At 72.4% G+C, this 53,753-nt stretch carries 59 protein-coding genes, 2 pseudogenes and 1 riboswitch (2 of these 62 cut by a window edge); of the genes and pseudogenes, 31 read left to right on the forward strand and 30 right to left on the reverse strand.

The genetic code is table 11. From position 1 onward, the window contains the following. Positions 1 to 819, forward strand: partial view of a phosphatase PAP2 family protein gene (locus tag AB0J12_RS05295; protein WP_363262852.1) — the 3' portion only. 480 nt of this gene lie to the left of the window's left edge; the window shows 819 of its 1,299 coding nt (coding positions 481-1,299); the start codon falls outside the window, past its left edge; its stop codon occupies positions 817 to 819. 85 nt (positions 820 to 904) lie between these two features. On the opposite strand, the gene AB0J12_RS05300 is transcribed toward AB0J12_RS05295, so the two are convergent. From AB0J12_RS05300 to AB0J12_RS05310, 3 genes are all read right to left on the reverse strand, one after another. Then, a complete protein-coding gene (locus tag AB0J12_RS05300; protein WP_363262853.1) occupies positions 905 to 1,678 on the reverse strand; it encodes an SDR family oxidoreductase in 774 nt (257 codons plus the stop codon). An 83-nt stretch (positions 1,679 to 1,761) separates the two neighbouring features. Continuing rightward, the gene (locus tag AB0J12_RS05305) at positions 1,762 to 3,408 is read right to left on the reverse strand and encodes an amidohydrolase (RefSeq protein WP_363263213.1); all 1,647 of its coding nucleotides are present in this window, start codon (positions 3,406 to 3,408) and stop codon (positions 1,762 to 1,764) included. Between the two features lie 53 nt (positions 3,409 to 3,461). Next, the gene (locus AB0J12_RS05310; protein ID WP_363262854.1) at positions 3,462 to 4,502 is read right to left on the reverse strand and encodes an APC family permease; all 1,041 of its coding nucleotides are present in this window, start codon (positions 4,500 to 4,502) and stop codon (positions 3,462 to 3,464) included. Positions 4,503 to 4,510: 8 nt separating this feature from the next. Between AB0J12_RS05310 and AB0J12_RS05315 the strand changes: the two genes are divergently transcribed. Beyond that, a complete protein-coding gene (locus AB0J12_RS05315) occupies positions 4,511 to 4,633 on the forward strand; it encodes a hypothetical protein (RefSeq protein ID WP_363262855.1) in 123 nt (40 codons plus the stop codon). Here AB0J12_RS05315 and AB0J12_RS05320 read toward each other — a convergent pair. After that, positions 4,579 to 4,890 (reverse strand): annotated as a pseudogene (locus AB0J12_RS05320) (amino acid permease); the annotation flags it as partial. The gene AB0J12_RS05315 and the pseudogene AB0J12_RS05320 overlap by 55 nt on opposite strands. Before the next feature lie 198 nt (positions 4,891 to 5,088). Between AB0J12_RS05320 and AB0J12_RS05325 the strand changes: the two are divergent. Beyond that, a complete protein-coding gene (locus AB0J12_RS05325) occupies positions 5,089 to 5,706 on the forward strand; it encodes a TetR/AcrR family transcriptional regulator (protein ID WP_363262856.1) in 618 nt (205 codons plus the stop codon). Positions 5,707 to 5,739: 33 nt separating this feature from the next. Here the strand turns inward: AB0J12_RS05325 and AB0J12_RS05330 are convergent, their stop codons facing one another. The 4 genes from AB0J12_RS05330 to AB0J12_RS05345 form a co-directional block, all read right to left on the reverse strand. Beyond that, positions 5,740 to 6,375 carry a hypothetical protein gene (locus AB0J12_RS05330; RefSeq protein ID WP_363262857.1) on the reverse strand — a complete coding sequence of 212 codons (636 nt, stop codon included), beginning with the start codon at positions 6,373 to 6,375 and terminating at the stop codon, positions 5,740 to 5,742. Between the two features lie 33 nt (positions 6,376 to 6,408). Further along, positions 6,409 to 7,092 (reverse strand): DUF2071 domain-containing protein, encoded by a 684-nt coding sequence (locus AB0J12_RS05335; RefSeq protein ID WP_363263214.1) that lies wholly within the window; start codon positions 7,090 to 7,092, stop codon positions 6,409 to 6,411. Positions 7,093 to 7,267: 175 nt separating this feature from the next. Then, positions 7,268 to 7,840, reverse strand: coding sequence for a hypothetical protein (locus tag AB0J12_RS05340; RefSeq protein WP_363262858.1), 573 nt, complete (start codon positions 7,838 to 7,840; stop codon positions 7,268 to 7,270). A gap of 101 nt (positions 7,841 to 7,941) precedes the next feature. Continuing rightward, positions 7,942 to 8,793, reverse strand: a complete 852-nt coding sequence (locus AB0J12_RS05345) for an MBL fold metallo-hydrolase (RefSeq protein WP_363262859.1) — start codon at positions 8,791 to 8,793, stop codon at positions 7,942 to 7,944. A gap of 246 nt (positions 8,794 to 9,039) precedes the next feature. Between AB0J12_RS05345 and AB0J12_RS05350 the strand changes: the two genes are divergently transcribed. Beyond that, entirely contained in the window at positions 9,040 to 10,752 is a 1,713-nt protein-coding gene (locus AB0J12_RS05350; RefSeq protein WP_363262860.1) for an ATP-dependent DNA helicase RecQ, read from the forward strand. 43 nt (positions 10,753 to 10,795) lie between these two features. Here the strand turns inward: AB0J12_RS05350 and AB0J12_RS05355 are convergent, their stop codons facing one another. From AB0J12_RS05355 to AB0J12_RS05365, 3 genes are all read right to left on the reverse strand, one after another. Then, positions 10,796 to 11,305 carry a molybdenum cofactor biosysynthesis protein gene (locus tag AB0J12_RS05355; protein ID WP_363262861.1) on the reverse strand — a complete coding sequence of 170 codons (510 nt, stop codon included), beginning with the start codon at positions 11,303 to 11,305 and terminating at the stop codon, positions 10,796 to 10,798. A gap of 29 nt (positions 11,306 to 11,334) precedes the next feature. After that, positions 11,335 to 12,153, reverse strand: coding sequence for an SAM-dependent methyltransferase (locus AB0J12_RS05360; protein WP_363262863.1), 819 nt, complete (start codon positions 12,151 to 12,153; stop codon positions 11,335 to 11,337). Positions 12,154 to 12,235: 82 nt separating this feature from the next. After that, positions 12,236 to 12,928, reverse strand: coding sequence for an NAD(P)H-binding protein (locus AB0J12_RS05365; RefSeq protein WP_363262864.1), 693 nt, complete (start codon positions 12,926 to 12,928; stop codon positions 12,236 to 12,238). A gap of 78 nt (positions 12,929 to 13,006) precedes the next feature. On the opposite strand from AB0J12_RS05365, the gene AB0J12_RS05370 reads away from it, so the two are divergent. Both AB0J12_RS05370 and AB0J12_RS05375 read left to right on the forward strand, forming a co-directional pair. Next, positions 13,007 to 13,612: a TetR family transcriptional regulator gene (locus tag AB0J12_RS05370; RefSeq protein WP_363262865.1), complete on the forward strand. Its 606-nt coding sequence runs from the start codon at positions 13,007 to 13,009 to the stop codon at positions 13,610 to 13,612. A gap of 138 nt (positions 13,613 to 13,750) precedes the next feature. Continuing rightward, positions 13,751 to 13,921, forward strand: coding sequence for a hydrophobic protein (locus tag AB0J12_RS05375; RefSeq protein WP_363262866.1), 171 nt, complete (start codon positions 13,751 to 13,753; stop codon positions 13,919 to 13,921). A 153-nt stretch (positions 13,922 to 14,074) separates the two neighbouring features. Here the strand turns inward: AB0J12_RS05375 and AB0J12_RS05380 are convergent, their stop codons facing one another. Next, positions 14,075 to 15,154, reverse strand: a complete 1,080-nt coding sequence (locus tag AB0J12_RS05380; protein ID WP_363262867.1) for a helix-turn-helix domain-containing protein — start codon at positions 15,152 to 15,154, stop codon at positions 14,075 to 14,077. Between the two features lie 127 nt (positions 15,155 to 15,281). Between AB0J12_RS05380 and AB0J12_RS05385 the strand changes: the two genes are divergently transcribed. After that, the gene (locus AB0J12_RS05385; protein ID WP_363262868.1) at positions 15,282 to 16,205 is read left to right on the forward strand and encodes an NADP-dependent oxidoreductase; all 924 of its coding nucleotides are present in this window, start codon (positions 15,282 to 15,284) and stop codon (positions 16,203 to 16,205) included. A gap of 74 nt (positions 16,206 to 16,279) precedes the next feature. Here the strand turns inward: AB0J12_RS05385 and AB0J12_RS05390 are convergent, their stop codons facing one another. After that, complete coding sequence (locus AB0J12_RS05390) at positions 16,280 to 17,302, reverse strand: helix-turn-helix domain-containing protein (RefSeq protein ID WP_363262869.1); 1,023 nt, start codon at positions 17,300 to 17,302, stop codon at positions 16,280 to 16,282. A gap of 120 nt (positions 17,303 to 17,422) precedes the next feature. Between AB0J12_RS05390 and AB0J12_RS05395 the strand changes: the two genes are divergently transcribed. Continuing rightward, complete coding sequence (locus AB0J12_RS05395; RefSeq protein WP_363262870.1) at positions 17,423 to 18,007, forward strand: cysteine hydrolase family protein; 585 nt, start codon at positions 17,423 to 17,425, stop codon at positions 18,005 to 18,007. Between the two features lie 68 nt (positions 18,008 to 18,075). On the opposite strand, the gene AB0J12_RS05400 is transcribed toward AB0J12_RS05395, so the two are convergent. Both AB0J12_RS05400 and AB0J12_RS05405 read right to left on the reverse strand, forming a co-directional pair. Further along, positions 18,076 to 19,221: a DUF6596 domain-containing protein gene (locus AB0J12_RS05400; RefSeq protein ID WP_363263215.1), complete on the reverse strand. Its 1,146-nt coding sequence runs from the start codon at positions 19,219 to 19,221 to the stop codon at positions 18,076 to 18,078. A gap of 8 nt (positions 19,222 to 19,229) precedes the next feature. Continuing rightward, on the reverse strand, positions 19,230 to 19,637 hold the full coding sequence (locus AB0J12_RS05405) for a YciI family protein (RefSeq protein ID WP_363262871.1): 408 nt from the start codon (positions 19,635 to 19,637) through the stop codon (positions 19,230 to 19,232). Positions 19,638 to 19,921: 284 nt separating this feature from the next. On the opposite strand from AB0J12_RS05405, the gene AB0J12_RS05410 reads away from it, so the two are divergent. Together AB0J12_RS05410 and AB0J12_RS05415 are read left to right on the forward strand one after the other, a co-directional pair. Next, entirely contained in the window at positions 19,922 to 20,338 is a 417-nt protein-coding gene (locus tag AB0J12_RS05410) for an ATP-binding protein (protein WP_363262872.1), read from the forward strand. A gap of 212 nt (positions 20,339 to 20,550) precedes the next feature. Further along, entirely contained in the window at positions 20,551 to 21,717 is a 1,167-nt protein-coding gene (locus tag AB0J12_RS05415; RefSeq protein ID WP_363262873.1) for a ferritin-like protein, read from the forward strand. On the opposite strand, the gene AB0J12_RS05420 is transcribed toward AB0J12_RS05415, so the two are convergent. Then, the gene (locus tag AB0J12_RS05420) at positions 21,682 to 22,962 is read right to left on the reverse strand and encodes a cytochrome P450 (RefSeq protein WP_363262874.1); all 1,281 of its coding nucleotides are present in this window, start codon (positions 22,960 to 22,962) and stop codon (positions 21,682 to 21,684) included. The two genes, AB0J12_RS05415 and AB0J12_RS05420, sit on opposite strands and share 36 nt — an antisense overlap. Before the next feature lie 141 nt (positions 22,963 to 23,103). On the opposite strand from AB0J12_RS05420, the gene AB0J12_RS05425 reads away from it, so the two are divergent. Next, positions 23,104 to 23,589, forward strand: coding sequence for an NUDIX domain-containing protein (locus AB0J12_RS05425; RefSeq protein WP_363262875.1), 486 nt, complete (start codon positions 23,104 to 23,106; stop codon positions 23,587 to 23,589). A 68-nt stretch (positions 23,590 to 23,657) separates the two neighbouring features. Beyond that, a complete protein-coding gene (locus AB0J12_RS05430; RefSeq protein ID WP_363262876.1) occupies positions 23,658 to 25,226 on the forward strand; it encodes a prenyltransferase/squalene oxidase repeat-containing protein in 1,569 nt (522 codons plus the stop codon). Between the two features lie 18 nt (positions 25,227 to 25,244). Here the strand turns inward: AB0J12_RS05430 and dnaN are convergent, their stop codons facing one another. Beyond that, positions 25,245 to 26,384 (reverse strand): DNA polymerase III subunit beta, encoded by a 1,140-nt coding sequence (gene dnaN, locus AB0J12_RS05435; protein WP_363262877.1) that lies wholly within the window; start codon positions 26,382 to 26,384, stop codon positions 25,245 to 25,247. Between the two features lie 136 nt (positions 26,385 to 26,520). Between dnaN and AB0J12_RS05440 the strand changes: the two genes are divergently transcribed. From AB0J12_RS05440 to AB0J12_RS05455, 4 genes are all read left to right on the forward strand, one after another. Further along, a complete protein-coding gene (locus tag AB0J12_RS05440; protein ID WP_363262878.1) occupies positions 26,521 to 27,663 on the forward strand; it encodes a winged helix DNA-binding domain-containing protein in 1,143 nt (380 codons plus the stop codon). A gap of 197 nt (positions 27,664 to 27,860) precedes the next feature. Further along, positions 27,861 to 29,426, forward strand: coding sequence for an NAD(P)/FAD-dependent oxidoreductase (locus tag AB0J12_RS05445; RefSeq protein WP_363262879.1), 1,566 nt, complete (start codon positions 27,861 to 27,863; stop codon positions 29,424 to 29,426). 161 nt (positions 29,427 to 29,587) lie between these two features. Beyond that, positions 29,588 to 29,959, forward strand: coding sequence for a phage holin family protein (locus tag AB0J12_RS05450; protein ID WP_361624062.1), 372 nt, complete (start codon positions 29,588 to 29,590; stop codon positions 29,957 to 29,959). Continuing rightward, the gene (locus AB0J12_RS05455; protein WP_363262880.1) at positions 29,956 to 30,498 is read left to right on the forward strand and encodes a DUF3618 domain-containing protein; all 543 of its coding nucleotides are present in this window, start codon (positions 29,956 to 29,958) and stop codon (positions 30,496 to 30,498) included. The genes AB0J12_RS05450 and AB0J12_RS05455 overlap by 4 nt, the downstream gene beginning before the upstream one ends. 144 nt (positions 30,499 to 30,642) lie before the next feature. On the opposite strand, the gene AB0J12_RS05460 is transcribed toward AB0J12_RS05455, so the two are convergent. The 6 genes from AB0J12_RS05460 to AB0J12_RS05485 form a co-directional block, all read right to left on the reverse strand. Next, on the reverse strand, positions 30,643 to 31,173 hold the full coding sequence (locus AB0J12_RS05460; protein ID WP_363262881.1) for a phosphatase PAP2 family protein: 531 nt from the start codon (positions 31,171 to 31,173) through the stop codon (positions 30,643 to 30,645). Positions 31,174 to 31,257: 84 nt separating this feature from the next. Continuing rightward, positions 31,258 to 32,886, reverse strand: a complete 1,629-nt coding sequence (locus AB0J12_RS05465; protein WP_363262882.1) for an alkaline phosphatase D family protein — start codon at positions 32,884 to 32,886, stop codon at positions 31,258 to 31,260. 92 nt (positions 32,887 to 32,978) lie between these two features. After that, the gene (locus AB0J12_RS05470; protein ID WP_363262883.1) at positions 32,979 to 33,113 is read right to left on the reverse strand and encodes a hypothetical protein; all 135 of its coding nucleotides are present in this window, start codon (positions 33,111 to 33,113) and stop codon (positions 32,979 to 32,981) included. A 49-nt stretch (positions 33,114 to 33,162) separates the two neighbouring features. Further along, positions 33,163 to 34,257, reverse strand: coding sequence for a glutamate--cysteine ligase (locus AB0J12_RS05475; RefSeq protein ID WP_363262884.1), 1,095 nt, complete (start codon positions 34,255 to 34,257; stop codon positions 33,163 to 33,165). A 162-nt stretch (positions 34,258 to 34,419) separates the two neighbouring features. Further along, entirely contained in the window at positions 34,420 to 35,340 is a 921-nt protein-coding gene (locus AB0J12_RS05480; RefSeq protein WP_363262885.1) for an NAD-dependent protein deacetylase, read from the reverse strand. 196 nt (positions 35,341 to 35,536) lie between these two features. Further along, a complete protein-coding gene (locus AB0J12_RS05485) occupies positions 35,537 to 36,661 on the reverse strand; it encodes an AI-2E family transporter (RefSeq protein WP_363262886.1) in 1,125 nt (374 codons plus the stop codon). A 300-nt stretch (positions 36,662 to 36,961) separates the two neighbouring features. Here AB0J12_RS05485 and AB0J12_RS05490 point away from each other — a divergent pair, with 300 nt between their 5' ends. After that, the gene (locus AB0J12_RS05490) at positions 36,962 to 37,396 is read left to right on the forward strand and encodes a hypothetical protein (RefSeq protein WP_363262887.1); all 435 of its coding nucleotides are present in this window, start codon (positions 36,962 to 36,964) and stop codon (positions 37,394 to 37,396) included. Between the two features lie 89 nt (positions 37,397 to 37,485). On the opposite strand, the gene AB0J12_RS05495 is transcribed toward AB0J12_RS05490, so the two are convergent. Next, the gene (locus tag AB0J12_RS05495) at positions 37,486 to 37,881 is read right to left on the reverse strand and encodes an STAS domain-containing protein (protein ID WP_363262888.1); all 396 of its coding nucleotides are present in this window, start codon (positions 37,879 to 37,881) and stop codon (positions 37,486 to 37,488) included. 205 nt (positions 37,882 to 38,086) lie between these two features. On the opposite strand from AB0J12_RS05495, the gene AB0J12_RS05500 reads away from it, so the two are divergent. Both AB0J12_RS05500 and AB0J12_RS05505 read left to right on the forward strand, forming a co-directional pair. Beyond that, on the forward strand, positions 38,087 to 38,497 hold the full coding sequence (locus AB0J12_RS05500; protein ID WP_363262889.1) for an ATP-binding protein: 411 nt from the start codon (positions 38,087 to 38,089) through the stop codon (positions 38,495 to 38,497). Positions 38,498 to 38,718: 221 nt separating this feature from the next. Next, on the forward strand, positions 38,719 to 39,225 hold the full coding sequence (locus AB0J12_RS05505) for an N-acetyltransferase (RefSeq protein ID WP_363262890.1): 507 nt from the start codon (positions 38,719 to 38,721) through the stop codon (positions 39,223 to 39,225). A 57-nt stretch (positions 39,226 to 39,282) separates the two neighbouring features. Here AB0J12_RS05505 and AB0J12_RS05510 read toward each other — a convergent pair whose 3' ends face one another. Both AB0J12_RS05510 and AB0J12_RS05515 read right to left on the reverse strand, forming a co-directional pair. Beyond that, on the reverse strand, positions 39,283 to 40,194 hold the full coding sequence (locus AB0J12_RS05510; RefSeq protein ID WP_363262891.1) for a poly-gamma-glutamate hydrolase family protein: 912 nt from the start codon (positions 40,192 to 40,194) through the stop codon (positions 39,283 to 39,285). Positions 40,195 to 40,306: 112 nt separating this feature from the next. Next, a complete protein-coding gene (locus tag AB0J12_RS05515; RefSeq protein WP_363262892.1) occupies positions 40,307 to 40,843 on the reverse strand; it encodes a hypothetical protein in 537 nt (178 codons plus the stop codon). 176 nt (positions 40,844 to 41,019) lie between these two features. Here AB0J12_RS05515 and AB0J12_RS05520 point away from each other — a divergent pair. Next, positions 41,020 to 41,604 (forward strand): annotated as a pseudogene (locus tag AB0J12_RS05520) (MFS transporter); the annotation flags it as partial. A gap of 78 nt (positions 41,605 to 41,682) precedes the next feature. Here the strand turns inward: AB0J12_RS05520 and AB0J12_RS05525 are convergent. After that, the gene (locus tag AB0J12_RS05525; protein WP_363262893.1) at positions 41,683 to 41,814 is read right to left on the reverse strand and encodes a hypothetical protein; all 132 of its coding nucleotides are present in this window, start codon (positions 41,812 to 41,814) and stop codon (positions 41,683 to 41,685) included. A 275-nt stretch (positions 41,815 to 42,089) separates the two neighbouring features. Between AB0J12_RS05525 and AB0J12_RS05530 the strand changes: the two genes are divergently transcribed. The 4 genes from AB0J12_RS05530 (at position 42,090) to AB0J12_RS05545 (ending at position 45,905) form a co-directional block, all read left to right on the forward strand. After that, the gene (locus AB0J12_RS05530; protein ID WP_363262894.1) at positions 42,090 to 43,658 is read left to right on the forward strand and encodes an alpha-L-arabinofuranosidase B; all 1,569 of its coding nucleotides are present in this window, start codon (positions 42,090 to 42,092) and stop codon (positions 43,656 to 43,658) included. 87 nt (positions 43,659 to 43,745) lie between these two features. Beyond that, positions 43,746 to 44,615 carry a class II glutamine amidotransferase gene (locus tag AB0J12_RS05535; protein WP_363262895.1) on the forward strand — a complete coding sequence of 290 codons (870 nt, stop codon included), beginning with the start codon at positions 43,746 to 43,748 and terminating at the stop codon, positions 44,613 to 44,615. Positions 44,616 to 44,728: 113 nt separating this feature from the next. Further along, positions 44,729 to 44,873, forward strand: a riboswitch (cobalamin riboswitch). Positions 44,874 to 44,909: 36 nt separating this feature from the next. Next, entirely contained in the window at positions 44,910 to 45,131 is a 222-nt protein-coding gene (locus AB0J12_RS05540) for a CbtB-domain containing protein (RefSeq protein WP_363262896.1), read from the forward strand. A 21-nt stretch (positions 45,132 to 45,152) separates the two neighbouring features. Then, positions 45,153 to 45,905, forward strand: a complete 753-nt coding sequence (locus AB0J12_RS05545) for a CbtA family protein (RefSeq protein ID WP_363262897.1) — start codon at positions 45,153 to 45,155, stop codon at positions 45,903 to 45,905. A gap of 66 nt (positions 45,906 to 45,971) precedes the next feature. Here the strand turns inward: AB0J12_RS05545 and AB0J12_RS05550 are convergent, their stop codons facing one another. Both AB0J12_RS05550 and AB0J12_RS05555 read right to left on the reverse strand, forming a co-directional pair. Next, a complete protein-coding gene (locus tag AB0J12_RS05550; protein WP_363262898.1) occupies positions 45,972 to 46,562 on the reverse strand; it encodes a histidine phosphatase family protein in 591 nt (196 codons plus the stop codon). A 150-nt stretch (positions 46,563 to 46,712) separates the two neighbouring features. Beyond that, entirely contained in the window at positions 46,713 to 47,456 is a 744-nt protein-coding gene (locus AB0J12_RS05555) for an SOS response-associated peptidase (RefSeq protein ID WP_363262899.1), read from the reverse strand. Positions 47,457 to 47,739: 283 nt separating this feature from the next. Between AB0J12_RS05555 and AB0J12_RS05560 the strand changes: the two genes are divergently transcribed. The 5 genes from AB0J12_RS05560 to AB0J12_RS05580 all read left to right on the forward strand — a co-directional run bounded on the left by AB0J12_RS05560 (position 47,740) and on the right by AB0J12_RS05580 (position 51,561). Continuing rightward, positions 47,740 to 47,994 carry a cupin domain-containing protein gene (locus AB0J12_RS05560; RefSeq protein ID WP_363262900.1) on the forward strand — a complete coding sequence of 85 codons (255 nt, stop codon included), beginning with the start codon at positions 47,740 to 47,742 and terminating at the stop codon, positions 47,992 to 47,994. After that, a complete protein-coding gene (locus AB0J12_RS05565; RefSeq protein WP_363262901.1) occupies positions 47,991 to 48,218 on the forward strand; it encodes a hypothetical protein in 228 nt (75 codons plus the stop codon). Before AB0J12_RS05560 ends, AB0J12_RS05565 begins: the two co-directional genes overlap by 4 nt. A 195-nt stretch (positions 48,219 to 48,413) precedes the next feature. After that, the gene (locus AB0J12_RS05570; protein WP_363262902.1) at positions 48,414 to 49,709 is read left to right on the forward strand and encodes a phosphatase PAP2 family protein; all 1,296 of its coding nucleotides are present in this window, start codon (positions 48,414 to 48,416) and stop codon (positions 49,707 to 49,709) included. A 239-nt stretch (positions 49,710 to 49,948) separates the two neighbouring features. Further along, positions 49,949 to 50,119 (forward strand): hypothetical protein, encoded by a 171-nt coding sequence (locus tag AB0J12_RS05575; protein ID WP_363262903.1) that lies wholly within the window; start codon positions 49,949 to 49,951, stop codon positions 50,117 to 50,119. A gap of 221 nt (positions 50,120 to 50,340) precedes the next feature. Further along, positions 50,341 to 51,561, forward strand: a complete 1,221-nt coding sequence (locus AB0J12_RS05580) for a GNAT family N-acetyltransferase (protein WP_363262904.1) — start codon at positions 50,341 to 50,343, stop codon at positions 51,559 to 51,561. 51 nt (positions 51,562 to 51,612) lie between these two features. On the opposite strand, the gene AB0J12_RS05585 is transcribed toward AB0J12_RS05580, so the two are convergent. Further along, complete coding sequence (locus AB0J12_RS05585; RefSeq protein WP_363262905.1) at positions 51,613 to 52,254, reverse strand: HAD-IA family hydrolase; 642 nt, start codon at positions 52,252 to 52,254, stop codon at positions 51,613 to 51,615. Positions 52,255 to 52,517: 263 nt separating this feature from the next. On the opposite strand from AB0J12_RS05585, the gene AB0J12_RS05590 reads away from it, so the two are divergent. Both AB0J12_RS05590 and AB0J12_RS05595 read left to right on the forward strand, forming a co-directional pair. Continuing rightward, positions 52,518 to 53,111, forward strand: coding sequence for a toxin-antitoxin system, toxin component (locus AB0J12_RS05590; protein WP_363262906.1), 594 nt, complete (start codon positions 52,518 to 52,520; stop codon positions 53,109 to 53,111). Between the two features lie 52 nt (positions 53,112 to 53,163). Further along, positions 53,164 to 53,753: the 5' end (the start) of an MAB_1171c family putative transporter gene (locus AB0J12_RS05595; protein WP_363262907.1), read on the forward strand. The gene runs 598 nt beyond the window's last position; only the first 590 of its 1,188 coding nucleotides appear in the window; the start codon lies at positions 53,164 to 53,166; its stop codon lies beyond the right edge, outside the window.

Below are 53,753 nucleotides of genomic sequence, written 5' to 3' on the forward strand. Positions count from 1 at the left end.
GATCGGGCGCTGGGCAGCCCGTCCTGGCTGGTGGGACGCATGGTCGAGGCCACCGGCCCGATCGGCGCACACGTCCTCGACTACGTCTACGTCCAGCTCGCGGTGGCAGCGGTCGTCGTCGCGCTCTACCAGCTGCGCCACGTCGCCCGTGACCGCCGCTTCCCGGCCCACCATCTGGTGCGCACCTTCCTGGTCATCGGGCTGGTCGGGCCGGCCGTCTACATGATCTTCCCGACGGTCGGGCCGGTCTTCGCCTACGGCACCGGCGCGTTCGGCACCGGCGGGCTGCACTGGGCGGTGGCCGACCTGTGGCCCCACACGGTGCCGGCGCTGAGCGCCCCGCACTGGATGCCCTACGACGAGATCACCCCGCGCAACTGCATGCCCAGCCTGCACACCGCGTGGGCCACGGCGATTTTCCTCCATTCCCGCAACGGCCCGAAAATCCTGCGCCACGCGGGCACGTTCTGGCTGATCGCCACCCTCACCGCGACGCTGGGATTCGGTTACCACTACGGCGTGGATCTCGTGGCCGGTGTGGTGTTCGCATTCACCGTCGAGGCGGCCCTGCGCGCGTTCGACCGCGGATGGGACCGTGCGGGAATCCAGCTGGTCGTCCACGGGACAGTCGTCTTCGTGGCGCTCCTGGTGTCGTATCGCTATCTGCCGATGCAGATGGCGCGGCACCCCTGGGTGAGCGGCCCGCTTCTCCTCGTGGCCATGGCGTCCGTGGTCTACGGCTATGTACGCACCACCGGTCTGTGGGAACCGAAGGCCGCGCCGGCGCGGCAGCCCCGGCCGCAACCGGAGCTGGTGTGAGCCACGTTGTCCGAGCGGCGCCACGGGGAGACCCGGGGCGCCGCTCACGTATGGGTGGGCGCAGAGAAAACGGCGGCCGTGACGGTCACGTCCGCAGATGCGACGCCCCGTTGAGGTCGAGGATCGTGCCCGACGCCCATTCGGCGGCCGGGGAGGCGAGCCAGACGACGGCCCCCGCGATCTCCTGCGCGGAGGCGACCCGGCCGAAGGGACTCTGTGCGCGGATGGCGGCACCCTCGGCGCCCTCCTGGCGTGCGGCGACTCGCTCCGTGTCGAAGAAGCCGGGCGCGACCGAGGCCACCGCGATGCCGTACGGGGCCAGCGACACGGCCAGCGACTGGCCCAGGGCGTGCACCGCGGCCTTCGTGGCCCCGTAGGCCGGGTGGTCCGGTTCGCCGCGGAACGCGCCGCGCGAACCGATGTTGACGATGCGGCCACCCGTGCCCTGGTCGATCATGCGCCGGGCCACGAGATGACTGAGGTTCGCCGTGGCGAGCAGGTTCACGGCGACATGCCGCTGCCAGAGCGCCACCCACTCCTCGTACGGCGTCTCCGGCAGCGGATGGCGGATGTTCACCGCCGCGTTGTTCACCAGCACGTCGACACCGCCGAGCGCCTCGGCCGCCGCGTCCACGACGGCCGCCGCGCCCGCCGGGTCGGCGAGGTCGCCCCCGACCAGGGTGTGCCCGGAACCGGCGAGGGAGTCCAGCGTCATGCGGGCCTCGTCGGCACGCGACCCGAAGTGCACGGCGACCCGGTCCCCGCCCTCGGCGAACGCCTGCGCCACGGCACGCCCGAGCCCCCGCGACGCACCGCTGACCAGCACGCGCCGCCCTGACGCGGACGCACTCACGCTCATGAGAGAACCTGCCCGGCGGTCACGATGCGGAGCCTTTCGCTGACGGACGTCGACGGCGCAAGCATAGGAGACGCCCCGCTCCCTCACCCGCGGTGGACGACCTCCCCGCCGACCATGACCAGGTCGCACACCGTCCCCGGGATCTCCTCGGGCTGGACGGTGAGGACGTCGCGGGAGAGGACGATCAGGTCGGCGACCTTGCCGACCGACAGCGAACCACGCTCGTGCTCCAGGAAGTTGGCGTACGCCGACCCCATCGTGTAGCCGTGCACCGCGGTCTCGATGTCCACCGTCTCCTGCGGCATCCACGCCTCGCCTCCGCCCAGCGGCCGGCGCGTCACCGCCGTGTACAGGCCCACCATGGGGTCCATCTCGGCGACGTTCCAGTCACTGGAGAACGCCAGCGTCGCCCCGGCCCGGTGCAGGCTGCGCAGGGGCCACGCCTTGTGCCAGCGCTGCGGGCCGACGTTGCGCGCCCAGTCCTGGCCCGGACCGGCGATCTCGGGGGCGCAGTGGCGCGGCTGCATACAGGCCACCACCCCGAGGCCGGCGAAGCGCGGCACGTCCGCCGGGTCGCAGCACTCCACGTGGACGACCTGGTGGCGGGCGTCACGGGGGCCGTTCGCGGCGCGGGCGCGGGCCACCGCGTCCAGCACGGTGCGGATGCCGCGGTCCCCGGTGGCGTGCACGAAGCACTGGAAGCCGCGCGCGTCGAGCCGGGTCAGCAGCTCGGCGAACTCCTCGGGCGGGTAGAAGGTGTCACCGCGGTGCCGGCAGCCCGTGTACGGCTCCAGCAGGGCGGCCGTGCGCGGCTCGACCACGTCGTCGATGTAGAGCTTGAGGGGGCCCACCCGCATCCACTCGTCGTCGAACCGCCGCGCGGCCTCGGCGAATTCGTCCAGGTCGGCCTCGCTGGTGCCGCGCGGATGGAACAGTGCGGCCACCAGCCGGGAGCGCAGGCGCCCTTCCTTGCGCGCGCGGACGAACAGCTCCAGATCGTCCAGCGAGTTCTGTGGTTCCACGACGGTCGTGATGCCGAAGCGCACCGCGTCGTCAAGACTGCGCAGCAGCCGGCCGTACTGACGCTCGGGGGAGGCCCAGGGCACGCCGAGCTCGCGCAGCGCCCGATGCCCCTCGCGGGACAGGCCGCGCACGGCGAAGTCCCGGACGAAACCGGTGGGTTCCCCGGTGACCGGTTCCGTCTCGGGCACGCCGAACGGCAGCTCCCCGCAGGCGCGTGTCACACCGAGCCGGGCCATCGCGGCGCTGTTGAGCCACATGGTATGCACGTCGTAGCTGAGGACGAAGGCGGGCGTGTCACCGGTCAGCTCGTCGAGGTCCTGCGCACGGGGCATCCGCCCGCCGGGCAGGACCGAGTAGTCGAAGCCCTCCGCTTCGATCCACCCGGCGCCCGGGTGCTGCGCGCGCCAGGCGGCGATCCGGGCGGCGACCTCGCTCAGCGAGCGGGCCCCGGCCAGTTGCACGCACTCCCGGTCCGAGCCCAGCCGGACGTGGTTGTGCGCGTCCACGAAGCCGGGCAGGACCCGTCGCCCGCCCGCGTCGACGACTTCGGTGGTCGGGCCCGTCCACGCTGCGGCGTCCGCGTCGGAGCCCAGCCACACGATGCGGCCGTCGCGCACCGCGAGCGCCTCGGCCGACGGCAGGCCCGGATCGACGGTGTGGATGCGGGCGTTGCGCAGGACCAGGTGGGCGGGGGAGGGGAGGGTCACGATCTGTTCTCCAGTGTGCGTGCGGTGGCGGGGCGACGGCTGCGGGGCCGGTGTCAGTCGTCGGCGTCGGGAGCCGCGACCTGCCAGCGGTCGTGCGGATGCCGGCGCAGGTACAGGAGGTAGTAGAGAGCGGCCGCCGCGACGACACCGCCGGTGATGGCGAGGTCGCGTCCGGCCTGCTGGTACAGCACGTAGCCGACCGAGGCGAGGACGACGACGGGTGCCAGCGGCCACAGCGGCATCCGCCAGGCCGGGCGGCCACGCAGCGGTGCGCGGCGAGCGGCCAGCGCGGCCAGGGCCAGCAGGACGTAGACGACGGCGAGGATGGCGCCGGTCGCCTCGTACAGCGTCGACAGGTCGGCGAAGCAGGCCAGTGCCGCTCCGGGCAGGCTGATGGCGAGGGTGGCGACCCACGGCGAGCCGAATCGGGGGTGCAGCCGGGTCAGCGCGCGGTTGACGGGTGCTGGCCAGGCCCGGTCCCGGCCCGAGGCGTAGACCACCCGGGCGTTCTGCAGCACCATCACCAGGACCGCGTTGAGGATGGCCAGCGCGACGCACAGGTCGATCACCGTGGCCGTGGTTTCCCCCGCCCAGCCGCGCACCAGGTCGGAGAAGGTGGCCGTGGACAGGGTGTCGGTCGACGGGGTGCCGAGCACCGCCGCGACGGCGGGGACGACGATGACGGCGGCGCCGACGAACAGCGACCAGAAGACGGCACGCGCCACGTTGCGGCGGGGCCGGTGGATCTCCTCCGCGAGATAGGAGGCGGTGCCGAACCCGTTGACCACGAACATCGCGGCGGCCAGCCCGGAGACCAGGAGCCCCAGGGTGAACGTCGATTGTCCGGCGGTGGTCTGGGACACCTCCGGGTGGACGAGCACCGATGGGGAGCGCTGGGCGTGGGCGAGGCCCAGGACGGCCACCACTCCGGCGGCGACCACCTCCAGGACCAGGAACGCGCCGGTCACCAGGGCGTTCGATCTGACGTCGAGGACGGCCGTCGCGATCGCCACGAGCATCACGGCGCAGCCGGCGACCTGTGGGTCCACCTGGACGAGGTCGGCGAGGTAGTCGGCCGTGCCCAGAGCGATCACAGGGGGGGATGACCACGAGCATGGCGATGGTCATGGCGAAGGTCACCCAGCCCAGGAACCGGCCGAGCAGCGCGTCGACCATGGCGTACTCACCACCGGAACTCGGGGTCAGCGTGCCCAGTTCGGCGTAGCAGGCGCCCACCGCGATCGAGATGACGATCCCCACCGCGATGGTCAGCGGAGCACCCGTGCCCTGACCGGCGAACAGCTCGGGGACCAGGATGAACAGGGACGAGGCGGGGGTGATGCAGGACAGCGTGAGCAGAACGGCGCCCACGGGGCCGAGGACCCGGGCGAGGGCGGCGGGCGCCGCGCCGTCGCCGGCCAGGGCCGGGGAGGGCGCCGGCGGGGAAGTGCCGTGCGGTGTGTCGGCTGGTGTGTGCGTCATGAGTGCGTCCCCGGGGATCGGGCGGCTGGCCGCGGGCGGAGGGGCGGGGGAGAACGCTTCCTTGAATGGGGTTCAAGAAAGTTTGAACGCCATACAAGATGTGGAACGAGGTGCGGCCCTGTCAATAGATCGCGTGAGGGCTCTCGAAGTTTGAACAGCATTCAAGCTCGGGGGGACGGCGCCGCTAGACTGTCCGCCGTGACGGCACCAGAGGCACGACGCAGACGCGGCGGGATGATCGCCCGCGAGCGCATGCTCGAAGAGGCGATGCGGGCCATCGCGGAGCACGGTCTGGCCGAACTCACCATGTCCGGACTCGCCGAACGCCTCGGCACCTCCGGCGGGCACATCCTGTACTACTTCGGCAGCAAGGACCGGCTGCTCCTCGCAGCGCTGCGGTGGAGCGAGGACCGCCTTGCCGGGGAACGGCAGGCCCTGCTGTCGCGGCGCACGACCATCGCCCGCCGCCTCGACGCCTTCGTCGAGCTCTATCTGCCCCAGGGGCCGCGCGACGCCCGCTGGATGCTGTGGATCGAACTGTGGGCGCGCGCCGCGGGCAACAGCGAACTGACCACCGCCCAGGACGAGTTCGACCGGGCCTGGCAGGAAGACCTGGAGCAACTGCTGCTGCGCGGGGTGCGCCAGGGACGCTTCGGCCTGCCTCAGGGCGAGGTGCCGGAGGCCGCCGACGCGCTCCTCGCCCTCCTCGACGGGCTCAGCACGCGTGTGGTGCTGGGACTGCGCGGAGCCACCCGCGAGGGAGCCGTCCGTACGGCGCGCAATGCCGCCCGCAACGCCGCGCGTCCCCTCGCATGACCTCCGCCCCCGGGAAGACGCCGGATCGCCGGATCACCGGAACGGCGCGACGGTCGTGGTGACGCGGGTCAGCGCCGGCCGGCGGGGCACGGAACCGAATCCGAAGCGCACGGGCGGGTCGACGGGCGCCAGGGCGCCGAGATCGTCGCCCGCGAAGGCTGCCGACACCCCCGTGACCGGCCACAGCCCGCCTGCGCCGTACCACTCACGGCGTCCGGGCACCGCGCTGCCGCGGGTCCGCACGCCGCGCAGCAGCAGCCGGGCGACCGGATCCGTGACCACCGTCCAGGCCGCACTGCGGGCGAGCGGTGCGGGCACCGCCGCGAGCACAAGCCCGAGCGGTCCGGGCCGGCCGACCGTGAACCCCAGCTCCAGCGGCCCGGCACGCACCGTGCAACTGCCGCCCGTCGCCGTCACCTCGACGGGTACGACACGCACCGTGTCGAAGAGGTACGTGCCGCGGACGAAGTCGGCGACGCGCCATGTGGGCGCGAGCAACAGCCGCTCCCCGTCGGCCCGTTCGATCATCACGTCGCTGAACGGGCCGAACGGCGACCGCGGCCAGTGACCCACGACGATCCGGGTGCCCGAGGTGGTGCCCAGGCCGGCGATCCAGCCGTCGAAGCGCTGCCGCGCCCGCCGGCCCGTGGAGCCGCGTCCACGGTTCATCCGCCCGCTCCGCAGCCGTCGTGGGGCGGCCCCTCAGCGACACGGACGGGACGGCCCGAGCCGTACATGCCTGACCGCCTCCGAGAAGTGCACCACGGGTTCACCGGCGGGCGCCGGGAGACCGGCCGCGCGGGTCAGGGTCTCCTCGGCCACCTCGAGGGAGGCGGCCTGCAGCGGCCACGGCTCGTGCTCGACCGGCGTCTGCCACAGCATGCCGTACCGGCGTGAGTACGCCCGCCACCGCGACGTCAGCCACACGTCCCGTTCCGTCGGCCTGATCGGATCACCGGGGCGGACGACGAGCCGGTAGGCGACGTCGCCGCCCCACCGCGAGCCCGTGTACGAGACGACGTCCCCGTCCATGGAGACGCGCAGGGTGCCCTGGTGGTACGGCACGCCCACGGCGCGCGCCGCGAGCATCAGGGGAAAGGCCACCTCGATGCCCAGGAACCACAGCCCGTCCCGCCCGGAGTCCCGGTGCCGGGCGTAGGTGCGCAGGTTGGTCTCCGCGAACGTCGGCAGGCCCGGCAGCCCGGAGGGCACGCCGGGCGGGCGGACGTCGGCCATGACGAAAGGCGTCAGACTCACCCAGGCCGCGCCCTCGTACTCGTCGACGACGAGTTCGGGCGGCAGCAGGGCCTGCACCGTGCGCGCCGGGAACGGCCAGTGCACGAAAGTCTGCCGCAGCCAGCCGGTCCGGAGCGCGGGGAGGCGCACCCGCTGCTCCGCTCCATACGAGACCACCAGCCCTGCGTTCCCCTCCGCCGACGGGCAAAACGCCGTGCTCACGCCGACGGTACGCACCGGGCACGGTCACCGGACCGGCGGTCCGCCGCAGACGTGCGCTACCAGACCCCGCGACGCCGGGATGATCCGGACGACAGGGCCTGCGTCAGCCGGGCCGGTGCTCCGGCCCGTGGTGGTGCGCCGAGGCTTCCGCGACCTGCTTGAGCGCCGACGCCGTGGCCGGGTCACCGACCTTGGCGGGCTCCTCGTGCACGTGCTCCTCGGGCTCGTCGTGGCGGAAGTGGGACGGGGCCAGCCGGTCGCCCGCGCCCTGGTCCCGCGCAGCGGTGTCGTCGGTGCGCACGGGCACCGGCCCGGGCCCCTCGGACCTGCCCGCAGCGGTGCGTGTCCCGTCGCCCTCGTGCCGTTCGCCCCGGCCACCTTCGGTGTCCCGGTCCGCGCCCTCCTCCGTGCCGCGTTCGGGACGCGGCTGGGTCAGCCAGGCGATGGCGGCGCCCGTGAGCGCCACGGGCCACTCCACCACTCCGGCGACGCCCAGCACACCGGCCCCGGTGTAGACGGCCAGCCGGCGGCCGCGTGGGGAGATCGCTCCGATCCGGTCCAGCGCATCGTCGGCGAACCTGCCGACCTGCTCGGCCCCCGGCAGGCGCCGGAGCCCGGAGGCGACGGCCCCCAGCGGCTGGAGAAGACCCGACGGACGGCTTCCGACCTGGCTCATTTCGAACTCCTCCCGGGCATCGTGGACAGGCGGCCTCTGTCTCCCAGTGTCACACTCGCCGCGCGGTCCGGGCCGCGCCGGACCACCGCGGGCAGCGCCGCTCACAACAGCGCCGGAGCCACCCCCGGAGCGAGCCGCACCCGTCCGCCGTGGCCGCAGGCGACGACGCGGTCGCCGAGCCCGGCCCGGTCGGCCTCGGCGAGGAACGCGGACAGCGGTGAGCGCATGACCGTGTAGTCGCCGTAGTGGACCGGCAGGATGCGCCGGGGAGCGAGCTGCCGGGCGAGTTCCACGCCCTGCGCACCGTCCATCGTGACCACGAACCCGCCGGGAAGGCGGGTGCCGCCCAGGTGCAGGACGGCCAGATCGGCGGCGGGGAAACGGGTGGCGACCTCGGCCAGGCCGTCGTACGGCAGGGTGTCGCCCGAGATGTAGAGCCGCATCCGCGGGGGCCGCCCCGGCGGGCCGAACTCCAGCATGCTGCCCATCACCGGCGGCAGCAGCCCGCGCAGCACCGGGTGACCGGCGTGGCGGCCCGGCAGAGCCGTGACCCTGACCTGCGCGTCCGCGCGCTCGAGGGTGAAGTGCCGCCAGCTGCGCAGCCCCGCCGTACGGGGAAAGCCGTGCAGGACCCTCAGGCGGCGCGCGGCGTGCGGGGTGGTCAGCACCGGAACGGTGCGGTCCAGACCCCGGCGCGCCCGCCGGTCCCAGTGGTCGCCGTGCAGATGGGAGAGCACGATCCCGTCGAGGCGGGGCAGTTCGTCCACGTCGAGCGCAGGCTCGGTCAGACGCCGGCTGAGCAGCCCGTACCCGAGGTAGGCGTACTGCCCGCGGTGCAGGAAGTTCGGGTCGGTCAGGAGCGTGAGCGGCCCGTAGCGCAGCAGGACGGTGGCGTTGCCGATGAAGTGGACGTCGAGCGCGTCGTCGGGGGCGTCGTCCGTGATCGGGGACATGGTCGCCCGCCCTTCGCCGGGTCGCGGGGCCTGCCACACGCCGCCACCGCGTCAGGTGGTCTCTCTTCCGATCCGCGGCGGGTTCCCCGGCGCACCGCCCGGAAACAGCCGGCCACACCCCGGCAAGGCGCCGTCCCGGTGCGTGGCGGCGGCACCCCGGGGTACCCAGACCAGCCCTGCGGGGCCGGAAGACCTGCCGGTCGGCGGACAGGCGGACAGGCGGACAGGCGGAGTGAAGGAGCGGCCATGACGGGCGACAGCCCCCGTACCGGCGCACAGCGGGCCCGGCGCCTGCGGGAGACCGCCGCCGAGGTGTTCGGCTGGGACGAACTGCGGCCCGAGCAGCTCACCGCGATGGAGTGGGTACTTCAGGGACGCGACACTCTCGTCGTCATGCCGACGGGAGCCGGCAAGTCCGCCGTCTACCAGGTCCCCGCCCTGTTGCTGCCGGGGCCGGTGGTCGTCGTCTCGCCGCTGCTCGCCCTGCAGCGGGACCAGATCGCCGGACTGCCCGGCGGCGAGCGCGGACCGGGAGCCGTCGCCGTGAACTCCGACCTCTCCGCGGCCGAGACGGAAGCGGCCTGGGAGGCGGTGCGCGGCGGCGCGGTCACCTACGTCTACCTGTCCCCGGAACAACTCGCCAAGGACGAAGTGATCGGGCGGCTGGCCGAGGCCCGCCCCGCCCTGTTCGTGGTGGACGAGGCCCAGTGCGTGTCGTCCTGGGGCCATGACTTCCGTCCCGACTACCTCCGCCTCGCCCAGGCCGTACGGCGCCTGGGCCGGCCGCCCGTCCTCGCGCTCACCGCCACAGCCGCGCCGCCGGTCCGCCAGGACATCGTCGAACGGCTCGGCATGGACCGGCCCCGGCACCTCGTCACCGGCTTCGACCGCCCCGAGATCCGGCTCGAGGTCCACCGCCACCTGGAGGACGACGAACGCCGGCGCCTGGTCGTCGAGCAGGCCGCGGCCGAACCCAAGCCCGGCATCGTCTACGCCGCGACCCGCAAGGACACCGAGTACTACGCCGCGGAACTGGCCTGTCTGGGACTCGCCGCCGAGGCCTACCACGCGGGCCTGCGCGCCGCGGAACGCCGGCGGATCCACGAGGCGTTCCTGTCGGGCGAGGCGGACGTGGTGGTGGCGACCACGGCCTTCGGGATGGGCATCGACAAGGAGGACGTGCGGTTCGTGCTGCACGCCGCGCTGCCCGGTTCCCTGGACGCCTACTACCAGGAGATCGGCCGCTGCGGCCGGGACGGGCGGCCCGCCCTGGCCGTCCTGCACTTCCGTCCCGAGGACACCGGGATGCAGGTCTATTTCAGCGGTCGCGCTCCCGGTGCGGACACCGTCGGTGCGGTCGTAGAGGCCGTCCACGACCACGCCGGTGATCCGGCGGACCTCGACGAACTGCGCCGGGACACCGGCCTTTCCCGCACCAGGGTCACCACCGCGGTGAACCTGCTGGAGGAGGCCGGGGCCGTGGTCACGGACGCCTCGGGCGCCGTGTCACCCGACCCGGACACGGCACCGGCCCGGGCGGTGAAGCGTGCGGAGGAGAGCGCCGAGACCCACCGGCGCATGGACCGCTCCCGGGTCGACATGGCCCGGGCCTACGCCGAGACGACCGGTTGCCGACGGCGCTTCCTGCTGGGGTACTTCGGTGAGGAGTACGAGCCGCCGTGCGGGAACTGCGACGTCTGTGACGCCACGGAGGCCGAGGGCGGCGACGGCACACGGGACGACGGGCAGGCGGTGCACCCGGACGCCGGCGCCTATCCGGTCGGTACGGCCGTGCGGCACGGGCAGTGGGGGAGGGGCACGGTGCTGAGCGAGGACGGCGACCGCATCACCGTGCTCTTCGACGACGTCGGCTACCGCACGCTCTCCCTCGACGCCCTGGCCGGCCGCGACGACCTGCTCACAGCGGTGAGCGAGCCGGGCGACGCGTCCGACCGCTGAAACGGACGCCGTCACCGCGGTGGCGTGGCCGCCGGCCGGTTCGTCACGGCGCCGAGTCCGGACCACTCAGCACCCGGAACGTCGCCGGCCCGAGCGTGATCACCCCGTCGCTCAGGGGCGTGCACCGCACGCCGCCCTTGCCCCGCAGCGCCCGCTGCGCACCCGGACCGATGGTCCCGTCCATCCAGGCGCAGGGCCGTGCGGGACGGTTCAAGGCGAGGACGACGGGCCCGGCGCCGCAGTCCAGAGAGATCGTCGCGCCGACGAAGGAGTCGATGTCGACACCGCTGAGCAGGACGTTGCGCCGGGTGTGCCTCAGGTCGGTGGTCGGGTAAATGTCCCGGGGGAGATTCTCCGCGGACATCAGCGTCACCGAGGCGTCCCGATGAGCGGCGCGGGCGTAGTAGCGGTCCCCGACCAGTCCCAGCCCCCGGCGCACCTCGACCCGTGTCACCGACTCGTCGTCCGGTCCGGGGGCGGGCCCGTCCGCGGGCCGTCCGGACAGCCGGTGCGCCGGTGACACCAGCAGCTGCACCACCGCGACCTCGGTCATGCCCTCACCCTAGATGAACAGGTGAACGACTAGGACTTCCTGGCCAGCCCGGCGGAGATGAGGTGCTCCCAGACGGTGAGCTCCCGTCCGCCGCCGCGGTTCCACCGGCTGTCGACCACGTCGGGACGCCACAGGCTGGCGGGGACGACCCCCGGGTCGAGGATCTCCAGTCCGTCCAGCAGGGCTTCGATCTCCTCGTCGCTGCGCCACCGGCCGCGGCCGAACGTCTGCTGGAGGACCTTCTCCGCCTCTTCCGTCTCGGGGTTGTTGCCGGAACGGAAGTGGCTGACGAAGAAGTAGCTCCCGGAGGGCACCTGTTCGCGCCAGTAGCGCACGATGGCAGAGGGGTCCTCCTCGTCATTGACGTGGTGGAGGATCGCACTGAATATGACGGCGACCGGCCGGTCGAAGTCGATCAACTCCACGGTGTCCGGGTGGGCACGGATGGCCTCGGGATCGCGCACATCGGCCGGGACGACGCGGGTGTGCTCGTTCTCCTCCAGCAACGCACGCCCGTGCACCAGTACCTGGGGGTCGGTGTCGACGTACACCACCCGGGACTCCGGCGCGTGCCGCTGCGCGACCTGGTGGACGTTGTCGGCGGTCGGCAGACCACTGCCCAGGTCGATGAACTGCCGCACGTCCGTGGTCGTCGCGATCTCCCGCACCGCTCGCGTCAGGGCCGCCCGGTTGGCGAAGGCGATCGCCACGGAACCGGGAAGGTCACGTTTGAAGACGTCGCCGATCTCCCGGTCCACGGCGTAATTGTCCTTGCCGCCGAGCAGGTAGTCGTACACACGGGCGATACTGGGCTTGGTGGAGTCGATGGAGGAGCCTTCATGCGTCATGGCCACCATCTTCCCCTCCAACCACCCCCGCTGACCATGACTTTGGCTTGTTGCCCCCTTTCCCGGCCCACGGCCGGCGCACTCACTTCTTCTTCACGCCCTCGTTCCAGATCAGCTTGGCGATGTTCGGCTTCACAGCGGTGGTGATCACTCCCATCGCCGTACGCACATACCGGCGTTCGCCCATCTCGCGGAGCATGCTCGCGGCCAGATCGGACCGGGCGGTGAACACCCCGTCCGCGCTGGTCTCGGCTGTGTGATAGTCCGTCACCACCGGGTGCTCGAAGAGTCCCGAGGGCCGTACGAGCGTCCAGTCGAGGTCCGTCTCACGGATCACGGCCTCCATGCGGCGCATGTCCTCGTGCAGGGTACGGCCTAGGCGCCGGTTCACCAGCGGGTCGAGCACCAGGTTGAAGAAGTGTGCGCCGGTGGGCCGCCAGTGCGGGTCCGCGATGCTCGAACTGACCGCGAGCAGGCGCTTGACCCCGTGACGGGCCATCGCCTCGGTGATCGTCCGGGCACTCGCGGAGTACGTGGTGATCTCCTTCTTGCTGAACGGCGTGCCCAGCACCGACAGCACGGCATCCGCACCGCCGACCGCGGCGTCGACGCCGCCAGGATCGGTCGCGTCGGCGACCGCCACGGTGAGCCCTGGACGCCCGGCGATCGACCCGGGCCGTCGGGTCACGGCGACGACCTCGTGACCGGCGGCGAGAGCCTGTTCGACGAGCCGGCGGCCGGTGGGTCCATTGGCTCCGAAGACGGTGATACGCATGACGGCGGGTCCTTCCCTTCGTACGGGGCGGCGGAACGCTCTTGACCCTGCCGGGCGGGCCACGCAAGCTCAACGCCGATGAATAAACCGCCACCTCCCCAGCCGGCCGGTCCACGCGGGCGAGGCCGTCCCCGCGGCAACCCGCCCACCCGCGATTCGATCGTCTCCGCCGCCCGTCCGCTCTTCGTCGAGCGCGGTTACCGCGCCACCACGCTGCGCGCCGTCGCCCAGGCCGCCGGAGTGGACCCCGCTGCGATCGCTTACCACTTCGGTTCGAAGAAAGCCCTGTTCGCGGACGTCATGCAGGTCCATTGCGCCAACGCGCTCACCGTCGACCGCGTCCTGGCCGGCGACCCGGCCACCCTGCCCGACCGCCTCATCGACACGGTGACCGGCCTGTGGGAGGACCCCGACTTCCGCCGGCTCACCAGTCAGGGGGAGGAGGTCGCCGCGGCAGTCCGTGACTATCTGGAATCCGAACTCCTGGCCCGCCTCGTTGAATTTCTCGGGGCCCGCACCGCCACCGCGCGAGCCACGGCCGTCGTGACCATCCTCGGCGGGCTGATCTACACCCGCTACCTCAACCCCCTCCCGACGGCCACCGCCCTCACCCCCGCCGAGATCCGCCGGATCCTCGCTCCCTCACTGCACGCGGCACTCAACCCCGCCATGCGCCCGAGGTGAGGAACCGGCGCCTGAGCCAAGGCAGTTGACGGCTGCGCACGCGGCGGACGTATTCCCTGCCCGGCGTGAAAGTAACGCGTCGATCGCGTGTTTGCCGGGACGCGAAGAGAGCACACGACGGCCAGGAGGTTGATAACGATGGTTCCCCTGCTTCTGGTTCTGCTGCTGGCTCTCGTTCTCTTCGGTGCGGGCTTCGCACTCAAGGCCCTGTGGTGGGTCGCGGTGATCGTGCTCGCGCTGTGGCTGCTCGGTTTCGTGGTCCGTCCGGCGGCCGGTGGGGGCCGCCGCGGCCGCTGGTACCGGTGGTGACCCGGTACCGCTGACCGAGCGGCACTGGAACGGCGCCACGGGGCGGTGGCGCACGAGGGGTGGGTCGGCCCGAGGGGGGCCGACCCACCCCTTTTGCGTGGAACCCGCAGTGGGCCGGCGAGGGCGGATCGGCCAAGACGCGGGGCCGACGGGTCAGCCCCGCACCGCGGCCGCGCGGCGGGGGCTGAACGCCCGCCGGTAGGCCGCGGGTGAGACCCCGAAAGCCGCCCGCATGTGCGCGCGCAGGGAGTTCGCCGAACCGAAGCCGGCCCGGTGCGCGACGAGGTCGATGGTCAGATCCGTCGTCTCCAGCAACTGCTTGGCCAGCTCCAGACGCTGGGCGGTGAGCCACTGCACCGGGGTCATGCCGACCTCGTCGCGGAAGCGCCTGGTGAAGGAGCGCAGGCTCATCCGGGCGTGCTCGGCGAGCTGGGCGAGCGAGAGCGGCTCGCCCAGGTGCTCCAGCGCCCAGGCACGGGTCGCCGTGGTGCCCGCCAGGGTGGGCTCGGGGACCGGGCGGTCGATGTACTGCGCCTGCCCGCCGTCCCGCCACGGCGGTACGACGCACATGCGCGCAGCCCGGTTGGCGGTGGCCGCGCCGTGGTCGCGGCGGATCAGGTGCAGGCACAGGTCGACGCCCGCTGCCACGCCCGCCGAGGTCAGCACGTCGCCGTCGTCGACGAAGAGGACGTCCTCGTCCACCCTGACCTTGGGATAGGCCCGGCGGAACTCCGGCGCCAGGTTCCAGTGGGTGGTCGCCGGGCGGCCGTCGAGCAGACCCGCCGCAGCGAGCACGTAGGAACCGGTGCAGATGGACACGAGCCGGGTCCCGGGCCGGATGCCCGCGATGGCCGCGGTGACCTCCGGGGGCAGCGGGCCGCCGCGGCCCAGCTCGGGCATGGCGTGCGTGGGCGGGACGATCACGGTGTCCGCGGCGGCCAGGGCCTCGGGTCCGGCCGCGGGCTGCACGGTGAAACCGGCGTCGCTGGGCACGGGAGCGCCGTCGGCGGTGCAGACGGTCACGTCGTAGAGCGGGCGGCCCTCGGCGTCCTGCACGCTGCCGAAGACGCGGGAGGGGATGCCGAGCTCGAAGGGCGGTACCCCGGGCAGGGCGAGCACGGCGACCCGGTGCGGCCGCGGCGACCCCTGCGCCCGGTCCCGCTCGGCTCCGACGGTGACCCCCTGCGCCAGGTCGCGCTCGGCTCCGGTCGCGATCCCCTGCGCTGTGCTCATGGCCAGATCCTGTCACATAGTGGCCGGACGGCCAATCCCCCGTCCGGTCTCCGTGCCACACAGTTGTCTGCATCGCGCCGGGAACCCCGGCGCCGAGCTGATCGAACACGGAAGAGAGACGGACAGCATGCGTGCAGTGGTCGTGGAGCAGTGGGGCGGTCCCGAGGCCCTCGTCGAGCGTGAGGCGGAGCGCCCGGAGCCCGGCCTGGGCGAGGTCCTGGTGCGGGTACACGCGGCCGGAGTGAACCCGGTGGACTGGAAGACCCGGGCCAGTGGGGGCCTCATCGAGTGGGGCGCCGTGCCGGCCGTCGGCTGGGACGTGTCCGGGACCGTCGAGGCCGTCGGGCCCGGCGTGGGGATCTTCCGTCCCGGAGACGAGGTCTTCGGCATGCCGCTGTTCCCCCGCCAGGCGGGCGCCTACGCCGAGTACGTCGTCGCACCGGCCCGGCACCTCGCCCCGAAGCCCGCGAACCTGACCCACGTCGAGGCGGCGGCGCTGCCGCTGGCCGCGCTCACCGCCTGGCAGGCCCTGGTGGACACGGCGGACGTGCGGCCCGGTGAGCGGGTGCTGGTGCACGCGGCGGCCGGCGGGGTCGGTCACTTCGCGGTGCAGATCGCCAAGGCCCGCGGCGCCCACGTCATCGGCACGGCCAGTGCCGCCAAGCACGACCTGGTGCGGCGGCTGGGCGCGGACGAGGTGGTCGACTACCGCGCGGAGCGCTTCGAGGACGTCGTGAGCGATGTCGACGTGGTCCTGGACGGCCTGGGCGGGGAGACGGCCCAACGCTCCCTGGCAGTGCTCCGGGACGGCGGCCGGCTGATCACCCTGCCCGGCCCGGACGACGTCCCGGCCGCCCACGACGGGGTGCGGGCGGCCTGGATGCTGGTCGAGCCCGACCACCTGGGACTGCGCGAGATCGCCGCCCTGGTGGAGCGGGGTGCGCTCAAGCCGGTGGTCGAGACGGTCCTGCCGCTCGCGCAGGCCGCGAAGGCGCACGAGATCGGTGAGCAGGGCCGCACGACCGGCAAGATCGTCCTCACGGTCGCCTGACCCGGGGACACGGGACGCGAGGCCGCCCGGGCCCGGGAACGCGAGTTCGCCACCCGGCCCGGGCCCCGGGGGCGTCAAGCCGTCCGCGGAGTCCTGAACCTGCGCCGGTACTCCGTCGGCGTGGTGTTCAGGCGGCGGCGGAACGCCCGCACCAGGGTGTCCGTCGTACCGAACCCGGTGAGGGCGGCGATGCGGTCCAACGTGGCGTCGGTGGACTCCAGTTCACGGCGCGCCTTCTCCACGCGGACGGACTCGATGTACGCGTGCGGCGTCATGCCCAGCTCCGTCTTGAAGAGCCTGGTCAGATGCCGCTCGCTCACATGCGCGTGGGCGGCGATGCCGGCGATGGTCAGCGGCCGGCCGATGTTGCGCATGATGTGGTGCCGGATGTCCTCGATACGGCGTGTGGTGGACACCTGCTCCAGCGGAACGCTGAACTGGCTCTGCCCGCCCGGCCGTTTGAGGTACATCACCAGCTGCCGGGCCACCCGCAGCGCGACGGCTTCGCCGAGGTCCTCGGCGATGAGGGCTAGCGACAGGTCGAGGCAGGCGCTGATGCCCGCGCCGGTCCAGACGTCGCCGTCCCGGATGAAGACGGGGTCGGCGTCGACCTCCACCTGCGGATGGTCGGCGGCGAGACGCTGCGCGGTGGACCAGTGCGTGGTGGCCCGTCTGCCGTCCAGCAGGCCAGCGGCGGCGAGGAGGTGCGCGCCGACGCACACGGACGTGATCCGCCGGGTGACGGAGGCGAGTTGCCCCACCCACCCGACCAGGCCTGCGTCGACCAGGGGGTGCACGCGGCCCTCGCCGTCCACCTCGACCGACCCGGGCACGATGAGGGTGTCGATGCGGCGCGCCGCGACCTGTTCGAACGTGGCATCCGGGAGCACCCGGACGCCCGCACCCGTGACGACGGGCTCCAACGTCTCGGCCGTCAGCACCACTTCGTAGTCCGCCGCCTCCCGGGTCTCGCGACGGGCCAGCGCGAACACCTCCGGCGGACCGGTGACGTCGAGCAGGTCGACACCTTCGAAAACGAGGACGACGACGAGTCGTCCGTTGCTCCCCGGCACGAGTCCCCCCCATGTGAACGGCATGTCCGTATCTGCATGTTAGACGTCATTGCCGACATGCGAGCGGCTGCATAGCGTGAGGGACGCAGCCCGGCGCACCGCCCGGGCCCCGCATCCCACCCGACACCACCAGGGGGCACCCCCATGTCCAGGACGACGCTGCGTCAGCTCAACGGGTTCGACGAGACGCCCGCGAAGCTCGCCGACTCGACGCTCATCCTGATCGACTTCCAGAACACCTACACCCGGGGCGTGATGGAGCTGGACGGCTGGGAGGCGTCCCTCGACGCCGCCGAGCAACTGCTGGCACGCGCCCGTGGAGCGGGCACGAAGGTCGTCCATGTGGTCAACGACGGCGGCGAGGGCACGCCGTACGACATCCGGGCCGAGATCGGCCGGGTCCACCCCCGCCTTGCACCCGTGGACGGTGAGACGGTCGTCGTCAAGCAGGTCCCGAACGCGTTCCACGGCACCGACCTGGGCACACACGTCCCGGACGGGCAGGACGTCATCCTGGCCGGCTGGATGACCCACATGTGTGTGGCGTTCACCGCCCAGGGCGCGTTCCTGCGCGGCAACCGTCCCACGGTCGTCGCCGAGGCCACCGCGACCCGCTCCCTGCCGGTCGCCGGTACGGACCTGGACGCCGACCAGGTGCAGCACGCCGCCCTCGCCACCATCGCCGACCTCTACGGCGTCGTCGTCACCTCGCAGAAGGAGATCGTGTGATGCGTGGTCGAAGGCAGGGCGGAGCGTCCCGGCCCTGACGCCGGCCAAGGGGGAGTGACCGCCGCACGTCAGCCGCGCAGGCGGGCGTTGAGCCGGGCGGCCTGACGGGTGAGGTGGTCGCGTTCCGCCAGGTTGGGCGCCTTGCGGGCCGCCTCGGCGTACAGCCGCGCCGCTCTCGCGGGGTCGCCGTCGCGCTCGTGCAGGTGGGCCGCCACCGCGGCGTGCCGGGGCAGCCCGGGGTCGAGGTCCGCGAGCGCCGCCAGACCGGCGCGCGGTCCGTCCGCCTCACCTACGGCGACGGCGCGGTTGAGACGGACCAGCGGGCTGTCCGTCAGCCGCACCAGCTCGTCGTACCACTCGACGATCTGCACCCAGTCGGTCTCCTCGGCCGTGGGCGCGTCGGCGTGCAGCGCCGCGATGGCGGCCTGGGCCTGGAACTCGCCCAGCCGGTCGCGCGCGAGCGCCGCCTGCAGGATCGCCACGCCCTCGGCGATCGACGCGGTGTCCCAGCGGGCCCGGTCCTGCTCGGCGAGGGGGACCAGGCTGCCGTCCGGGGCGATGCGTGCGGCACGCCGGGCGTGGTGCAGCAGCATGAGGGCGAGCAGGCCCGCCACCTCCGGGTGGTCGACGTGGGCCGCGAGCTGCCGGGTGAGCCGGATCGCCTCGGCGGCCAGGTCGACGTCACCGGAGTAGCCCTCGTTGAAGACCAGATAGAGGACCCGCAGCACGGTGGCCACGTCCCCGGGCTGCTCGAACCGCACCCCGGACACGGTCCGCTTCGCGCGGCTGATCCGCTGCGCCATGGTCGCCTCCGGCACCAGGTAGGCCTGGGCGATCTGGCGGGTGGTCAGGCCACCGACGGCGCGCAGCGTGAGCGCGACGGCGGACGCGGGAGTCAGCGACGGATGGGCGCACAGGAAGTAGAGCTGGAGCGTGTCGTCCACCTCCGGCGCGGGCCCGGGCGCCGGCTCGCCGTCGGCGACGTCCTCGCGCCGGCGGCGGGCGGCGTCCGAGCGGACCGCGTCCAGGAACTTGCGCCAGGCCACGGTGACCAGCCAGCCCTTCGCATCCCGCGGAGGGTCGGCCGGCCAGACGCGGACCGCCTCGACCAGCGCCTCCTGGACGGCGTCCTCGGCCGCCGCGAAATCGGCTCCGCGGCGGACGAGGACGGCGAGCACGCTCGGGGTGAGGCTGCGCAGCAGAGCCTCGTCCATGGATGCGGTCACTCCGTGATGGTGGGCGGCGCGGCGAGGAAGGGGCGCACCTCCAGCCACTCGTGGATGGGCTTGCCGCCGGCGCCGGGCGCGGCGGACAGCTCCCCGGCCAGTTCGAGGGCGCGCGCTTCGCTGTCGACGTCGATCACCATCCAGCCGGCGATCAGGTCCTTGGTCTCGGCGAACGGGCCGTCGGTGACCGGCGGGCGCCCCTCACCGTCGTAGCGGACCCACATCCCCTCGGGCGCGAGCGCCTGAGCGTCGACGAACTCGCCCGTCTTCTCCAGCCGGGCCGCGAACTCGTGCATGTACTGCATGTGCGCCGTGACCTCCTGCGGGGCCCACTGGTCCATCGGTGCGCAGTTCACCGGCTCCGGAGCGCCGCGGTAGTGCTTGAGCAGCAGGTACTTGGCCATGGTCGGTCTCCTCGGTACAGGTGCGGACCATTGTGGTCGCGTTCACCCCGGGGACGGGGCAGGTCTCGGTTTCTCGACATCGCCGCCGGAATTTTTCTCATCGATTTTTCCAGGGGCTTCATGGAAGGCGTCCCCGGCACCGTCGTGACGGGCCCGCCGGGGGAGGGGGGCCGCACCGCCCGAACAAGTGAACCCCTGACCACCCGAAGTCGGAATGGCTACCCGGGCCCTGCGCGGGTATCCGCACAGTCGACCCCGTGACATCGGCACAGGCAGGGAAAAACGTGGACGGACGTTCGCTTCGCGCGGTGGGCTGGGCACGCTCATTGCCGCTCAGCAGTCAGGTGAAGACGGCACGCGACTGGGCGCGGGCCCATCTGGACGAACTCGGCTGGACCAGCAGCGCACCCGATACGGCGGACGACGTCCTGCTGATCGTGTCGGAACTGGTGACCAACGCGCACGTGCACGGGCACAGCTCCGCCCAGCTGGTGATGTCCTGGGACGGCCAGTGCCTGCACGTCGCCGTGCACGACTCCTCACCCGTCCTGCCGGCTCCCCGCCAGCCCGACGCGCTCCAGACCGGCGGCCGCGGCATGCTGCTCATGGACGCGCTGGCCGACCACTGGGCGGCCAAGTCCTGCCCGCACGGCAAGAGCGTCATCGCCTGCTTCCGCCCGCCGTCCCGCCAGGAGCGCTGACACGGGAGCGGACCGCCTCCGGCACTGCGCCGGGTTGGACCGACAGGGTGGTGGAGCCGCCGCTCACGTCCGTCAAGCCTCTCGTCCGCGGTGATCCTTGCTAGCTTCGCGAGCTGTTCCGAGGGCCCCGAACGCCTCCAGCCGAGGCGGGGCCACGACTGTGAGCCGAGGCGAGGGTGGCAGGTGTGAGGGAAGACGCGGAGACGCCGGCTGTGGCTCCGTTCAAGCGCAGGAGTTTTCTGGCCACCGCCGCCGTGGCGGCCGGTGCGTCGGTCACCGCGGGGGCCGATCCGGCCTCGGCCGCCGCAGGGCCCCGCCCCGGACCACCCGAGTCGGCGCCGCTGGGTTCCGTGGCATGCCTGCTGGCCGTGCCCGAGGCCGGACGCGGCATCGACTGGCTCAGATCGGCCCTTCAGGTCGCCGTGGAGCTGGAACTGTCCGCCATCCCGCCGTACCTGTGCGGCTGGTGGTCCGTCAGGGACCGCGGCTCGGAGGCCGCACGGCTGATCCGGCGCATCATCGACGACGAGATGTACCACCTCGGTGTCGTGTGCAACCTGCTGGTGGCCGTGGGCGGGCAGCCCCGGATCAAGGCCGCGGCGCCCACGTACCCCGGCCCGCTGCCCGGCGGCGTCCGCACCGGTGTGACCCTGTACCTCTCGGGCCTCACCAGGTCCTTCGTGCACGACGTGATGATGGCCATCGAGGCCCCCGAGGAATCACTCGCACGCGGCGGCCGCGCCGCGCCCACCGTCGGCGCCTTCTACGGCGACCTGCTGAAGGGCTTCCGGACCGTGGCCCCGCGGTTGTCGGCGCGTGGACAGCTGAACGCGCGCATCGGCTCCGACGAACTGAGGCCCGCCGAGACCCTTCTCGACGTCGAGCGCTCCCTCGACATCATCAGGGAGCAGGGCGAGGGCACGAGCCGGTCCCCGGCCGACTCCTTCGACGACGACCGCCCGGCCCACTACTACGCCTTCGGCGAGATCTACCACGGCCGGCAGTTGCGGGAGACCCCCGAGGGCTGGACGTTCACCGGCCCGCCCGTCCCCTTCCCCGACGCGCGCCCGATGGCCCGGGTCCCGGCGGGCGGCTGGCCCCGGCCGCCGGCGCCCGTCCAGCAGCTCCTGCACAGGTTCGACACCGGCTACACCACCGTCCTGGACGCCCTCGACGCGGCCTGGGCAGACGGCGGCCCCCGCGCCCTGGACGCGGCCATCCACGCCATGCGCGGCGTGGAAGAGCCCGCCGTGCGGCTGATGGAGACCGAGATCCCCGGCACCCGGAGCACGTACGGACCCCAGTTCCGCGTGCTCCACCAGCCGCCGCACATGGCACCCGCGTCAGCGGGAGACCCGGGTGAGGGTTGCCCGAAGTGACCCCTGAGGCCGCAGGTTCGCGCCGAAGACGGCCGTACGGGGCGCAGGGGTGAGGCTCGGCCGGTAGGCGGGCAGCAGCAGGCGCAGCAGCGTGACCGTCTCCCGGAGGGCGAAGTGCTGTCCGAGGCAGGCCCGGGCTCCGATGCCGAACGGCTGGAACGCGGCCGGGTGGGTGGGGCGCTCGCCCTCCGGCAGGAAACGGGACGGGTCGAAGCGTTCGGGGTCCGGCCACAGGCCCGGGATGCGGTGGGTGAGATACGGGCAGACCAGGACGCTCGTGCCGGCGGGGACCGGATGCCCGTCGAGTACGTCGTCCTGCGCGGCGTGCCGCGGGATGAGCCAGACGGCCGGATACAGCCGGAGCGTCTCCTGGACCAGGGCGCCGAGCAGGGCGTCGCGCCGGGCGGTGTCCGGTGCGGCGGCGTAGGCGGTGAGGAACTGCTCGTGGACGTCCGGGTGCCGGTCGAGGAGGACGAACAGCCAGCACAGCGTCTGCGCCGTCGTCTCGTGACCGGCGACGAGCAGCGTCACCAGTTCGTCGCGGATGAGCCGGTCCGTGTAGAGCGGGTCGCTCTCGGACGCGTCGAGGAGCAGCCCGAGCACCGTGGGGGAGCGGTCGGACATCTCCCGCGCGCGGTGGGCCCGGGCCGAGGCGATGACGCGGTGTGCGGTGGTGTCGATCTGGCGCAGGGCGGCGTCCACGGCGAGCGACGGGTCGCTCGCGCCACCGGCGGTGGTGGGCAGTGAGGCGACCACCGTGCCGACGGCGTCGAGTTCGCGCTGTGTCACCTCGTCCAGGGCGACGCCGGTCAAGGAGCGCCAGATGGTGTCGAGGGCGAAGAACCGCATGTCCTGTCCGACGTCCACGGGCGTGGCGGCGGTGACGGCGGTCTCCCAGCGGTCGGCGATGCGCTCGGCGGCCGCGGCGATGTGCCGCTCCCAGCGTTTCGTCCCGGCCACGGTGAACTGCGCCTGTAGCAGCCTGCGTTGGCGTTTCCAGGGTTCGCCCGTGGCGGAGATCAGACCGTCGCCGAGCAGCCGCCGGGCGCGGTGCCCCCGCTTGACGTACACGTCCGGGCGCCTGGCCAGGACCTGCTGCGTCTGCTCGGGACCCGTGACGAGGACACAGGGCTGGTCACCGATGCGCACAGCGGTCAGCGGACCGTCCTCGGCGGCCTCCCGCAGCAGTTCGATCATGTTGTTCGACGACTGCACCGGCGGGCTCTTGGCTTCGTCGAGGGTCATGGCGCTCCCGAGTCGGACGATACGGCGGCACCCGTACGACGGCACCGCGGCGGCAGGCCGGCATATTACCCTGCGAATCCCTGTCATCACCTGCAGTAGTATCCGCAGGCGGAACGGGCATCGGCAGCTGAGGACACCGGCGTGACGGCACTGGAAACCGTGGACTACGTGGATGCGGACGACCGCCCCGTGGCGTGCGGCCCTCGCGGTGGCGCCGCAGCTCAGGGCCTGTGCTACCGGGTCGCCGCGACCGTGTGCGTGGGCCCCGCGGGACGTCTCCTGGTCTACCGCAGATCCGCGGAAGCCGCGGTCTACCCGGCCCACCACGACATCCTCGTCGGCGGCTGCCCCCGAGCCGGGGAGAGCTACCGGGAGGCAGCCGTCCGCGAACTGCACGAGGAGCTGGGCGTCCGAGCCGCACCGCGCCAGGTGCTGCACGTCCGGTGCGCGTCTCCCGTCGGTGACTGCTGGCTCACCGTGCATCTGGCCGAGATCCCGACCGCACTGCGCGTGGACCCGCGGGAGATCGCCGAGCACTTCTTCGTCCCGCCGCACCGGCTGCTCGCGCGGATGCCGAGTCCCTTCGTCCCCGAGGGGCACCGCGTCCTGACCCGTCTGTTCGGCTGACCCAGAGCCACGCCGCACGCACCCGCTCCCACCCGCTATCCCCACCCGCCCGACGCGAGAAAGACACCGTGACTGCATCTCCGACGCCCACGGGCACGACGCCCACGCACCTCCACGCCGCCGTCACCCGCTGCCGGAACCGGCTGGCCCGGCGGGTCGTCGCCGCCGTCGGCCCGGACGGCCTGCTGCCCGCCCCCTGCGCGAGCAGGGCCCTGGAATCCGCGCTCACGCTCGCCCTGCTCAACGCGGAACACGCCGAACCGGAAGCGGCCCGCCGCCTCACCGCCTTCCTGCGCACAACCCTGCACAGCGACCCGCCGGACGCACTGCAGCGCGCTGTCGCCCACGCCGCCCTCGGCCGGCACTGCGACGCGGAAGGAGCACTGCGCGACGGACTCGGCGCCTTCGACCACTTCACCGCCGGCCGCAAGCAGTTGATGTTCCAGACGCTCCTCGCCGCACTCGGCGCGACCGAGTACCCCGCCGCGCCCTGGGAGGCGTACGACGCCACGGGCCAGCAGAGCTGGCTGCACATGGAGATGACGGCGTTGAAGGTGCTCACCGCCTACGGCACCCACCGCACCACCATGGTGAACGACGCCGACTGGCACGCCCTGCTGCCGGCGCTGCAACCAGGCCCTGCCTGGGAACGCAACAACTTCGCACAGCTGCTCGCGCTGCTCGCCCTGCGCCATTGCCCACGTCACCGCGCCGCCCTGCGTGACACCCTCAAGCACGTCGCCGGCCGGCTGCGTCCGGACGGCGGCGTCCCCTTCGTCGACGGCTTGGACCTCTTCGCCACCGCGGTCGCAGGGCTCGCCCTGTGCCGCCTCGAGCCGACCGCCGCCGAAGTGGCCGCCATGGCCGACGCCCTGGCCGTCCGCCGCAACGCGGACGGCGGCTTCGGCTTCCACCCCGGTGTCCGGCAGAGCGACGTCGACGACACCTGCTACGCACTGGAGTTCCTGCGCCGGGCGGCGCCCGAGCGCCACCGGGCCGCCATCGGCGCGGCGGAGGCGTACCTGCTCGACGTCCGCAACCCCGACGGAGGCTTCCCCACCTTCGCCCGCGGCACCTGCTCCGAGATCGCCATGACGGCGGCCGCGGCCACCGCGCTGGCCCCCAACCCCGGTCACGGGGAAGCAGTCCGTGCGGCCGTCCGCCACGTCGCGGCGCATCAGCAGGCCGACGGCACGTTCGAGCGCAGCTGGAGCCGCAGCGCCACGAACGCGATCTTCCGCGCGGTGCTCGCGCTGCGCTGCACGGAGCCGGACGACCCCGAGACGCCCGCCTTCACGGAGGCGGCCGAGCGGGCGCTGCGCCACCTGGCCGCCACTCAGCACCCGGACGGCGGCTGGGGCCACACCCGCGGCGACAGCAGTGACCCGATCACCACGGCCTACGCCGTCATCGCCCTCAGCAGCCTGCCCGGGCACCGCACCGCACGCGACCGTGCGCTCGCCCACCTCGTCGCCCGGCAACAGCCCGACGGCGGCTACCGCAGCCGCCCCGACCAGGCGGGCCCCCGGCCCCTGCTGTTCGACGTACCGGTCCTGGCGGACGTCTTCGTCCTGCTCGCCCTGGCCCACGCCACAGCGCCCACGGCCGCGGGCACGGCGCGACGACCGCGACCGTAGACCGGCCGTCTGCGCCTCTCAGCTCAGCTGCCGCACCGACATCAGCAGGTGCCGGTGGTCCTCGCCGTCGGCCCCCTCCGCCTGCGGTGCGGCGCTGAGCAGTGTCCGCCGGCCGGAACCGAGGAGTTCGAAGCGCACCTGCGACGCGTCGAAGGACTGAAGGGCCTCCAGCAGATACGCGGGGTTGAAGGCGACGGCCAGTTCATCGGCGCCGCCGAGCGTGGCGGCGACCTGCTGTGAGGCGACATCGTCCGCGTAGCCGGCCTGCAGCAGGACGGTCCCCCGGGCGGAGAATTCCAGCCGGACGGGGCTGTTCGGCTCGGCCACGACCGAGACACGGCGGACGGCCTCGGCGAGCGCCTCCCGGTCGGTGACGGCCACCGCAGGACCGTCCAGGGCGAACAACGTGTCGTAGCGCGGCAGTCGTCCGTCGAGGAGCCGCACCGTCGTGTGCATGCCGTCACCCTCGAAAGCGATCAGCCCGGCCCCCGAGTCGCCGGGGCCGCTCAGCCCGATCCGGATGATCCCCGCCTTGGCCAGCGAACGGGAGATCTCGGCCAGTCTGCGACCGGGCACCACGATCTCCGCCACGTCCGTGTCCGCCGTCTCCGGCTTCCACGACACGGTGCGCACCGCGTACCGGTAGCGGTCCGACGCGGCCAGCGTCATGTACCCGCCGTCCAGCCGCATCTGGATCCCGGTGAGCACGGGCAGCGACTCGTCACGGCCCGCGGCGATCGCCACCTGTGCGACCGCCGCGGCGAAGCAGGCCGCATCCACCGTTCCGCGTGACGGGGGAAGCCCGGGGAGGGCCGGGTACTCCTCCCTGGGCAGGGTCGACAGACCGAAACGCGTACCGCCGGCCTCGACGGTGAAACGCGTGCCCTCCACCGAGCACGCCACCACCGCGTCGGGCAGCACCCGGCAGATGTCCAGGAGTCTGCGCCCCAGCACGAGCACCTGCCCCGCGTCCGCCGTCTCCGCCGGAACCTCGATCTTCGCCGACGCCTCGTAGTCGAACCCCGAGATACGCAGCCGCCCTTGCCCCGCGTCGAGCATCAGGCCGCCCAGCACGGGCACCGGCGACCGGGTGGGCAGCGACTTGGCCCCCCAGGTCACGGCCTCCATGAGAACGTCGCGTTCGATCCGGAACCGCATCTGTCCTACTCCCCGTCACCCGACACCAGTTGATCGCGCACGCTATACGCCGCCACTGACAACGCCCGGGGCCGAAGCAGCACCGCTTCGGGGGTGCGGGCAGCGGCGCCGCCGGCCGGCACGGCACAATCCCAGGGTGAAACTCACCGCGCGGCAACTCGCCTTGGCGACCCTGGACCGTCAGTTCCTGCTCGAACGCCGGTCCCTCGACGTCGTCGAGGCGGTCCGCCGGGTCTGCGCTCTCCAGGCGCAGGCACCCGCATCGCCGTACCTGGCGCTGTGGAACCGCGTGCGGGACTTCGCGCCCGAAGACCTCGACGCCGCGTTCGCGGACGGCCGGATCGTGAAGGCGACCCTGATGCGGATCACGCTGCACGCCGTGCACGCCGAGGACTACGCGCCCTTCCGCGCGGCCATGCTGGGCACGCTGCGGTCGGCCCGGCTGTACGACCGCCGTTTCACCACGACGGGGCTGACCCCCGCCGACGCCGACGCACTGCTGCCCGAGCTCGCCCGCTTCCTGGCGCACCCCCGCACCGGCGCAGAGGTGCGGGAAGAGGTCACCGCACGGTTCGGCGAGCACGCGCACCGCGTGTGGTGGGCGCTGCGCACCTTCGCGCCGGTACACCACGCGCCGACCGGTGGTCCCTGGTCGTTCATGCAGCGCAACGCCTATCGCGCGGCCCCGGCCGCATTCGACCCCGGACCGCAGGAGGCGGCCGCGGGCGTGCGGCGGCTGCTGCTCGCCTACCTACGGGCGTTCGGCCCCGCATCGGCGGGGGACTTCGCCCGCTTCACCCTGCTCACCCGCGCGGTGATCACGCAGGCGGTGCACGAGCTCGATGACCAGCTTGTCCGCCTGGCAGGCCCGGGCCGCGCCCCCCTGTTCGACGTGGCGGACGCCGCCCCCGTGCCGGCCGAGGACACCCCGGCGCCGCCACGACTGCTGCCGATGTGGGACAGCGTGCTGCTGGCCCACGCCGGCCCCGGACGGCTCGTCCCCGAGGAGTACCGGCCGCTGATCGCCCGGCGCAACGGCGACACCCTCCCGTGCCTGCTCGTCGACGGGCAGGTCGCCGGAGTGTGGCGTACACATGGCGACGGGCTGGAGCTGACCGCGTTCCACCGGCTGAGCAGGACCGCCTGGCGCGGTCTGACCGAGGAGGCGGAGAAGCTGTCCGCACTGCTCGCGCCGCGCGATCCCGCGGTCTACCGGTACTACGGTCACTGGTGGGAGAAGGGCTTCCCCGGCGTCGAGACCCGCATGGTCAGGGCGTAGCGCCGGAACTTCGAGGCGCGGCCCGTCGGCACACAGCGGTTCCACTCCTCGTCCATCTCCCGCATGACATCGCTCAGCCCCGCTCGCGCAGGCCCGCGGAGCAGCCGTCGGTCCACAGCCGCCAGGACGGCACCGCCGGGGGAGCGGACGACAGCAAGCGCCGGTGACAACGCACTCCCCGCGTGCTAGCAAGAGACATGTCTCGCAACCCCCGGATCTCCCAGGACGTCTACGACGTCGTCATCGTCGGCGGTGGCCACAACGGACTGGTCGCCGCCGCCTATCTGGCCCGCGCCGGGCGCTCCGTGCTCCTGCTGGAGCGGCTCGGCACCACGGGCGGCGCGGCGGTGTCGACCCGCGCCTTCGCCGGGGTCGACGCGCGGCTGTCGCGCTACTCCTACCTCGTGTCCCTCCTCCCCGCGAAGATCGTCAGCGAGCTCGGGCTGCGCTTCCAGGTGCGCAAGCGGTCCATCTCGTCGTACACCCCGGCCGTCCGTGACGGGCGGGCCACCGGCCTGCTGGTCGGCGGCGGCGAGGAGCGGACCCGGGCCGCCTTCCGGGAGTTCACCGGCTCCGACGCCGAGTACACCGCCTGGCGGGACTTCTACGGCATGACCGCGCGAGTCGCGCAGCGCGTGTTCCCCACCCTCACCGAGCCGCTGCCCACTCGGAAGGAGCTGCGGGCCCGCATCGGCGACGACGCGGCCTGGCGGATGCTGTTCGAGGAGCCCCTCGGTGTGGCCATCGAGGACCGCTTCCAGGACGACGTGGTGCGCGGCGTCGTCCTCACCGACGGGCTCATCGGCACGTTCGCCGACGCGCACGATCCCGGGCTGGCCCAGAACGTCTGCTTCCTCTACCACGTCATCGGCGGCGGGACCGGCGACTGGGACGTGCCGGTCGGCGGCATGGGCGCCCTCACCGGAGAGCTGGCCCGGGTGGCCCGGGAAGCGGGAGCCGAGCTCGTCACCGGCCACGAGGTCGTCCGGATCGACCCCGACGAGCGGCTCAGCTCGGTCACGTACGACGACGGGTCCGGCGAGGCCACCGTCGGCGCCCGCAAGGTCCTGGTGAACGCCTCGCCCGAGGCTCTGGCCGCGATGCTCGGCGACACCGTCGGCGAACCCGCCGAAGGGGCCCAGCTCAAGGTCAACATGCTGCTGCGCCGCCTGCCCCGGTTGCGGGACACCGCCGTCGATCCGAAGGACGCGTTCGCCGGCACCTTCCACATCTCCGAGAGCTACGACCAGCTGGCGCGCGCCTACCGGGAGGCCGCCGCAGGCCGGCTGCCGTCCGCGCCGCCGTCGGAGATCTACTGCCACTCGCTGACCGATCCGACCATCCTCGGCCCCGAACTGGCCGCGCAGGGCCACCACACCCTGACGATGTTCGGGCTGCACGTCCCGGCGAGGCTGTTCGTCGAGGACAACGAGGGCGCCCGCGACGCTCTCACCAAGGCGGCCCTGGCCGAGCTGGACTCGGTGCTCGACGAGCCCATCGCCGACTGCCTCGCGCTCGACGAGGAGGGCCGCCCCTGCGTCGAGGCCAAGACACCGCTCGACCTGGAGGGGGAGCTGCGGCTGCCCGGCGGCAACATCTTCCACCGCCCGCTGGCCTTCCCGCACGCGACCGAGGAGACGGGACGCTGGGGCGTGGAGACCGCCTGCCCCAACGTCCTGCTGTGCGGCGCCGGAGCCGTGCGCGGCGGCGGTGTGAGCGGCATCCCCGGCCACAACGCCGCGATGGCCGTCCTCGGGGAATGAGACGGCGGCGCTGAACCGGTCCGATGCGGGTACTCGCGCGCGCACCGGGCGGTGCCAAGGCACCGCCCGGCGGCAGACGAAGCGAGAGACGGGAGGTGATCGTCGTGCCGAGTACGCAACCCCCTGCCGGCCCCGGGCCGCACACGTCGGGTGGTGAGCCGGTGGCCGAGCTGGTGCAGCGGGCCTCGCAGCAGCTGACCGAGCTGGTACGCGGCGAGCTACGCCTGGCGCAGGCGGAAATGAAGGAGAAGGGCAAGCGGTACGGCAAGGGCGGCGGGCTGTTCGGCGGAGCCGGCCTCGTCGGGTTCCTGATGCTGCAGGCCTTGGTGGCCACCGCGATCGCCGCCCTGGCGGTGCCGCTGCCGGTGTGGGCCGCAGCCCTCATCGTCACCGCCTGTCTGGGGGTGATCGCCGCGGTGATGGCGCTCACCGGGAAGAAGCAGGTCGACCGGGCCGCACCCCCGACGCCACAGCAGACCATCGAGAACGTCAAGGCCGATGTGGCCGAGATCAAGGAGAGTGCCCACCGATGACCCAGCCCCCGCACGACGAGCCGACCGCCGCCGGCCCCGAGGAACTGCACGAACAGGTGGAGCAGACCCGCCGGCAGCTCGGAGAGACCGTGGAGGCACTGGCGGCCAAGACGGACGTCAAGGCACGCGCCCAGGAGAAGGCCGCCGAGGTCAAGGAGCAGACCACCGCGAAGGCCGGCGAGCTGAAGGAGCAGGCGGCGCTCAAGGCCGAACAGGTGAAGGAGCAGGCGGCGCTCAAGGCCGAACAAGTGAAGGAGCAGGCGGCGCTCAAGGCCGGCGAGGTGAAGGCCAAAGCCGCCGAGGCGGCCGCCCGGGTGCAGGACAAGCTGCCCGACCCCGTCAAGGACAAGGCCGCCCAGGCCGCCGACCAGGCTCGCGGTACAGCGGCCCGGGCCGGTCGGCTGTGGCAGGACAAGGCGCCGGAGCCGGTGCGGACCGGGGCGGCCCGAGGCGGGCAGCTAGTCCGGGACAACCGCGGGCTGCTGCTGGCGGCCGCCGCGGCGACCGGGATCTGGCTGCTGTGCCGCCGGAAGCGGTGAGCGGCGGCGGTCGACCGCGCCGGTCCGCCCTCGCCGTTCCGACCGGCACCTGCCCCGGCTGACACCCGGACAACGGAGGGCCGGCTGCACCCGTGCAGCCGGCCCTCCGGCCCGATCGGCGTACGGCGTCGCCGCACGCCGTCCTCACAGCAGCCGGCGCACGAGCAGGCGGGGACTGCGCCCGACGAGCCACGCGCCGGCCAGACCGATCAGCGAGCCGGCCGCGACGTCGCTGGGATAGTGCGCGCCGGACTGTACGCGCTCGAGCGCCACCGCGATGGCCGGTACGGCGCACAGCAGGCCCGCGACCGGCCAGGTGGGTGCCACGGCAGCGCAGAAGGCGACCGCGGCCGCGGTGTGCCCGGACGGGAAGGACGAGGAGTCGGGCCGGTCGTCGACCTCGTCATGGGGAAACCACTCCCGCGGCGGGCGAGGACGATCGGCCACCTGCTTGCACAGCCCGTTCGACACGAGCTGCGCCACCACCACAGCCCCCAGCCCGGCGGCAGCCGCCCTCCGGCCACGCCGGCCCCCGACCGAGGCCATCACCACGCCGGCTCCGCACCACAGCTTGGTGCTCTCCGCGATCTCCTCGACTCCCGACAGCACCTTGCCCAGCGGCGGCGGAACGCGCCAGGCCGCCTGCCGCGTCAACTCACCATCGACTCGACGCAAGCCTCGTAGCGTGTCCATGGACAGCAGGTATCCCACAGCCGGGCAGGGCAAGCAGCCCGTTTGCCCCTGGTCGTCGCGCCGGCCTCAGCCGGAGGTGAGGGAGCGGACGTCCACCGTCCGCAGTGACGTGTCGGCCCCGGTGCGCTCCAGACGCAGCCGGGCCGCGCGTCCCCGCATCGTCAGCGTCATGAGCTGGTTCCCGAACCACGGCCCGCCCTTCTTGCGCCACCTCACCGGCGGCCGGGAGCACCGGCCGTGGCGCTCGAGGACCTGCCCCAGAAGACGCGCCGGCGCACTCCACCCGAAGCGGAATCCGAGCCGCATCGACAGGGGAACGGAGTTGTGCACCGGGGAGCAGGTGAGCTGGACGACGGGGAGGCTGGGGCCGTCGGACCGCCACGAGGCCTGCGCGACGTAAGCGTGGTGCACATCCCCGGACAGCACGCACACCGTGGCGGGCGCGTCGGGCCGGGAGCCGACCTCGGCGATCAGGTCGGCGAGGTCGGCGAACGAGCGGGGGAAGGCGGCCCAGTGCTCCAAGTCGGCCGCCCGGCGCAGGCGTTCACCGAAGCGGGCCCAGCGCTGTCCGCGCTCCCCGGCGCACAGCGCCGCGTCCCAGGCCTCGGCGTCGTGCACGAGATGCGGAAGCAGCCAGGGCAGCGAGGTGCCGATCAGCAGATGATCGTACGCTCCCACGTCGGCCAGCACCTGCTCGCGCAGCCAGTCGGCCGTACCCGGGTCCAGCATGGAGCGGCGGTCCTCCTGGAGAACCCGCGCCGCCCGGGAGTCCACCATCGCCACCCGGACCCGTCCGACGTCGCGCCGGTAACTGAAGCGGACCGAGGCCGGGTCGGCATCCGCCTTCTCGGCGAGGGCGCGCACCGCGTCCGTGCCGTCCGGCGTGGCGCGCACGGCGGCATACGTGGGGTCGTCGGCCAGCTCGGCGGGGGAGAGGTTGCCCAGGTGCTGGTGCACCCAGTAGGACATCAGTCCGCTCAGCAGCCGTTGCTGCCACCAGTTCGTGGTGCGCATGTCGGCGAGCCACGCGGCGGAGGTGTTCCAGTCGTCGACGATGTCGTGATCGTCGAAGATCATGAAGCTGGGGACGGTGGACAGCAGCCAGCGGATCTCCGGATCGAGCCAGGATTCGTGGTAGAGGCGGCAGTACTCCTCGTAGTCCGCCACCTGACTGCCCGGCGGCTCCTGGAGATCGCGGCGGGTGGCCAGCCAGCCCCGCGTCGCCTCGCTGGTCTCGTCGGCGTACACCTGGTCCCCGAGCAGAAGCAGGACGTCGGGGCGTTGCGCGTCCGGGTCGGACGCCAGCCGCCCGGCCAGCGAGTCGAGGGCGTCGGCACCGACGGGGTCCTTGCCGTCGGCCGGGGGAGCGGCCCAGCGGCACGATCCGAAGGTGATCCGGACGGGGTCGTCGGGGGCACGCACCCGGATGACGGAGGCCGGGAGCCCGGAGTCGGGCAGCGGCCACACCGGGGTGTCGTCCAGAAACACCTCGTAGGACGGTGCGGTACCCGGTTCGAGACCGGTCACCGTGACGAGCGCGTAGTGATGCCCGGCGACCTGGAAGGTCGGTGCCGTGCCGCCCGCGCCGTTCGAACAGCGCACCTCCGCGACGCACGGACGGCTCGTCTCCACCCACACCGTCGCGCACGAGCTGTCGGCGTACCTCAGCAGCGGCCCCAGACACAGTTCGACCAAGGCGACGGACCTCCTGTGTCGCACCTACGGTTGAAACGACGACCGTTGAACCGTACAGGGCGCGGCGGCGGACGGTCCCTTCACCGGTGGCTCTACTGCCCGTTCTCTTCCGTCGAATGCTTGTTCTCGCGTTCGGCGTCCTCGGACGGCTGCTTCTTCCCGGCCTCGGCCTGTTCCTCTTCGAGGTGCTTGCGCACCTCCTCCGGCTTGTCGCCCACCTGGTCCATGACCCGCTCCGATCCTGTGTCCGATCACCCACGTCCGGCCGCGGCGACGTCACGGCAGCACGGTCGCCTCGGCGAGCATGTCCATCACCGCGGGCAGTCCGCCGCGCGCCCACGCCATACGCTGCCGGTCCGCTCCCGTCCCCTGCTGCAGCAGACGGTGGACGAGTGCGGTGACCTGGCGTGCGTCACCGGCTTCCGCCAGCGCCGGCTCGACATGCTCCAGGAGCTGGTACACCACGTCACCGGCGCGGCAGCGCCTGCCCTCGGGGTCGATCAGTTCCTGGCTCAGCCCGTGCCGCGCGGCCTGCCACATCGCCGCCTTCAGCAGCTCGGCGGGCGGCGTCGGCGCCGTGCGGCCTTCCGAGGCCTCGCGCATGGCCGTCAGGGCGAGGCCGCGCACCAGGCCGGCGAAGAGCACGGCGTCATCCGTGCGCGGCTGGACGTCCACGCAGCGGATCTCGACCGTGGGGTAGCGCTCGCACAGCCTGCCCTGCCAGTACAACTGCCCGCGGTCCGCGATCACACCGGTGGCGAGCAGGCGCTGGGCCCGCAGATCGTAGTCCGCGTCGTCCGCGAAGTACGGCGGGATGCCGCTGACCGGCCACCGGTCGAAGACGAGGGTGCGCCAACTGGCGAACCCGGTGTCGTCGCCGTCCCACAAGGGCGAGTTCGCTCCCATGGCGGTCAGTGTCGGGAGCCACGGCCGTATACGGTTCAGTACCTCCACGCCCATCTGCCGACTCGGCACGGCCACATGCACGTGCATGCCGTTGACCATCTGCTCGGCCACGAGCTGCGGCGCCTGGCGCAGCATGGCCTTGTAGCGGGCCTTGTCCGTGACCTGCACGGGAGCGTCGTGCACCATCGGGGAGGTGCCGCTGGCGAGGATGCGGCAGCCGAACCTCTCGGCCGCCTCCACCACGGCGTGCCGCAGTCGCAACAGGTGCCCGCCGGCCTCCTCCAGCGAGTGACAGACCGGAGTGGCGATCTCGACCTGCGCCTGAAGAAGCTCGAGCTGGATCTCGCCGGCGGCCACGAACTGCTCGAGACCGGCCGCCGCCCGTACTTTCTCGCCGTACGCACTCAGCCGTCCCGTGGCCGCGTCGACCAGAAAGTACTCCTCTTCCACACCGACGGTTGTCATCAGTCGTACCCCAACCGCCCGGCACCGCCTCGCGGCAGTGCGATGTCCCGGTCCCCGACACCGATCGTTCCTGATACGTGCCGACCGCGTGGGGCCGTGGCTGAAGAGTGCCTTGCCCTCGTCGTCCCAAACGTGGTGCCCTGTCCGAAAAAGACCATCACGTCACGCGATGGGTGACTGCAATCCGGCTGCCGCGTCACGCTCGACCGGGATGTCCAGCCGGCGTACGACCGTGGTGAGGGCCTGTCCCAGGGGGAGGGCGACGCGGGTGACGGCGTGCGGGTCGCCGCGGGTGGGGTCGCGGTTGACGATCAGTACGGGTTTGCCGGCCTGGGCGGCCTGGCGGACGAAACGCAGCCCTGACATCACGGTGAGTGAGGAGCCGAGGACCAGCAGTGAGGCCGCCCCGTCGACCAGCGTGCGGCAGTGCTCGACCCGCCGGGGCGGGACGTTCTCGCCGAAGAACACCACGTCGGGCTTGAGGATGCCGCCGCAGATCGTGCAGGGCACCACCTGGAAGTCCCCGACCTGGGCGTCGGTGAGGTCGGCGTCACCGTCGGGGTTGATGCCGGCGGCCACCGGCTCGAACCCCGAATTGGCCTCCTCCAGCCGCCGGGCGAGTTCACGGCGGGGGCTGAAGGCGCCGCAGGACAGGCAGACCACGCGGTCCAGGCTGCCGTGGAGTTCGACGACACCGTCGCTGCCGGCGGCCTGGTGCAGCCCGTCGACGTTCTGCGTGATCACGCCGGACAGCAGGCCGTGCCGTGCGAACGCGGCGATGGCCCGGTGCCCGGCGTTGGGGCGGGCACGGCCGAAGGTGCGCCAGCCGAGGTGGCTGCGCGCCCAGTACCGGCGCCGGGCGTGAGCACTGGCGGTGAAGTCCTGGTAGGTCATCGGCGTGTGCCGGCTCAGGCTGCCGCCTTCGCCCCGGTAGTCGGGGATGCCCGACTCGGTGGAGATGCCCGCTCCGCTGAGCACCAGCACACCGCCGGTGCCCAGCGCCTCGGCGACCGGCTGGAGATCGGTGGTGCCTGGCGGCAGGTCCTGGGGCGGGGTCCAGCTCAGTGTCGGGCGCATGCGCATGCCGCAAGGGTACGGAAACCGGCTGCCTTCGGTGCTTCTCGCCGATCCGGACCCTCGGCACCGCATCGAGCGGGCGCGCTACTCGCCGAGGGCATCCACCGGCGCGCCCCGTCCCCACGGCGTGCGGCCGCGTGCCCCGCCCTCACGGCGTGCGGCCGCGTGCCCCGCCCTCACGGCGAGCGGTCGCGCGCCTTGGTCAGTGTGCGGGAGGCCCCGGCCGCAGCGCCCGGAACACCGCCCAGGCGACCGAGACGAAGGGCACCGCCACGACCGCGCCGATCACGCCCGCCACGGTGCCGCCCGCGAGGACCGACAGGGCCACGACGAGTGGGTGCAGGCGGACCGCCCAGCTCATCACCAGGGGATGCAGGACGTGCCCTTCCAGCTGCCCGACGATCACGATGAGCGCCAGCACGACCAGCGCGATGACCGGGCCCCGTCCGGCCAGCGCCACCACCGTGGCCACGCCCAGCGCGAACGGCGAGCCGACCAGCGGTACGAAGGCGGCGAAGAATTCCAGCAGCGCGAGCGGCAACGCCAGCGGCACCTCCAGGACCAGCAGGGCGATCCCGACGAGTACGGCGTTGGTGGAGGCCACGATGATGATGCCCCGCGTGTACCCCGCGAACGCCCGCCAGGCCGCCCGGCCCGCCCGGTCCCACGCCGATCGCGCGCGGCCCGGCACCACCTCGTCGCGCGACCAGGTCCACAGCCGTTCACCGGAGTGGAGGAAGAAGACCGAGGCGAAGAGCGCGAGCGCGCCCCCGGTGACGAGCTCCACGGCGCGGCTGATGCCACTGAGGGCGCTGCTGAGAAGCCCCGCCCGGTGTGTGGACAGGTAGTGGACGATCTCGTCCTGAAAGTCGGACAGTTTGCTGTGGCTCAGCCGGAACGGAGGGCGCTGCAGCCACACTTCGATCCGGTGCACGCCGTCGCGGAACTCGTCGGCCAGTTTCGAGGACTCGTTCACCACTGCGTCCCCCACCAGGGCGAGCAGTCCGAGCAGCACGACGATGCTGCCGGCCAGCGCGAGGGCCACGGCCAGTGGGCGGGGCAGCAGGCGGTCGAGCAGGTCGGTGGCCGGACGCAGCACCGCTGTGATGACCAGGGCGAGGAACAGGGCGACGGCGATGATCTGGAACCGGCCCAGAACGGCGAAGACGCCGTAGACGACGATGCCGACGAGGATCAGCCGCCAGGCGTGGGCCGCGGCGGCGCGCAGCCAGGGACCGGTGTGGTCGGCCGCGGGAGCGGCTGCGCCGACCGTGCGGCGTCGCGCCGGGAGCCGTACCGAGTGCGCGGGGCGGCTGCCCAAGGCCACACGGCCGCCCGTGCGACCCCCGCGCCCCTCGCCGGCCGTCCCGCGACCCGATTCCGCCACCACGCCGCATGCCTCTCGTTCACCGCGAGCCCGGTCACCTGCAGAGCACCGTAAGCACGATCGGGGCGGGGAGCGGACTGCAACGCCGTAGGAGGCACCCGCTCGGTGGGGCACTCCGGGTACCGCAGACCGTGGCCGCGCACGGCGTCCGCAGCCGCGCAGACCGCGCAGGCAAGGCCGGAACCCGGTGCGTACGGCTCACCGGGTTTGTGGGCGTGGTCCGGGGCAAGCCGAAACTCCATGAGTCAAGCGAACAAGGGAACGGATCAGAAGTCCGACACCACGAAGCCGGCGTCTGCCACCCGGTCGCGTGGCACCGCCGGCAAGGAGTCCGCGTCGGCGGCCTCCGGCGGCCTGAAGAGGGCGCAGGCCAAGGCCGCTGACGGGGTGTCGACCGCGCGGACCGGGGCGGGACGGGCCGCGGACGAGGCGGCCGGCGCCGTGAACGCGGCGGCCCGGGGCCTCGACGCGGGCCGGCGTGCGGCGATCACCGCCTCCGGACAGGTGGGCGCGGCGGCGAGGACCGCATGGACGGTCGTCGCCCGGCGCAAGCTCGTGGCGGTGGGGGTCGGCGCCGGTGCGACGGCGCTCAGCGCGGCGTCCTACGCCCTGGGCCGCCGCTCGTCACGAGGCCCGCAGGGGCCGCTCACCCGGCTGACGGGCGGCCGCATCTGACGGGACGGGCAGGGGCCCGGCGGCGGAACGCCGCCGGGCCCCTGCCCTGCCACCGCCCGGATCCGGGCGTCGTCCGGCTCTCCGCTCCGTCAGGCGAGTGCCGCCTGCAGCGTGGGGCGGCACTCGATGACCGTGTCGATGGCGACGAGTTGCAGGGTGCGCAACACGGGCCCCGTCGGTGCCGCCAGGCGCAGCCAGCCACCGGCCCCGGTGAGCGCGTTGTGGGCGGTGAGAAGGATGTTGATTCCCGTGGAGTCCATGAACGTCACCTCCGCCAGGTCCACGACCACCCTGGGATGGGCGGCCCGTGCCGCGTCCAGCGCCTCCCTCAGATGCCTGCCCGTGTCGTGATCGATCTCGCCCGCCACGGTCAGCACCTGGATGTCCGCAGCGGTCGACGATTCGACCGACAGACCGCTCCGACGCTGTGCGGGTCCCCCGTGTTCGCCGTCGTCTCCGGGGTGCGCACGTCTTTCCTCTGCCATGCGGGCGATACTGGCATACCCGTGCCCCGGCCGAAACGCCTGGTCCGGCGCCGGGGGCGCGTGCGGGTCTGTGGGCCGAGAGAGGGGTGTGAGGCGCTGTCCGGGCGTGGGTGGGTACGCGAGGGGTGTGAAGCACGGAGTGAAGGCGGTCAGGGTGGATTCGGTTCCGTGGGGTGACGGCGGTGTGATAGTGGATGCGCGGATCATGCGGACCACGGTGGCCCTGGGCGGGAACAGCGCGCGGATCGCCCAGGCCCGGCACTGTGCGGCGGCCTTTCTCGCGCGCATACGGACGGACCACGGGGTGCCGGTCTCGCAGCGGGCGCTGGATGTGACCCAGTTGGTGGTGAGCGAGTTGGTCACGAACGCGCAGAAGTACGCACCGGGCCCCGTCACGATGGACCTGAGGATCGTCGACGACCTGGTCGAGGTGGCCGTCTCGGACTCCGATCCGGCCCTGCCGGAGGCGCGGACCGCGGACGCGGGCAGGGTGGGACAGCACGGCCTGGAGATCGTACGGGCCGTCGCCCAGGCGTTCGACGTGCACCGGCAATCGGTCGGCAAACGGGTCACCGCTCGCATCGCTCTGTACGACGGCGCCGCCGACCGGACCTGAGCGCTTCCGCGAGCCCCCTGTACCTTGGCACCCCTAGGTGTTCGCTCAGGTGCGATGAGGACGAGGTGAGGTTGATGACCGCGCTCGCGGCCACCGCGTGCGGCGTCCGGGTCTCCCTCACGTCCCGGGCCGTGGCCTGACCCGCCCTGACCGCCCTCGCCGGGAGCGTGAGCCCGCGAGGCGCCCGCCCGGACATCACCTGGAAGGGAACGTCCTTCACCATGCGCAACTGGATCACGCGTGCCGAGACCAGCGCCGACATCCCAGCCGTCCATGACATCGACCTGGCCGCGTTCGAGACCGGGCTGGAGGCCGCCCTCGTCGACGCGCTGCGCGCGGACTCGTCCTGGATCGAGGGCCTGTCCCTCGTCTGCGCGGACGACACCGGACACCTCGTCGGGCACGCGCTGCTGACCCGCTGCCACATCGGTGACGTGCCGGCCCTGGCCCTGGGACCGGTGGCCGTGCGGCCCGGGCAGCAGAGGAGCGGCGCGGGCTCCGCGGTCGTGCGTGCGGCGCTCGCGGCGGCCCGGGACAGGGGCGAGCGCTACGTCGTCGTCCTGGGGCACCCCGCCTACTACCCCCGGTTCGGCTTCACCCGGGCCTCGGCCCATGGCATCCGCCTGACGATCGAGGTCCCGGACGAGGCCCTCATGGCGCTCGCCCTGGACGCCGGCCACCCGCTGCCCGGCGGAACCGTTCACTACGCAGCCCCGTTCGGCATCTGAGCGGCGCCGGGAGCCGCGACGGCCCGGCGCCTGGATGGAGGCGCCGGGGCGGGGTGGTCAGGCCTGAGGCGAGTCGAGACCGAGCTCGTGGTTCTTGATCGCCTCACGGACGGCGCCCACGAAACCGTTCCAGAAGCGGTCGGCGTAGGGGCTGTCGGCGCTCGGCACGCCGGCCGTCGTCCTGCGCTTGGCCGCGCCGGAGAAGTCGCCGAACATCGCCTTGCGCAGGGCGGTGGACATCTCCATCTGGGCGCCGACGCCGGTGCGGGTGCGATTGACGATGTTGGCCGGGTCGTCGCCGTTGATCGGGTCGGTGGCGCCGGCGAAGACGACGGTCACGTCCCAGTCGGCGTTGCCCGTGTTGGTGGTCAGGCCGTGCCTCGTGAAGGCGGCCTTCAGGTTCCGCTTCAGGCGCTCGTCCCGCCCACCGATGTTGATCTTCTTCACGGTGGTGTCGTCGAAGCCGTGCAGGGATACGGCGTACAGGTTGCCGGTGGTGACGGCGAGGGCGGCCGGGTCGTCGCAGTGGGTGGACGTCACGTGCTGCGAGGAGGAGTTGGCCAGGGCCTCGAACATCCAGTAGTCCCGCTGCGTCTCACCCGGCACGGCCGCGCTCGCGGGGTCGGTGTTGTAGTCGAAGGGGGTGTACCCCGCGATGGCCATGCACAGCTCGCTGGTACCCGACTCGATCCCGCCGCCGTGCGGCGCGATCACCGCGGTACTGCTGACGGGGCTGCTCGTGGTGCGGGCATTGTCGGTGATCTGAGCCGGCGCGCCGATGCGGAACCGGCGCATCCAATCGGTGCCCTCCTTGTCCGCGGTGAGGGTGTACAGCTCGGTGTTGGAGCCGTACTGGTCGGCCGCGGCGGCCGGCGTGGCGCCGTTGCCCACCACGGCGTTGAGCGTGGGCACGGCGGCGGCGACGGCGGCGACGGAAGCGAGGACGGTGCGTCTGCTGGTGTTCTTCACGCCGGTGATCCTGCACCATGGCCCGGCAGTCGTGGACGGGGGGTGGCACCGCTCGGCGCACCGGACCCCGAACCGCCTGATGCCGGCTGCGGGGGACGGCCCTGTCACCCCGTCAGTCTTCGGCCACCTGGGAGAGAGCTTCCGTGATCATGCGGGTGGCGAAGTCCTGGTCGTCGGTGATGCGGTTGATGTGCTCGGCGAGCAGGAACGCGGTGGCTTCCAGGGGCGTCAGCTCCGTCTCGGTCCAGTAGCCGTACTGTTTGCGCCACAGGCTGGGGCTCAGACCGGTGCCCGCGGCGACGACCAGGCCGGCCATGGTGGGGATGGCCTCGGGGCGCACACTCTTGGTCATCATGCGCATCGAGGCGACGAGGTTGGGCACCACGCATTCGATGACGTCCTTGTCGTGGTCCTCGTAGGCCATCCTCAGCCACTGCATGAACATGTAGATGAGGGTGCAGGCGCCGTCCAGCAGGTCGTCGACGCCATCGGGGCCCAGGGAGGCCGCGAACTGGTCGACGAGCGCCTGTTGTTCGGGGTCGGTCCGTGTCCTGCGGTCGTAGACGGCCTTGAGCCGGGAGTCGACCATCATGAGCGCCGCACCCACATCGCCGGCGGGTGCGTGCAGGGGGTCACAGGGTGACGACACGGGACTTCCTCCTCGTGCGACCTCGGTGGGCAACTGCGCCGTGTCCGTACAGTAGACCGCCGCCGAGTCGGGGTGCGGGCGAATCCGGGATCGGCCGCGCCGGCAAGGCGTGACCGCGCCTGCGCGCGCGTTGCGTCAGTTGTCCGGTTTCCAGGCCGCAACCAGGGCGAGCAGGCCGGGGAAGCGGGTGTCGAGTGCTCGGAATCTCGGTGTTCGCGCCCGGCATCACCGCCACGTCCTTCGTGCTCTCACTCGGCCCGTCGTTGCTGGCCGGTCTGCTGGACACCACCAGCCGGATCGTCTCCGGTGCCATGGCCTTCGCGATGTTCCTGTCCGCCACCGGCGTCCAGTTCGCGGTGCGCAGGCTGCCCCGGCGTACCGTCCTTGCCGCCGGAGCGGTCAGCACCTCCCTGAGCATGACCGCGCTGATGGCCGCCGTGCACACCTCCTCCGTGCCCGTGCTGATCGCCGCCGCACTGCTCGCCGGCGTCGGCCAGGGCATGGGACAACTCGGCGGACTGTCGCTGCTCAACTCCGCGGTTCCAGCCCAGCGGCTGGCCGAGGCCAACGCGGCGCTGAACGTGGGCGGATACATTCCGGCGGGCCTGCTCCCGGTGTCCGCCGGCTACCTCAGCGACGCCCTGGGCCTGACCACCGGAGCGACCGTGTTCGCCGCGACCCTGCTGGGCCTCGCCGTCATCGGTGGACTGGTGGTCCTCCTCGCCGCCCGTCGCCGCACACCGCAGCCCACGGGGCGCTGACGCGAGGCGTCACGGAACCGGCGGCGCGCGCGAAGGTGGTGGGAAAAAGGGCGTGCTGCCAGCCGTAGCGGCCTTCACTCAGTGCTCCGTCGCCGCGTAGTGGCGGTGGCAGGCGCGGAGCATGACCTGTGCCGAGAGGGTGAAGAGGTTTCCGAACTCCCGCTGCTGCGGGGCGAGTCGGCCCACCGCCACGCAGTCCCCGTCTGCCACGTTACGGCTGATCAGGTGCCGGGCGCCTGGCGGGCGCGGTTGCTCCAGGTCCGCGCCGAGGGCGCCCGCGTCATCGGTGCCGGGTCGGGCCGACCCGGCAACCGATGTTGGTGTGCGCACCCTGTTGACAGCCCTCGCCGGCTACCTATCATCAATCCCTGTCCGTCAATACGACCAATGTTCGATATTTCGACCATCTGTCTCATGACAGGTGCATGACCGGCTCCCTCGTCCGGCGGCTGACTCCGCCCCCCACTCATCCCAGGAGACCGTGCATGTCTTCCCCCTTCACCCGCTCGAGGCAGGGCTCGCTCGCCCTGTTGGCGCTGGCACTGGCCATGGTGACCGCCCTGCTCGGCGGCCGCGCCTCCGCCGACGCGCACGCCGCGGCCGCCGGCACGCGCCCCTGCGACCTCTACGCCTCCGGGGGCACCCCCTGCGTGGCCGCACACAGCACGACCCGCGCGCTGTACTCCGCGTACAGCGGCCGCCTCTACCAGGTCAAACGCGCCTCGGACGGCGCCACCCGCGACATCGGCGCGCTCGGCGCGGGCGGCTACGCCGACGCCGCCGCACAGGACTCCTTCTGCGCGGGCACGAGCTGCCTCATCACCGTCATCTACGACCAGTCCGGCCGCGGCAACCACCTCACCCAGGCGCCGCCCGGAGGGTTCTCCGGCCCCGCCGCCGGCGGATACGACAACCTCGCCGAAGCGTCCGCCGCGCCGGTCACCGTCGGCGGCCACAAGGCGTACGGCGTCTTCATCGCCCCCGGCACCGGCTACCGCAACAACCACACCAGCGGCATCGCGACCGGAGACCAGCCGGAGGGCATGTACGCGATCCTCGACGGCAGCCACTACAACGGCGGTTGCTGCTTCGACTACGGCAACGCCGAGACCAACAGCCGGGACAACGGCAACGGCACGATGGAGGCCATCTACTTCGGCAACATCAAGGTGTGGGGCTACGGAACCGGCAACGGCCCCTGGGTGATGGCCGACCTGGAGAACGGCCTGTTCTCCGGCGTCAACCCGGGCTACAACGCGAACGACCCCAGCGTCAGCCACCGGTTCCTCACCGCGATCGTCAAGGGCGGCTCGAACAAGTGGGCCATCCGCGCCGGCAACGCGCAGTCCGGCGGACTGTCCACCTACTACAGCGGACCGCGCCCCAACGCCTCGGGCTACAACCCGATGAAGAAGGAAGGCGCCATCATCCTCGGTATCGGCGGCGACAACAGCAACGGATCCGCCGGCACCTTCTACGAGGGAGTGATGACCTCCGGCTACCCGTCGGACGCGACCGAGAACGCCGTGCAGGCCGACATCAATGCGGTCGGCTACACGGCCCCCGCACCGGCCGGCGGCCTCACGGCGGGCGCCAGGGTGTCGCTGCGGGCCACCACGTCCTGCTGCACCGGCGAGTACCTCCGGCACGACAGCGCGGACAGCAACGCGGCCATCTCGGCGGTGTCGTCCTCCAGTTCCTCCGCCGACAAGGCGGCCGCCACCTGGATCGTGCGGGCCGGTCTGGGCGACGCCTCCTGCGTCTCCTTCGAGTCCGCCGACAAGCCGGGCCAGTACCTGCGCCACTACGACTTCCGGCTGCGCGTCGACACCATCGACAGCAGCGCGCTGTCCCGGCAGGACGCCACGTTCTGCCCGCAGACCGGTCACAACGGGCAGGGCGTGTCGCTCCGGTCCGCCAACTACCCCGCCGACTTCCTGCGCCACTACGAACACGCCGTCTACATCGCCGGTGACGGAGGATCCCACGCCTGGGACAACGCCGCACTCTGGGCCGACGACACCAGCTGGGCCGTAACCACCCCCTGGGCCTGACGCGTACCCGGGGCGGGTGGGGGCACTCGGCCGAGGCCCCCACCCGCCCCCCGCGCGCCGCGGAGGGCCCCGACGGAGGAGGTTCCCGTGTGCCGCCTGTTCGGCCTCAGCAGCGCTCCGCGACGGACGCACGCCACCTTCTGGCTCCTGGACGCCCCCGACAGTCTCAGCAAGCAGAGCCACCGCGACCCCGACGGCACCGGCCTCGGCCACTTCACCGCCGACGGCACCCCCCGCGTCGCCAAGGCACCCATCGCGGCCTACCGCGACCGCGCCTTCGCACGGGAGGCCCGGCAGGAGGAGTCGGCGACCTTCATCGCCCATGTGCGCTTCGCCTCCACCGGCAGCCTGGATGTCCGTAACACCCATCCCTTCGAGCAGGAGGGGCGGCTCTTCGCGCACAACGGGGTGATCGAGGGCCTCGACGCACTCGACGACCACCTGGGGGAGGACCGCTCACTGGTCCGGGGCGACACCGACTCCGAGCGCTTCTTCGCCCTGATCAGCCGGGAGACCCGACGACACGACGGCGACGTCACCACCGGCATCCGCCAGGCCGCCCGCTGGATCGCCGAGCACCTGCCCGTCTACGCCATGAACCTGATCCTCATCACCCCACAGGAGCTGTGGGCACTGCGCTACCCGGACACCCACGGCCTGTACGTCCTGCAGCGCCCGGCGGGCGGCCAGCACGGCAGCAGGCACCTCGACCACAGCGGCAGCGACGGCCGGATGCGCGTCCACTCGGCGCCCCTCGCCGACCACCCCGCCGTCATCGTCGCCAGCGAGCGCATGGACGACAACCCGCACTGGCGCCCGATGGAGTCCGGTGAGCTCCTCCACGTCGGCCCCGATCTGCGCACCACCCACCGGGTCGTCCTGCCGGACCCTCCGGCCCACCGGCTCACCCTCGACGATCTGCATCCCGACGCGGCAGCCTCGCAGAAGGCCGCCTGATCCGTCCCTCATGACGCCCGGCCCGCCGTCCGGCTCAGTCCGCCGCCCCCGGCCCGGTCGCCCCGGCCCGGTCCGAGAGGAAGATCACGCCGGGCCAGGCCGTCTTGGCCATGCACGCGTCACGCGGTACGGTCTGTCCGATATCGACGACGGCGAGACGGAAGCCGGTGGGAATCCGGCACGGTCGCGCCACTGTATGCGAAGCCCTGAGGAGGGGTGCTCGCGAGTCAGACCCGTGGCCGTCGTCCAGTGCACCACCGAGATGGGACGCGAACTCCCAGAGGAGGCCCTGCCATGGCCCAGCACGTCGCCCAGCCGACTGCCACCACCCCCGCTGTTCCCGCCACGCTGCCGTTGAAGGCGATCGCCCCCTGGGCGGTCTTCGCCGGCGTCCTGATGCTGGTCCTGCTGTACTTCGTCGGCGCCGAGCAGGGCGCCACCGCCGTGTTCGACGGCACGGACGTCCACGAGTGGGTGCACGACGCCCGCCACCTGCTCGGTTTCCCCTGCCACTGACGTCAGGGACGCCGCGCACCCATGAACTCCGCAACGGTAAGAAACCTCCTCGTGCGGGGCATGCTCGCCGGCCTCGCCGCCGGCGTGCTCGCCCTCGTCGTCGCCTACCTCCTGGGTGAGCCCAGCGTCGACAAGGCGATCGCCTTCGAGGACGCCCACTCCCACGAGCACGAGATGGAGGCCGTCTCCCGGTCCCTGCAGTCCACCGCCGGTCTCGCCACCGGTGTCCTGGTCTACGGGGTCGCCTTCGGCGGCATCGCCGCGCTCGCGTACGCCTTCGCCCTCGGCCGGGTCGGCCGCTTCGGTCCGCGGGCCACCGCACTGCTGCTGTCCGGCTGTGCGCTCCTGACCGTCTACGTCGTGCCGTTCCTGAAGTACCCGGCCAATCCGCCGTCGGTCGGCGACCCCGACACCATCGGCAAGCGGACCACCCTCTACTTCCTGATGATGCTGCTCAGCGTCCTCCTCGCGGTCGCCGCCACCCTGGTGGGCAAGCGGCTCAAGGCGGTCATGGGCACCTGGTGGGCGACCACCGTCGCGGTGGCCGCGTTCGCCGCGGTGATCGGCCTGGCCTACCAGTTCCTACCCGCCGTCAACGAGGTGCCGAAGGACTTCCCGGCCGCCCTGCTGTGGCGGTTCCGGCTCTCCGCGCTGGGCATCCAGACCGCGATGTGGGCCGGATTCGGCCTGCTCTTCGGCGAGTTGGCCGAACGCCTGCTGAACCCCGGGCCGGCGAAGGCCGACACCGGGCGAACGGTTCCGGCCGCGCACTGACTCGTTCCGGACGACGAAGGGCCCTGCGGAACCATCCGCGGGGCCCTTCGTCGCATCCGTGCGCACTCAGCGTGGCGAAGGTGTGTCCGACGCGGCCAGGTGCCGCCCGAGCCGGAGATTCCAGCGTCCCGAGCGGCCGCTCAGCTCGGTGACGGTCAATGGCGGTACGTCGAGCCGCCAGAAGGCCGCCGCGCCCAGCCCCAGGGCGTGCACGACCGCGGCCCGAACCACCTCCGGCTCGACCACGGCGACCGTACGGCCGTCGAAGTCCCGTGCGCCGTCCAGCCAGTGGCCGACCCGCACGCACAACTCGTGCACGGACTCACCCCCGTGCGGCGCGCTGTCGGGATCGGCGAGCCAACGGGCCACCGCCTCCGGCTCGGTGGCGCCCACCTCGTCCAGGGTCAGACCACGCCAACGGCCCACGTCCCAGGCCCCGAGCTCCGGCGTCCGCGCGCCGTCGAGGCCGAGCGCCTCCGCGGTCTGCCGGCAGCGCACACCCGGCGACGTCAGCACGCGGGCGGCAGGGGGAAGGGACCCTGCTGCGGCCCGGGCCCGGGCCGCTCCCACGTCGTCGATCGCGTCACCGTCGTCGAAGCGGGCCTGCCGCAGCGACGGGCTCGAGGCGGGCGAGACGAAGAGAACACGGCTGGTCACCTGGCTGCTCCGGCTGTGGCTGTCATGGGGTGGGGGTGCGGTGCGGGTGCGAAAGTAGCACCCGTCCGACGCGCAGCTTCCGCGCCGGTGCGCGCCGTACAGCCCGCGTCACGGCGGGCCACGGCAGGTCCTCAGCCCTCGCCGGCGGGGCTACGGCGTGGCCTCGTCCAGAAGTTGCGGACCGTTGTTGCGGGTGTTGTTCACGGCAGGGGAGACGGGGCGGGCGTCGAGGTGACCGCCGGCGGGCTGGGTGAGCAGGGCGCGCAGCTCCTCGGCGTCGTCGTGACGGGGGTCGAGCCAGGCGGCGTAGTGGTCCGGGGTGAGGGCGAGCGGCATGCGGGGGTGGACCCGGCCGGCCGCGTCGGTGGCCTCGGTGGTGATGATGGTGCAGGTCGTGAGCCAGGCGGCGGGGTCGTCGTCGTTGTCGACCTCAGGGTTGCGCCAGTACGCGTAGAGACCGGCCAGTGCCATGATCTGCCCGTCGGCGGGGTGGATGAAGTACGGCTGCTTGCGCTTCTTGCCGGTGGTGGCGTCCTTGGCCTCGGTCCACTCGTAGAAGCCGTCGGCGGGGAGCAGACAGCGGTGCCGGGCGAAGGCGCGGCGGTACGCGGGCTTCTCGTGGACCGTTTCCATGCGCGCGTTGATCATCCGGGAGCCGACGGACGGGTCCTTGGCCCAGGACGGCACCAGCCCCCAGCGCAACGGCCGCAGCTCCCTGCGCGGGGGAGCACCGGAGCCCTCGGCGCGAGGGGCGCGTTCCAGGACGCCGTAGACGTCGTCGGTGGGGGCGACGTTCCAGCTGGGCGCCAGAGTCTCGTCGGGCCGCCACTCGGCGACGTGGAAGAGGTGGCTGAGGTCCTGCGGACTGCGGGTGGAGACGAAGCGGCCGCACATAGGGCCACTGTGCCATGCCGTTCTGCCCGTGCGAGAGACCTGGGGAGCTGCCCGGCGCATGTCGCCGCCGCAGCCGCCCGGGCGTGTGCAGGGTGCCCGCGTGGCGGCGTCACCGTGTCACCGCGTCGGCGGCTTGGTCGCGTCCCGGGCCCGCTCAGAACGGACTTTGCCGTGACAGTCCTGCCGGCACGGGTCGCGCGCGTCTTCCTGTTCCCTCTCCGTCTCCCGCGGGCGCACGCCGATCGAGAGACCGGGGGACACGCCCCTGAGCCACAATGCCCGCATGACAGATGATCACTCCCGGGCCGCGGCCCGTCCGCTGCTGCGCCGCCCTGCGGAGGGCGAGCTGATAGACGTCGCCGGTGTCGCGCACTTCTTCCGCCTGACCGGTGAGCACACGGGCGGACACTTCGCCTTCGAGGAGTTCACCCTGGCGCCCGGAACCGTCGGCGCCCGACCGCACGTGCACGACGGGCACGACGAGTACTTCTACGTGCTCGAGGGTGAGCTCACCCTCCACCCGGGGACGGGGAGGTGACAGCCGGCCCCGGGGATCTGCTCGCCGCGACCCGTGGCACCCCCCACGGCTTCCGCAACGCGGGCCCGGTCACCGCCCGCGCCCTGTGTCTCTACACGCCCGCGGGTTATGAGAACTACTTCCGTGACGTCCACGCCGCGGTCACTGCCGGAGCCGAAGCAACCGACGAGCTGCTGGCCGAATTCCGCAGCCGGTACCGGACCAGCTCCTACCCCCAGCCCTGATCCCCCTGACCGGAGAAAAGCCGCCCCGCACCATTCCCCTAGCATGTCCGGACTCGCGGTGATGGATTTCATCGCTCCCACCCACTGAACCCATAACGAATAAATTGGCCGAATAGATTGATATCTAGAGCGTTGCGGAAATTTCCGCGCACAAACGACAGCAGTCCGTTGATCGCGTGGCGTCAACGGCGAGTGATGCTGTGGGGCGCAGCGGGTCTGGCCGCTCTCGGACTCCTCGTCGCGCTGGAGATCACCGCGCGCCACTACGGCCAACCGGGACCGATCACCGACCAGCTGAGCGGTGTGATACTCGCGCCGAAACCGGGACCGCTGTACGGCGGCCTGGCGCTGATGATGGTCGTGCTCACCTGGCGGCAGCGCTTTGTCGCCGCCGGCGTCGCGATCGGCATAGACGTCGTCTTCGTGCTCGTGCGATGGGCGGCAGGCGTCAAGATGACCGACGGGCACAGCTTCGGCAACGGCGCGCTGTGGGTGATGCTGGGCTGCGCCGTCATCGCCGTGACGCGCCGCACCGGCGCCGAACGCGTCCTGCTGCTCAAGGGCGTCGGGCTGGGCCTGCTCCTGGTGGCCGGCCGCAAGACCGGCGACACCTGGCTGCTGGTCACGGCGAAGGCCCACCCGTCGGTGCTCGACCCGTATGTGGCGACCGCCGATCACGCACTGGGCAACCCGTCGTGGGTGGCAGGCAGGATCCTGGCGGCCACCGATCCGGTCGGCAGCCCTGTTCTCGCCGTGATCTACGCGCAGCTGGCGGTCGCCGCGATCGTCGTCGCTCTGTACCAGCTGCGGAACGTGGTGGCCGAGCGCCGCTTCCCCCGCCACCATCTGGTGCGCACCTTCCTGGTGATCGGCCTCCTCGGCCCGGCCATCTACATGATCTTCCCGGTGGTCGGTCCGGTCTTCGCCTACGGCCCGGGCGCCTCCGGCACCGGTGGCGTGCAGTGGGCCGTGGCCGATGTGTGGCCCCACACACCGCCGCAGATCACCGCGTTGCACCCGGTGTCCTACGACGACCTCACGCCCCGCAACTGCATGCCCAGCCTGCACACGGCGTGGGCCACCGCGATCTTCATCCATACCCGGCAAGGCCCACGCATCCTGCGCTACGCGGGCGCGTTCTGGCTGACCGCCACACTCTGCGCCACGCTGGGCTTCGGCTATCACTACGGCGTGGATCTCGTCGCCGGCGTGGTGTTCGCGCTCACCATCGAGGCAGGACTGCGCGCCGCCGACCGTGGCTGGGACCGTGCAGGAATCGGACTGGTCGTCCACGGCACCGCGGTCTTCGCCGCGCTGTTGCTGTCGTACCGCTTTCTGCCGATGGAGATGGCCGGACACCCGGGGGTGTTCGGGCCGCTTCTCATTCTGGCGATGACCTCGGTGATCTACGGCTACGTCCGGACCACCAGACTCTGGGAACCGACGGCCGCCCCCGCCCTGCAACCGGAACCGCAACCCGAACCGGTGTGAGCGGGCGATGTCCCAGCGGGGCCGCGCATGGGAGGGCGGCTCGCCCGGCAGGGCACAGCGGGAACGCCTGCTGCGCGAGGGGGTGGGCTGACGGCGGCCGGGGCAGGCGCGAAGATCCGCGAAGCCTCACGCGTCTGCGGACCGGACCGTCCGGGGTGTCGTGCGTTGTGCACCCGGCAGAGGGGTCAGCGCGACGGCCTGCGCGGCCGCAAGCGGATGCGGTTCTGGCCGCGCAGGCCGTGGGACGAACCCGTGTCCCCGAGCGGCGACCTCCTCGCGCCCGCGCTGCCGTGCTCTCCCTGCGCCGCTGGACCGCCGGCGGCTTCGAACCCGTTCCGCCGGCCGCCGCTCCCCGCACCCTCACCGACACGGACCGGCTGCGCGGTGACCGGTACACGCGCTTGCTGTGAGCCGCGGACGGACCCACCGGCACCCGCACCCTGGTGGAGGTGCTGGAGAGCTGCCGCGCCGTCCACCGCGAACCGTGACCGGCCGGGCGAAGGCATGCGCCGTGCCGTGCCCGGCCGTGGGCGGTCCGTAATTCGCTTGACCCGGTCACGGGACGACGTTGCACTGGGCCCGGGACACCACGAGCCGTGGTGCCGGGATCCGGGGGGAGGCCGCGGCAGCAGTGGAGATTCGTCGTACGACCGAACAGGACCTCGACGTCTTCGTCGACACTCTCCACGCCGCGTTCGGGCGCTTCCCGGAAACACCGTCGGAGGGCCGCGGGGTGTGGTGGTCGGCGCTCGAGATGGACCGCAACCTGCTCGCCGTGACGGCGGACGGGCGGCCCGTCGGCACCGCCGGTGCGTACTCCTTCGAGCTCACCCTGCCCGGGGGGACCGTCGCCCCCGCCGCCGGAGTGACCGCCGTCGGCGTCGTGCCCTCGCACCGACGCCAGGGCGTGCTCAGCGCGATGATGCGGCATCAGCTCGCCCAGCTACGGGCCCGCGGGGAGTTCCTCTCCGTACTGCTGGCCTCCGAAGCGCCCATCTACGGCAGGTTCGGGTACGGACCGGCGACCTACACGCGGCGGCTGACGGTGCCCCGCCACCGGGCCGCGCTCGCTGCGCCCCGGGCACGGGGAACGGCCGGCGATTCGGGCACCGGCTCGGTCGAGGTGGTACGACGTGCCGAGTGCGGTGAGACCCTGGAAGAGGTCTACGACCGGTACCGCCGCGCCCAGCCCGGCGCGCTGTCCCGACCGCACCGCTGGTGGGAGCTGGGCGCCGGACAGCCCCCGGTCTCTGCGGCGCAGCGCTACGTCGTCGTCCACCGGCACGCCGACGGTGCACCGGACGGCTACGCCAGCTACTCGCTCGGCGAGGGCGAGACCCTGACCGTCGACGAGACCATCGCCACCGACGACGCCGTCTTCACGGCCCTGGCCCGGTTCCTGCTCGGACACGACCTGGTCGCTCAGGTCGTGTTCAAGCACTTCCCGCCAGGGCACCCCCTGCGCCGGCAGCTCGCGGACTTCCGCGCCGGCGAGGTGAGCGGCGACACCGACTGGCTCTGGGTGCGGCTGCTGGACGTCCCGCGGGCGCTGACCGCCCGCGGCTGGCTCACGGACGGTGAGCTCGTTCTGGACGTCGACGACCCGTTCCTCGGCGAGCGCGGACGCTACCTGCTGACCGTCCGGGGCGGCAGGGCCGACTGCGTCCCGACGGACCGTGAGCCCGATCTGTCCCTGGACATAGGCGACTTGGGATCGATCTACCTGGGCGGCACCACCCCCGGCATGCTCGTGCGCGCCGGCCACATCCGGGCTCACCGCCCGGACGTGGCCACGCTCGCCGACCTCCTCTTCCGCGCCGAGCGCCCGCCCCACTGCCTGCACTGGTTCTGACCGAGCGCTCGCCGGCTCGTCCAGGGCGTGTGAACACCGGTCGGCCGGAGGTCATTCGAGCGGGAGACGTCCCGTGACCCGTGGACGAGTGTCCAGGTGTGCGGCGACGCGCCTGATCGTCCCGGCGTTGTCCTCGAACAGATGGGCCTGCATCCCCACAGCCCGGGCGGCGTGGACGTTGGCCGCAGCGTCGTCGACGAAGAGACACCGCTCCGGCCGCACCTTCAGGGCAGCGCATGCGGCCTGGAAAGCACGCGGGTCCGGCTTCTCGGTGCCGATCTCGTGCGAGTACACGATCTGCTCGACCAGTTCGTCGAAGCGGTACAGCGCCGCCTCCCGTTCGCGTGCGCCGACGAAGCTGTTGCTCAGGATGCCCAGCCCGCAGCTTCCCCGCAGGCCTCGCACATAGGAGATGAGTTCTTCGTTCGGCTTCCCCAGGTATTCCACCCAGAGATCGGCCATGAAGGCTTCCACCTGGGGCGCGTCGAGCCCCAGACGTGTTGCCACCTGCTCGTGCACGTCTCGCTCGGTGATGCTCCCGACGCTCCCGGCTTGCCACACGTCGCCCATCCGCTCATGCACCGTGCCCGGTGGCAGCGCCAGCCGCTCTTCCCACCGCCGCACCCACCCCGTTTCCGGCGTGATCTCCAGTACGCCACCGATATCGAGAATGACGCAGGCTTCCGCCGTCACTCTGACTCCCCCTTCTCTCCCCGCTGATGTGGTCTGCGAGACACAGTCGTCCTTCTCCCCAGGGCAGGGTCAAGAGCCCCCCGGATCTTGTGGCAGCCCCGTTGCGAGCCGCCCCGCCGCGTGCGATTCCTCAACGGATGGCTGATAAACGATCGTTGTCGAGCGAATGGCGCGGCGTTAGGGTGCTGTGGACATACCAGGGCCAGGGATGATCTGGAACTCGACGAGGGTGAAGGCGACCGGTGAGTACGGGATCCAGAGCGATGCGGCAGTTCAGTGCCCTCCTCATCACGACTCTGCGGATGCCGGCCGACGGCCACGGCCTCATACCCGCGCTCGCCGAAGCTCTGACCGGACTGCGCGGCCGGCCGGTGGGCCTTCGTGCCGCCGCCTTCCCGCCCGGGACGGCCAGCGGTGTGTGGGTGGACCGTACGGATCACGATCTGATCGTGTACGAGGAGAACACCGACGTCGAGCACCAGCACGTGATCATCGGTCACGAAGCCTGGCACATGTTCCAGGGCCACGGCGCACGGGCCGACGACCACGGCCCCGCCGCATCCCGGGCCCAGGACACGGCGGGGGCGCACGACTTGGCCCGGTTCGTGGCGGACCTGTCGAGGGCCGCCGACACCGACCTCGCCAGGGCCTCCCGCGTCGACGCCGGACTCCACTTCGCGGCGCGGACCCATGCCCGGCAACCGAACGAGGAACTGGAAGCGGAGCGGTTCGGTTTCCGCTTCGCCACCGACCTGCGTGCCGCCCTGGACGAAGCCCGCCGCTCCGCCGGCATGGTGGACCCGGCGAGGCGCATCCACGCCTCCATGGCGCACCGTTTCCCCCGCGCGTCCCGGTGACGCCGGTACCACTTCAGGAAAGAAACGACACAGTCAGGAAAGTAGCGACACAGTGACGTCCGGAGCGAACAGCATCGGCTTCTACGTCAGCGGTGGGCTGATCCTGCTGGTCGGCGCGCTGAAGCTGCCGGCGCTGATGCGGCGCCGAAGCGATACGCTGCTGCGCGCGGCCTGCCTGCTCCTGTTCTCGGCCGGCCTCCTGATGCTCCTGGCGGCGCCGCAGTCCATCGTCACGCTCAACCGGCTCACCGGGATACCGAACATCGCGGCCCTGCTGGTCTACGCGGTGACGATGGCATTCTCCGGCTCGAGCCTGATGCTGATCGTGAACTGGCGTTCTGTGTCTGCCGGACAGACCCGCGTGATCACTCGCCTGTGCGCGACGGTCTACAGCCTGGTCATCGTCGTACTCGTCGTCCTGTTCTGGGCGGGAGACACCCCCGTGGAGCAGGTCACCCTGTTCGACGCGTATTACGCCACGACCCCGTTCATCCGCGAGATGATCGTCCTGTATCTGGCCGCGCAGGCTGTGGCGATGACAGCCGCCGGGTTCCTGTGCTGGCGCTGGTCCGGGCAGGTGCGCGGGTCGCTGCGGGCCGGTCTGTACATCCTCGCCCCCGCCTACCTGCTGATCGTCGTCTA

This window comes from Streptomyces sp. NPDC049915 (assembly GCF_040656475.1).
Classification (GTDB): Bacteria; Actinomycetota; Actinomycetes; order Streptomycetales; family Streptomycetaceae; genus Streptomyces.

What these genes read in the sequence shown, in the direction of transcription:
- AB0J12_RS05495 (WP_363262888.1), bottom strand. Translation starts at nt 37,881, where the DNA reads ATGGCAGAGGAAAGACGTGCGCACCCCGGAGACGACGGCGAACACGGG.
- AB0J12_RS05540 (WP_363262896.1), top strand. Translation starts at nt 44,910, where the DNA reads ATGGCCCAGCACGTCGCCCAGCCGACTGCCACCACCCCCGCTGTTCCC.
- AB0J12_RS05340 (WP_363262858.1), bottom strand. Translation starts at nt 7,840, where the DNA reads ATGAGCCAGGTCGGAAGCCGTCCGTCGGGTCTTCTCCAGCCGCTGGGG.
- AB0J12_RS05475 (WP_363262884.1), bottom strand. Translation starts at nt 34,257, where the DNA reads ATGACAACCGTCGGTGTGGAAGAGGAGTACTTTCTGGTCGACGCGGCC.
- AB0J12_RS05570 (WP_363262902.1), top strand. Translation starts at nt 48,414, where the DNA reads ATGCTGTGGGGCGCAGCGGGTCTGGCCGCTCTCGGACTCCTCGTCGCG.
- AB0J12_RS05350 (WP_363262860.1), top strand. Translation starts at nt 9,040, where the DNA reads ATGACGGGCGACAGCCCCCGTACCGGCGCACAGCGGGCCCGGCGCCTG.
- AB0J12_RS05505 (WP_363262890.1), top strand. Translation starts at nt 38,719, where the DNA reads ATGCGCAACTGGATCACGCGTGCCGAGACCAGCGCCGACATCCCAGCC.
- AB0J12_RS05395 (WP_363262870.1), top strand. Translation starts at nt 17,423, where the DNA reads ATGTCCAGGACGACGCTGCGTCAGCTCAACGGGTTCGACGAGACGCCC.
- AB0J12_RS05315 (WP_363262855.1), top strand. Translation starts at nt 4,511, where the DNA reads ATGACCACGAGCATGGCGATGGTCATGGCGAAGGTCACCCAGCCCAGG.
- AB0J12_RS05345 (WP_363262859.1), bottom strand. Translation starts at nt 8,793, where the DNA reads ATGTCCCCGATCACGGACGACGCCCCCGACGACGCGCTCGACGTCCAC.
- AB0J12_RS05590 (WP_363262906.1), top strand. Translation starts at nt 52,518, where the DNA reads ATGCGGCAGTTCAGTGCCCTCCTCATCACGACTCTGCGGATGCCGGCC.
- AB0J12_RS05375 (WP_363262866.1), top strand. Translation starts at nt 13,751, where the DNA reads ATGGTTCCCCTGCTTCTGGTTCTGCTGCTGGCTCTCGTTCTCTTCGGT.
- AB0J12_RS05400 (WP_363263215.1), bottom strand. Translation starts at nt 19,221, where the DNA reads ATGGACGAGGCTCTGCTGCGCAGCCTCACCCCGAGCGTGCTCGCCGTC.
- AB0J12_RS05365 (WP_363262864.1), bottom strand. Translation starts at nt 12,928, where the DNA reads ATGCGTATCACCGTCTTCGGAGCCAATGGACCCACCGGCCGCCGGCTC.
- AB0J12_RS05355 (WP_363262861.1), bottom strand. Translation starts at nt 11,305, where the DNA reads ATGACCGAGGTCGCGGTGGTGCAGCTGCTGGTGTCACCGGCGCACCGG.
- AB0J12_RS05330 (WP_363262857.1), bottom strand. Translation starts at nt 6,375, where the DNA reads ATGAACCGTGGACGCGGCTCCACGGGCCGGCGGGCGCGGCAGCGCTTC.
- AB0J12_RS05405 (WP_363262871.1), bottom strand. Translation starts at nt 19,637, where the DNA reads ATGGCCAAGTACCTGCTGCTCAAGCACTACCGCGGCGCTCCGGAGCCG.
- AB0J12_RS05370 (WP_363262865.1), top strand. Translation starts at nt 13,007, where the DNA reads ATGAATAAACCGCCACCTCCCCAGCCGGCCGGTCCACGCGGGCGAGGC.
- AB0J12_RS05470 (WP_363262883.1), bottom strand. Translation starts at nt 33,113, where the DNA reads ATGGACCAGGTGGGCGACAAGCCGGAGGAGGTGCGCAAGCACCTCGAA.
- AB0J12_RS05445 (WP_363262879.1), top strand. Translation starts at nt 27,861, where the DNA reads ATGTCTCGCAACCCCCGGATCTCCCAGGACGTCTACGACGTCGTCATC.
- AB0J12_RS05500 (WP_363262889.1), top strand. Translation starts at nt 38,087, where the DNA reads ATGCGGACCACGGTGGCCCTGGGCGGGAACAGCGCGCGGATCGCCCAG.
- AB0J12_RS05480 (WP_363262885.1), bottom strand. Translation starts at nt 35,340, where the DNA reads ATGCGCATGCGCCCGACACTGAGCTGGACCCCGCCCCAGGACCTGCCG.
- AB0J12_RS05385 (WP_363262868.1), top strand. Translation starts at nt 15,282, where the DNA reads ATGCGTGCAGTGGTCGTGGAGCAGTGGGGCGGTCCCGAGGCCCTCGTC.
- AB0J12_RS05555 (WP_363262899.1), bottom strand. Translation starts at nt 47,456, where the DNA reads ATGTGCGGCCGCTTCGTCTCCACCCGCAGTCCGCAGGACCTCAGCCAC.
- AB0J12_RS05560 (WP_363262900.1), top strand. Translation starts at nt 47,740, where the DNA reads ATGACAGATGATCACTCCCGGGCCGCGGCCCGTCCGCTGCTGCGCCGC.
- AB0J12_RS05545 (WP_363262897.1), top strand. Translation starts at nt 45,153, where the DNA reads ATGAACTCCGCAACGGTAAGAAACCTCCTCGTGCGGGGCATGCTCGCC.
- AB0J12_RS05490 (WP_363262887.1), top strand. Translation starts at nt 36,962, where the DNA reads ATGAGTCAAGCGAACAAGGGAACGGATCAGAAGTCCGACACCACGAAG.
- AB0J12_RS05300 (WP_363262853.1), bottom strand. Translation starts at nt 1,678, where the DNA reads ATGAGCGTGAGTGCGTCCGCGTCAGGGCGGCGCGTGCTGGTCAGCGGT.
- AB0J12_RS05455 (WP_363262880.1), top strand. Translation starts at nt 29,956, where the DNA reads ATGACCCAGCCCCCGCACGACGAGCCGACCGCCGCCGGCCCCGAGGAA.
- AB0J12_RS05380 (WP_363262867.1), bottom strand. Translation starts at nt 15,154, where the DNA reads ATGAGCACAGCGCAGGGGATCGCGACCGGAGCCGAGCGCGACCTGGCG.
- AB0J12_RS05390 (WP_363262869.1), bottom strand. Translation starts at nt 17,302, where the DNA reads ATGCCGTTCACATGGGGGGGACTCGTGCCGGGGAGCAACGGACGACTC.
- AB0J12_RS05530 (WP_363262894.1), top strand. Translation starts at nt 42,090, where the DNA reads ATGTCTTCCCCCTTCACCCGCTCGAGGCAGGGCTCGCTCGCCCTGTTG.
- dnaN (WP_363262877.1), bottom strand. Translation starts at nt 26,384, where the DNA reads ATGCGGTTCCGGATCGAACGCGACGTTCTCATGGAGGCCGTGACCTGG.
- AB0J12_RS05420 (WP_363262874.1), bottom strand. Translation starts at nt 22,962, where the DNA reads ATGACCCTCGACGAAGCCAAGAGCCCGCCGGTGCAGTCGTCGAACAAC.
- AB0J12_RS05360 (WP_363262863.1), bottom strand. Translation starts at nt 12,153, where the DNA reads ATGACGCATGAAGGCTCCTCCATCGACTCCACCAAGCCCAGTATCGCC.